Below are 57,671 nucleotides of genomic sequence, written 5' to 3' on the forward strand. Positions count from 1 at the left end.
TACCATGTGAATTACGGTATTTCAGCACGGAAAACAGCAGCGATTATGCAAGACATACATAATGTTTCCATTTCACATCAAACGATATTAAATTACGTGAACAGTGTCTCCATCTTGATGAAGCCCTTCGTTGATGGTTATCCTTATGAACTGTCCGATCAATTTTGTGGCGACGAAACGTATATTCGGGTTAATGGGAAATGGCATTACTTATTCTTTTTCTTTGATGCGGCGAAAAAAGTTATTCTCTCTTACCGTGTTTCGCCTAATCGCGATACATTGTCTGCCATTAAAGCAATCGATGATGTTTTACAAAAGTTCAAGGAGATTCCCGAAAACCTGAATTTAATCGTGGATGGCAACCCCATTTACTTATTAGCACAACACTTTTTCGCACAACATGACATTTGGTTTGATGTGACACAAGTGATAGGCTTAACGAACGAAGATCCAGTGTCAGCCGAATATCGTTGGTTGAAACAAATTATCGAACGTCTAAACCGGACATTTAAAGGGCATTACCGTGCGACAACAGGCTTTGGTTCCGAAGCTGGCTCGGTATCGTTTGTGACGATGTTTGTGGCCTATTTTAATTTCCTTCGACCGCATGCAAAGCTGGAAAAGCGTGTGCCGGTCATGATTCCAGAGTTGGACCAGATGCCACATATGCCAGCACGTTGGACAAAACTGATTGAACTGGCCCAATTGGAGTTAACGAAATAACCGCAGCCTACTTTTTTTAGCAGAGCCCTCAAATAACTACATACGAATGACAATCGGCGTAGCGAACTCTTGACAAACCGAATGGAGAAAAGGTTAAAATTGGTATTTGGCGAGGGTTATTTGGTGTGCCTACTTTTTCCCCTTCGCCCTCAAAAATATGGGCGCAACCTTTTCGGAATGTTTGTCAAGAGCGATTGTCCCCTCGTTCGGAGAGTACTTATCGCCCAATACCTTGTGTTTTTCAATTTTTCATAGAAGTTTTGACACTACCCATCTTTTATGATTTTTTCTCCAAAAAAATTCAGAAAGCGCAAATCCATCTCATTGGAAATGCGCCATAACCGTCTTATTGACCTGTATAACTAATTTTCCCTGTTTCCACTAGTTCCTTTAGCCCCAAGAACATGTAATACCAGCCTTGTTCTGTGCCACTACGCCAGTCATCATGGGCTTTTACGATATCAGCATCAGTCCAATTTTCTTCATGAATCACCGTAATTTCTTGTGTGAAGGTCATTTCACAGCCTTGTTCCTGTTCTTTTAGCTCCACTGTGATGGTATCGGCTAAATCGTTGCCGCTTAGTTCTGGCATTTTAAATGTGAATACGAGTTTTTTCGGAGGATCGATTTCTAAATACTCCCCGATTGCACGATAGTCTTTACCGCCACGATGGTCAACAATTTCCCACGTACCGCCTACTTCAGGGTTGTTTTTGCATACCTTATTTGTTCCTTCCAATGTGAAAAACCATTTTTTCATCATGTTTGGGTTAATCCATGCATCAAACACTTTTTCAGGTGCTACATTAAATTCTCTTACCATCGTTAATGTTGTCGTTGAGATGTTTTCCATACTGTACCCTCCGTCAATTATTCTTTAAAGGATAAACCCGCCTCTTCCAATGAAGTTCTCAAGATGGGCATGGTCGTTTTTCCAATACCGTGGAGATTTAAAATTTCTTTTTCCGTGTATTGGGATAGTTTTTCCAGTGTATTAATTCCTTCATTCGTTAAGGCTCGTCTGGCTGGTGCAGCTAATTTCGATAAGAAGCCACTTTCTGGTTTTTCCTCTTTATCACATGTAGGACAACTTCTGCAATCACTACTCTTGTAATACGTATGCCCTTTTTCACATACCCTTAAACTTTTTTCAGATTTCAAGATAACCCCTCCCCCAAAATTCTAATTTCAGTATAAACAAAAAAACAGGCAGTACCTATTAATAAATACTACCTGTCTTAATTATCTCAACTTCCACATTCGGTTTAATAGTTACGTTTTTAAAATCCTTATCCCAATTCAATTTCTCCCATGTTTCCGGATATGTAGTCGACACCCTCAAGCCAATTCCAAAAGGATCACAATTTGCTTCTTGCAAAATGTTCGTAATCTCTTTTGCTTGTTTTGTAAGTTCTCTAGAAATTTTTTGGCTCAACTCATTTTGATTAATATTCTTATTTAGATTATGAGGATAGCTATCGACTCCAATTTTTAGTTTCAAATTTATCGATGCCGTGACATTCCCGTTTTTTTCGTCCACTTCGATATCCAATTTTCTTTTCACTTGTTTTGTGGAAATTCTATTGGACTCATCCTTCGCTTCGTCCAACACGAGGTACATTTGGCTCGTTTTTTTTAATTCGTCCATCATTAAAAGCAATAAACTGCTTGCTTTGCTCAATTGTTAGTGTTTTTCCAGAAAACTTATCCCCATCCATCAATGCAACACCAGCTATCCGGATTTTTTCTGGTGTTACTTGCTCCATATATGGAAGCAGCAAATCTCTCCCTTGCGTCAAAAGTTTTGTCCATATGGAGGAAATCGATTCATCTGGCAAATAGGAGGCGTTTTCTCCCCCTTCAATTGCTTGCAAAATAAAGAAGGCAATTGGGCTTTTTTCAATTTCAGTAGATATCACGGATTCTGCAGTTCCTTTTGTAATCGCCACTTTTTTCGCAATATTAGCGTCTTTCCCTCGATAATAAAATTCCAGCAACTGATTGATTCCCGTTTTGGCCATCTCATCGCCAATCAGTATTATATGTGCCTGACTAAAATCCACTTCCCCAGCTACCATACTATCGATTTCGGTTCCTAATCCGATTTGCATTTCCTGCTCTGCAAAAAGAAGTATGTCCTCAACATCGAACTGGCCGCCACCTTTCCCCTTAATATTCACTGTTCTTACCGTCACTTTCACATTGCCTTCTTCCGTCAAATCATAACCAATCCCATTCACAAAAGTTTTATTGACAAGATGATGCTGATCCCAACAGCCTGCCAACATAAGAGACATCAGGATGTATAGTAGTAGGTGCCACTTTTTCATACGAAACCACCACTTCTGCGTTTTTTCACAAGGCGAGATAGAAGAAGCAACAAACAAGGTAAGAAAATTACAATGGTGTAGCTAAGAAACGAAACATATTGAGTCAGAGTATCTGTAATTTTATCTGTATTCGGGATAAAAGATAAGCAAAACAGGATAATGCCATTGATGATAACCGCATTTTTATAGGATTTTTTCTTACCAGCTAGACATTTGCTTGCAAGGAACAAATACATAATAATTGAGGTCGTCATTGGAATAATCCAGATAGAAAGAAAAATTAAATCTAGTCGGTCAACCATTCTGTACGTTAGCCCCCTAAAGAGAAAAAGTACAGGCTCCCTAATTTGGTGTAATTGCTCAGGACTAAATGTGACAAGACAAAGAAAGGTGATAAACGTGTAAAAGCTTGTAACAAATAAATTGGCGTAAGATACCGTTTTTAGCATGCCTTTCGTATTTCCAATAACAAACGGGAAGAGAAATAGCAGTGCTTCAAATCCAAGCATGGCAAGTAGCGCATTATTACTCCCAAGCAAAATATTCTTCCCTCCTGCACTCCCAACAGGAAGAATAAATTGAATTTCTTTTGGTAGCCAAATCGAAAGAACCGTGATACAAATTAATACTAAAATCCAGAAAGTTGCCAGGACAAAGAACCTCGCAATAACTCTTAAATTGCTAACGGTCAAATAGACGCAAGAAGCAATAATAAGAAATGAGACTACCCACCCTGGAGTTAAAGGTAATAATTGCTCATTAAGTATTTTTATCATTAATATCGTCAACGTACTTCCTGTAAAAATGAAGTAAAAGTAGATGGTAGTATTTACGATGGTTCCCAAATGCTTTCCAAGGAGTTTTTTCGTGATGTCTGTCAACATATCATTCGGAAATTTCTTTAAAAGTTTCAAGTAGATAATAAGCAAGAATTGAATAACCACCCCCGCAAAAAGTATCGAAATCCATCCATCCCCACGCGCGGATTCCTGAACCACATTCGGTAGTGATAACAGGCCAATTCCTATCTGAGTTTGAATCAAGACCATTAACAGCTGGAACTTGGTAATAGAGATTTGACTACCCATCATGATTTTTTCCACCCCCGCGTTCGCCACTGTTGCTTCTTATAGGCAGGTAGAGAATCAGATGGTCGAGTCACCATTTTCCATGCAGGCATTCGAATTAACGTATCTTTTAAGTCTTTTTCCTTTAATGGAGCTAATGGAGAAAAGTAAGGCATTCCGAATGTTTCAAGTTTGCATAAATGCATGACAATCACCATTAATACAATGGCAATTCCAAAAAAGCCTAATACGGCTGCAGCAACCATAACTGGAAAACCAAGTAGTCGAGCACTTGTCCCCATCTCATTCACTGGTGCAACAAAGGACGAAATAGCTGTCAGACCGATGATTACAACCATGGTATTGGAAACAAAGCTGGCTTCCACAACCGCCGTCCCAATCACCACCCCACCTACAATCCCGATTGTTTGTGCAATAGGTGTTGGTAAACGAATGGACGCTTCCTTCAGCAACTCCAGAACAATTTGCATTGTAAAGGCTTCGATAAAAGGATGGAATGGTACGTTCTCCAATGAGACTCGCACGGAATACAAAATGCCGATAGGAAGAACTTCAGAATGATAGGACACAATGGCAATATAAATAGCAGGTAAACAAATGGAAATGATATAACTTAAAAATCGAATACAACGGAAAAAAGTGCCGACCATCCATCTGCTGTTATAATCATCTGATGCTTGGTAAAAGGCAAAGAAGGTGATCGGCATAATCAAAACCCTTGGATCTCCATCCACCAATAGAAGAACTTTCCCTTCCGTCAAATAGGAAACGGCTCGGTCTGGCCTTTCCGTATGTAACATTTGTGGAAAAGGTGAATACGGATTATCCTCTATGAATTCCTCGATTTCCCCAGATGAAAGCAATTGATCCACATCTATCGAGCTCACTCTACGCTTTATTTCCTCTACCATTTCGCTATTGGCCAAGTTCGCTAAATATACGAGATTAACCTTCGTATTGGACTGTCTTCCTAGCGTATACGATTGAACTTTCAATTGAGGAGTCTTCACCCTTCTCCTTATCAAAAGTAAATTCGTACCGATACTCTCTACAAATCCATCATGGGCACTTTTTATGCTCCGCTCATTGGCTGGCGTCTCTATAGAACGGGATGTCGTTTCAGCAACGGATACTGTCCAGGCTACTTCTCTCCCTTCTATTAATATTACACAGCAGCCTTCCATCAGCTTGCTACCTATTTCAGAAATCGATGAAACGGCCTGAACTTCGGTTGCTTCTACAACTTTGTCAATCTCCCTTGTTTCGGCTTCGAGTATGGGGGCGATCACGAAGGTTTGAAGCTGTTCTTTATTCACCATCGAATCTAGGAATAAAATGGTACAGTTCTTATTGTCAAAAATCATTTCTTTTGTAGCTAAATCTTCAGTGTAACTAAAATATTTAAGGATTTTACGGAAATTGTTTTGTAGTTCCTGCGTCAGCTGCTCTTCCACGCTAGTCTCCACCTCCCATCAAAGCACATTTTTTCCTATTATTCTTTCCGTAACGTTTTTGCGTTATTCAATTGGGGATGGCTGTCGGCAAAAACGGGGGTATATTAGTTAAATTATTGGTATTAGCAAGGGATGGCGGATAACATTATATCCGAAATAATATCCAAATAAAAAAAGCTGCCAAATGACAGCTTTCTAGTCATAAGCAACCCCACAGGAGCAACGATTTTTCCCAAAGGAGTGATGATAGGATGGGGGAAATTCTTGGTTCACCCGTTGCACTTCTCGGGCAAATTCCTCACGATCTTCTGGGATACGTGAAAGTGCGTCCGCCTTTTCTTGAGTGTCAATCGTTGCACCAGGTGGTATGAATCGATTCGGCGCAATTCGCACGCCATTTGTCACGACCGCATTCGTTGAAATATAGGTGCCTTCCCCGACAATTGCATTAAACACAATGGCATGAAATCCAACAAAGACGTTGTTGCCAATGTAGCAAGGTCCATGAACTAGGGCACCATGGGCAATGGATACTTCATTTCCAATGTAAATCGAATATTTTTCTTTTCCTTTCCAAATACGTTTATCTAATAAACCATGCAGTACAACACCGTCTTGGAGATTCGTATTGGAACCGATATAAAATGGCGTGCCTTCATCCGCGCGAATACTCACATTCGGTGCGACATACACGTTATCTCGAATCGTTACATCTCCAATGACACTTGAAAACTGACTGATAAATGCGGTTTTATCAATTTTAGGGTATCGTGGAACAGGATTGAATGAAGTAATTGGGTTGGGACTGATGAACGGTTTAAAACAGTCTGACTCAGTGTTTTTTCTTTCCAACTAGTCACCTCCTCAAGTTTTAATAGCATAACTTTATAGTATGCAAAAAAAATGGATGAGGAAGAGACTAAAGCTTCTACCCTTCTATCGAAACATCGAGATTTTTCACAAAAATTGCAGTTCCTATTATTTCAACATCATAAGAGTCCGCATTTTTCGAAATATGTACCATTACCCTGCCATCTTTTCCAATTTCTTGTCCTTGCTCTACGATGAGATTCAGTTCATCTATCTGTCCATGTTTGATGTACCGCGCACAATATGCCCCCATTACACCTGAAGCCGTTCCTGTCACGGGATCTTCTAGTGTTCCTGAATAAGGAGCGGAAAAATGTCTTGCATGCATCTGTGCATTCACATCAAAGGTTTCTAAACAAAACGGATGTACCGATGCTGTAGGCATTTCTTTTAAGATTTCAGGAAATGTTTTATTATTTGGTGTCATTCGATTAAATGATTCTAGTTTCTGAATGGGCACGATTAATGTCCAAGCACCTGTACTTCCGTAAACAATTGGAAAGTCTTCATGTAGATCACTTTCTACTAAACCAAGAGAATGGGCTAAATCTTTTCGGGAACCTTTGAATTCAACAAATTGAGGAGAAGCCTGTCTCATGGTAATGAGAATTTCATTAGAAGCACCTGTCGCAATTTTGATTGGCAAAATACCAGCTTTCGTTTCAATGGTAAACTCTTTTTTGTCACCTAAAAAACCTTTTGTATATAACCCACATACAGTCGCCATTGTTGCATGCCCACATAAATTCGTCTCATGACCTGGTGTAAAATAACGAATTCGAACGTCTGCTACTTCGGAATTAAGAGCAAAGGCAGTTTCATTGAATCCTACTTTTAAGGCGATTTCTTGCATTTCTTCATCCGACAATGGATCTGCGTTAAAAACCACCCCTGCAGGATTTCCTTTATTCGGTTCCTTACTAAAAGCATCAAAATGATAAACGGATATTGATTTCATATAATCTTCCCCATTTCATTGATAATTCAACTTATTTTACCATTATGTTGTAAGGAAAATATAACTTTTTCGGAGCAAACTAATAGTTAAAAAGGTGACATGGTTATGAAAAAATATATTCTGATTCCAGTCATTACACTTTTGATTTTGACCGCAGCATTATTAACCTTTGCGGAAACTCCTTATTATCAGCCACCCAAAGAATCTGATGAAGAACTTGTCATGGACATGTTTTTTTCACTGTTATTACCAGAAATTCAACAGGCCGTTACCCATTACTATGCAGATTCTTACTATGAAAGCCCATTAGTATATCCGTATCAAATTAACATTTTGAAGATGGAAAGAACGAATGGTTATCGTGGATTTATGTTTTCCGTTGCCATCGAAGTAACGCCGGTCTTTGGTGCACACAATCCGGTCGGAAGAGATCAACTCACCTTTTCGATTACACCTTCTGAAGTTGAACTGAAAGAGTTTAAACATTTGGAGGATTTTGAGCTACCAGAGCATTTAAAGGATTTGAAGAGATGATTTCAAAGGAACCATATAATGTGGTTCCTTTGAATTATTATTTTTGTAGTAAGATCTAACTTATGAATGTAATACACGATTAATTAAATATTTTGCAATCTCTGCATCTTTTTTTCTTACCGAAACAACATATTGTCTTTCGTTTTTACTGTCCATCCCGAAACTCCCAAAATTTCCTCGCTTTGTTCCAGGTCCTACCCAACTTAATGAAGGGTCTATTACCTTATAGGTATACTTAATTCCCTCTCTTGCTAAAATATCTTGCACCTTCCATAATTCATCTATTGAAAATCCAGTATAAACTTCTACTTTATTAAAGAAAAACATATCCCTTCCCCTTTAAGTTGAAAAAATGATTTATTAAACTTCTTTATTTTTATACGGATATGATGATGGAAAGTTTTCAAAATTCATAGTTTGTATTGTGGTTTAGTAACTAACCCAGAACCAAGTCGAGGTACTAATATTGTGATGGATATGTTTTCATTAGAAATTCAACAAGCAGTTACCACTATCAATTTAATGCTTTGAAAATGAAAAGAACAAATAATTATCATGAATTTATATTTTCCGTTTTCATTTTTATGCATGATGAATACCAATAAAAAGGTTTAAATATGTTGACTTAAATTTTGACAAATTCCTTTCCTAAAACTTGATCCCCATTTATTTGCTCCCGACTCACTAAAAGAAACACAGCATCGCTTTGGCAATATTTTCAACAACTTACTCAACAGTTTAGTTGAACTAGAAACATATTTATTTTTCAGCCCTATGAATGAGGTGTAATATTTAAAAAATTGGTATTATTTTATTAACATAATTAGGTAAGGGGTATTCTTTATGATAAAAGGTTTATATGAAGCACATTTGCCAGTAAAAAATTTAGATACATCCATAGCGTTTTACGAAAAATTAGGCTTGAAAATGGCATGGCGAGATGAAGACACTGCTTTCTTTTGGTTAGAAGAAGGTAAAAGTTGGTTAGGTTTATGGGAAGGAAATGAGTATCAAACGCCTTACCATCCTTCTTTACGACACATTGCTTTTCGAGTTTCATATGAAGATTTAAAAGAGTCTCTAAAATGGTTAGATTCTATTGGTGTTGAGGGAGTGCCATTCGGTGGTAGAGAAACAATCGAGCCGTTTGTAAGACCACACCAAGGCAATGCGTCTGTTTATTTCAATGACCCAGATGGCAATAGTTTAGAATTTGATGTGTTATGTTGAAGTTCCAAATAATTTAAAACATATTAAAGAAAAGTTATCCTTTGAAGATTGGGAGAAATTAGTTGGAATCGAAGTTTAATAAAAAGCGTATCTAATATAACGGATTTATATTGCATACAAATAACATTCACAAGCAAAAGTTTGGACAAACATTGTTATAACAGCGTTTGTCTCTTTTTTTTGCTTAACTTTGTTTATACAATTAGTATAATCGTAAAATTTCTTTAGCTGCTGTTTTTTTAATTATTCCAACTTTTCATCACTTCTACATAAGATTCCGCACTTTTATACCCTACTCTAACAATCTATGTAAAGAAATATATAGAATTTTTTTCCTATATACCTATTCATAACTTGTTAAATTATCAGTTATAATAATACAATTAATACCATTTTTAGAAAGTTGGTGAGTTTGTGTCAAAAAGTCTTGAAACATTACAATCGGAAATTATTAAGGATGCCAAAAAAGGCTTTCCTATTTTACTAGCTGGTTCTATCGTGTTTTTCATTTTTACATTCTTACCTTTGCTGTTCCCAATGAAGGCCGTTTATTTAATTTGGATTTTTGGATTAGGTGCCATTTTTCCTTTAGGCATTTTATTAGGGAAGTTATTTGGGATTGATATTTTAAAAGCTGGCAACCCATTAGGCACATTAGGCGGCATTGTTGGAGGTACTCAAGCCTTCTTTATTCCGGTATTTGTTATCGTGTATATGCACATTCCAGCCTATTTACCATTTACGATTGGATTACTTGGCGGCGCACATTTCTTGCCGTATATGTGGATCTACAGAAGTAAAGCGTACTTATTTGTTACTCTTGGCGTTTGTTTATCTTCTTTAGTTTTTGGAGGTTTTTTTGTATCTCAAGCATTTACTTTGGTACCAATTGCGATTTGCCTTGTTTATACAATTGCAGTTCTATTGATTTTAAGAGAGCTTAAAAGTGATTTATAAAAATATGGTTGTTATATGTAGAATATCTGGATGAAAACACTCTTTATGTGGACGAAACTCAGCGCTTTCTGGACGAATCCTCTCTCTATGTGGACAAAAAGACGATGCTATCCGAACGAATTCACTCTATGTGGACGAAATGCCGAGCCATCCGGACGAATCCACTTTCTATGTGGACAAAAAGACGCGCTATCCGGACAAATTCACTCTATGTGGACGAAACTCAGCACCATCCGGACGAATCCACTCGCTATGTGGACGAAACTCAGCACCATCCGGACGAATCCACTCGCTATGTGGACGAAACTCAGCACCATCCGGACGAATCGACTTTCTATGTGGACAAAAAGACGCGCTATCCGAACGAATTCATTGTTATCTAAATTTCTATATTTAATTAATCCGATGCATAAATATAAGAAAAATTACCTAAATACCACTACCTTTGTACTAATAAAAAACCTTGATGAAAAGAATCATCAAGGTTAAATAATTATCGAATTGTTTTTAATGCCGTTGCCCAAGGAATGACTTGGTCTAACATATCGTTTACCGATTTTTCTTGGTGTTCGCTTGGTTTGAACACATTACCGTTTTCAAAATCTGTAAATAGGGATAATGCCGGATGTACACGAACGTCTGCTACTAATAATTCACCTAAAATGCCACGTAAATGTTCCGCAGCACGGGCTCCACCAACTGAACCGTACGATACAATACCCGCAGCTTTGTTATTCCACTCTTCACGAAGTAAATCCAATGCATTTTTTAACGCGCCCGTAATGGAATGGTTGTATTCTTGAACGATGAATACAAACCCGTCACAAGCATTTACTTTTTCTGACCAAGCCGATACGCCAGTATTGTCTGCCCCTGGTTCACCTAAAAAAGGAAGTTTGAAATCTGCAATATCAATGATTTCGTATTCTGCATCTCCACGTTTATCGGCAAGTTCCTTTACCCATTTTCCTACTTGTGGACTTACTCTTCCTTCACGTGTTGAACCCAAAATAATCCCAATTTTCATCATTATTTTTTCCTCCAAATTTTGTTTTTGCTTACCGCCGAATAGTTTATCCCAAAAGCCCATTATTCTGCCTCGCCAACAACCGTAAATCTTTGGTTTAGATGTCGAGGGTTCTCAATTTCATCAACGACTGCAAAGGCATAGTCAGCATAGCTGATATAACTGTCCCCTTTTGAATTGACGAGCAGTTGATCTTTTCCTAATTTATATGAACCCGTTCTTTTTCCTTCCGCATCAAACACAGCAGAGGGGCTAATAAATGTCCATTTCAGGTCTGTTGTTTGACGTAATTCTTCTAAGTTGCGTCCTTGCCCACTTGCGGTTGGTTTCACGAAATCTGGGAAATCTGGTGTATCAATTACCTTTATTGTTTTGTTTTCATCCACATACAGACTTCCTGCGCCACCGACAACAATCAGTCTTGTGTTTGTTCCTTTAAGCGCCTCGATTAATGTATGCCCTGCATCGACATGTGCTTGCTCTTCTCCAAGGGGCGCACCGAATGCATTGACCACCACATCAAATTGATTTAAATCTTCAGTTTTCAAATCAAACACGTTTTTTTCTATTACCGGAACATTTTTTTCCGCTAGTTTTGATGCATCTCTCACTATTGCTGTCACTTCATGTCCGCGGCTAACCGCTTCTCTTAAAATCAAACTTCCCGCTTTCCCACTTGCTCCTACAATACCAATTTTCATTTCAATTTCCTCCTAAAGTAATACTTTTTGAATTTGTGGCACTACTTTCGTTGCCAATAACTCAATATTTTTCGCTACCTTTTCAAAAGGTAAACCTCCAATATCAACTTGCGCTAAAAAACGTGTATGGCCAAATAATTCGTGCTGGTGTAACACTTTTTCAACTATTTGTTCTGGACTTCCTACGAATAATGCGGTTTCTGGACTAGCCATTTGTTCAAAATCTGCTTTTGACATTCTCGTAGCAAAGCCACGTTGACGATTGACATAGTGCCAATAATTCGAATAATACGGATAAAACTCATCTTTCGCTTGTTGCGTTGTCTCAGCAATATACGTATGACCTGTGACCCCCACTTTCAAGCTTTGTGGCGAATGCCCTGCTTCAATACCTGCTTGTCGGTACAAATCCACAAGGGGTTTGAAACGATTCGGGTCGCCACCTAATATTGCTAAAGCCATCCCGACTCCAAATTTCCCAGCACGTATTGCGCTCTCAGGAGTACCACCCACACCAATCCATAGTGGAAGTTGTTCCAATGGTCGTGGAGAAATTTCGGCATCCTTTAATGAAGAACGATACTTCCCTGACCACGTAACGGTATCCTGTTGATTAAGTTGTAAAAGTAACTCCATATGTTCAGTAAAGAGTTCATCATAATCGTTCGTGCTATACCCAAACAGAGGGAATGATTCGATAAAGGCACCACGACCCGCTAATATCTCAGCTCGACCGTTTGAAAGTAGATCCAATGTCGCAAAATCTTCAAATAGACGTACGGGATCCAGTGTACTTAACACACTCGTGGCACTCGTTAGCTTAATCTGGTTTGTCTCTCTCGCAATCGCTGCCAACACAACGGCTGGGGATGAAACAGCATAATCTAATCGATGATGCTCACCTACCCCAAAAACATCAAGACCGGCTTCATCTGCGAGTTTTGCAGCCTTTATGATGTCATCTAATCGTTGTTTGGCACTAACCCTATGACCTGTAAACGGATCTGGTCCTATGTCTGCCAAGGTGTAAATCCCTATTTCAAAGCCACTCATTGTGTCCTCCTAAACAGTTAGTACAATCACATTTCCTGAAGGGTCTTCCGTTGTTAGTTGATAATTATCTTCTGTAACTTGGAAGCCGAGTTTCTCTAAGTTTTCAATGACTTGTTGGCGTGCTTCCTCATCTGCGTACACCAGTGTGTAATAAACCAGACCGACACTATTTTTCGGAGGTCTTGGTGCACCAACCCCATTCCACACATTCACACCGATGTGGTGATGATATTTATTAGAAGAAAGGAAAAGCGCCTGCCCGCGGAAACGGTTCACCACATCAAATCCAAGCCCTTTCACATAAAATTCCTCTGTTTTTTCTAATTCCGCAACATGTAAATGAATATGCCCCATAACGGTGTTTTCCGGCATTCCTCTCCATTTACTTGGTGTAACATTCGTTAGTAAACGTTCAAAGTTTAACGGATCGATAGTCATCTCTACTTCTTCGCCTTCCCAAGTCCATTCGGAAGGATCACGGTCGATATAAATTTCGATTTCATTGCCATCTGGGTCGTGGAGATATAATGCTTCACTGACTAGGTGATCCGATGAACCGAAGCGAATGCCGTTTTCCACTAAGTGAACAACGATATTTGCTAAATCTGATTTTTCAGGTAAAAGAATCGCAAAATGATAAAGCCCAGTTGTTCTTCCTTGTTTCGTAATGACATTATCCGGTTGTTCTAGCGACAAAAAACTTGTTTTACCATCTGTTGTTAGCTCTACGGTTGTAGCAGTTTGTTCTAAAATTTTAAAACCTAGAATATCTCGATAAAATTTTATGGCCCGTTGTAAATCAGTCACTTTTACTTTCACGTGCCCGATAAATGTAGTTGGTTTTGTGTGGAATCCCATTTTGACCCTCCTAATTTTTCGTTAAAAGAAATTTTTGATTAAATTCGAAAATGAAATAAATCAGCATGGCAAGTAGTACAAGATCCAGTTTGTATCCTGTATTTGAAATGCCTCCTTGGATTCAAATTTCATTAAAAAAATGTAAGTCTCAAAACTACTCTTAAATAAGTTTCCCTATTTCGTTGCTGTTCATTTATTTTTCATCCTCAGTTATTACTTACTTTATGTAACCTAGTTTATTTATGTAACTTATTTTTGTCAAGTAACTAAATTCTATTTTGCAACTTATTTATTTTTCTATGGTATTATAGAAGTAAGTGAGGTGTAGGAAATCCTATGAAACAACCAACAATTTGCCCAAAATTTGAAAAAGCCATTGCAATATTAAGTCAAAGATGGAACGCATTAGTGATTTATCAATTATTACCAGGTCCACAACGATTCAGTGAGATTCAATCGGCAATTGGCATAAGCGGCAAAGTATTATCGGATCGTTTAAAAGAATTAGAGCATCAAGACTTGATTAAACGCGAGGTTATTCCTGAAACGCCCGTCGTTATTGAATACTCTTTAACAGAAAAAGGAAAGTCTTTGGAACCCGTTTTAAAAACTATCGAAACCTGGTCTCAAGAGTGGATGAAGCCTGACGATGAAAAAAGCCATTAACAAAGTGTAATGTTTACTTTGTAATGGCTTTTCATTCGAATTATCCATTTGTCACGTTTGTACATATAATGTGAGGACATTTAGTACATCTTGGAGGAATGGTATGACAAATTTTTATTCATTTCATGGAACTGTAACAGCGATTAATGATTTCTTTACAGGGCAAAATGGTGAAGGTTGCACGAAAATGTATACCTTGCAAAACGAAATGGGGGCAATTGTCAATTTCGTTGTGTCCCCTACAACCTATTTTGTGGACCACGAAATTGTTAGAGTTGGGGATCGGGTGACGGGATATTACAATGGCGATTTACCAGCGATTCTCATTTACCCTCCCCAATACCCAGCGATCGTTATGGTAAAAGAAAATCCCCAACAAAATGTAAAAGTAGACTATTTCAATAATCAATTGCTTAGCAGTGATGGAGATTTAAAATTAAATTTATCTCCAAATACGAGAATTCGATTAACGAATGGCCAGCCATTTTCGTTATACCCTGGCAATCGAGATCTGATTGTCCTATATACTATTACGACAAGAAGTATTCCCGCGCAAACAACACCACAACGCATAATAGTATTATGTTAACTTACTAAAAACTCGTTCTTTTTACGAGTTTTTTTATATTAAAAAACTACTCGGTTTAACCGAATAGTTTATACTAAACTCAATTCATATTGATAAAATTGCGTATCTCTTACATAGCCATTTCGTTCATATAATCTTTGGGCAGAATAGTTATCTGGCGCTGTACTTAAAGTAATACTTTTTGCACCGGTTTGAATACCGTATTCCTTTACTTTTTGTAAAAGCATTTCACCAATTCCTTGTTTTCGGGATTCCACATGTACATACAAATCGTTCAGGATCCAAGCTCTTTTCATCGAAATGGATGAGAATGTTGGGTACAGTTGCGTAAAAGCTACATATTGCTGATTGTTTTTTACAACGAAAATTACAGAATCCTTGTTTTCCAGACGTTCCATTATGTATGCTCTGGCACCCTCTATATCCGACTTTTGTTCGTAAAACACTCGGTATAAATTAAATAAATTTGCTACTCCTTCTAAATCTTCCAATGTTGCTTGATAGATTTGCATTTGAATTGCTCCTTTGTAGTTAGTTCTTATTGTTTGAATACGAGTTTTATTGAGTTTATAACATTTTTTCGTCTCATTAGTGCTATGAAGACCATTTTTACTGATTTCCGAGCGCATATTCGTCTTCATCCCATTAATGAATACCAGTTTTTATTGCAATTGCAACATTTTCTCGTCTTCATAAGAGCGATATCAGTTTCATCGTTCTTCTGCAAAATTACAATTCAGCCAAAATCCCCTTCAACTGTAGGAAATCATCCATCATAAAATCAGCTTTTGCAAGTTCCTCTTCTTTGGCAAAGTCAAAGTTACATCCGATTGCAACTAAGCCATTATCTTTTGCTGCCTGGAAATCCGAAAGTCGATCCCCCACAACTGCGCCATTCGTAATTCCGTATTTCTCCACAATTTTCCCAACTAAATCGGATTTATTCAACGAGTCAATTTGTTCAATACTAAAGGTTTCTGTTACCCATTGATCTAATTGATATGTACTCACGATCGCATTTAAGTAATCTACCAAGCCATTACTTGCTATATAAATAGAACAATTTTGTTCTTTTAAAAAACTAAATACTTCTGTCACATGGGGATATAAAGCCCCCTTTCTATTTTTAATATTGTCTATTAACCTTTCTAAGAAGTATGCATCCGCCAGTTCCCTAACTTCTTTTGACTGCTGGGGCAACAAAGTTTCCCACACTTTCGGTAATGGGACACCCATAATTTCACGATATTTCTCAATTGGTGTGCTACTATCCCAATGCTGGAGTGCCCGTAAATGATTAAACGTATCTTCTAGCGAACATTCTAAAATTTTATTTGTTTGAAATAACGTGCCATCCATATCGAAAATAATAGATTGAATCAAAAATTTCTCCTCCTATGTCACTCTATTAAGCTCTTTTTTCTTTTTAAACTTTCGCCAAAAATAAATGATGACAAGCATCGGTAAAAGCACCGGAGCAATTTCTGGTACTATTAATAAAAACGAAAAGTCCGAAATCATAATAATTTCTATTAAAACTAAAGAAAATAGCAATCCTAAATGTTGTAGTTTTATATAACATCGATTAAAAAATCCAAGCAATTTTGCCAAAATTCATTTCCCCTATTATGCTTTTTCTTTAATACGGAGAAGTGATAGAAAAAGTTTCCTTAATTTGCAAAAAAGCACAATCTCTTCATAGATTGCGCCTCAAAGTGTAGATTTTTTTCTCAATAATGTCTCAAACGGACCTCTAATCGATCTTTTATGCAGTATATTGGCAATGATAACTGAAACAACCCAAACGAATACCGAAACCACATCGCTTCCCAACTGGCTAATGTGTCCACCAAGACCGCCAGCATAAGGGGCTAAAATGAGAACAAATAAAAAAGATTGAAAGATATAAAAACTCAATGAGCGTTGTCCAAGTGCTACTATTGCCTTAGTAACGGTACCTCTTTTTTGTTCCAACTTAATGGCCATTAATCCTATCAACGCTGTCCAACCCACTCCTCCTGCAAAACCAGAGAAAGTATGAAGAGCTTTTGCTGATAATTCCCATATCTCACTGTAAGATGTCCAGAATAAAGAGGACATGAGTGCCATAGGAATCGCACCTGCTGTTGAGATGAACAATCCTAATAGTGCAGCGTTGATAAGGTATTTCCTATGTTTTTGTGGATAATCAATGAATTGAAAACGTGCAACTAACATGCCAATTAGGACCCCTGGAATTAGTTGAAAACTTAAGAATGGAGTATAAAACATCCACTCAAACATTCGACTTATGGCCGCATCAATCGGGTCCGCCATCTTTGTAGTCGACGTCATTTCCATATTTAATGTATCAAACCCTCTTGGCACCGCCGTCCCGAGAGCTCCAACAACGATAAGAAGTAATATCGCTATAACAATTATACTTTTATTAGATAATCGAACAAATAGACCGGCAAATAGTAGAGCGATTAATCCGTATGCCCCAATAATATCTGCCAAAAGTAAGGTTGCATGGAGAAAACCGATTAATAACATCCATGCTCCCCGACGTCTAAAAATTCGTTTCGTGTCTTTCCAAGGGATTCCCTTTCTTTCATGACTTTTAAATAATTGGTGGAGTCCATATCCAAAAAGAATCGCAAACAGGGGGAAAGCTCTTCCGTCAATAAACACTTGCCGCAGAAACACAGTTATTTAATCAGTTATTGTAATATCTCGATCAGTTGAAAAGAGAAATTGATTTCCATGGGCTAAAGCAATGAACAACAACATATACCCGCGAGCTAAGTCTGGTGTTAATTTTCTTTTATTGTCAATCGAGTTCATAATTCTCCTTTTTTAATATGATGTTATCTAATAAATACACATGGAACAAGGCTTTCCCTACCCGATAAAGCGACAGTACTAATACTGCATTCGATTTTCCTCCCATTACAGAACCTTTTTCCATTGGTTTATATCTTAATAAAAGAGATTTTATGAATGGTCATTGATAAAGATACTTTCGTTGTCTATCCTCTGATATTTAGGGAGCTTTCATCGTAATTCCAATATATCGTTTTCGTATTATCACCATAATCAATTTCCACTCGAATGGCAGCCCTCAACGTTATACCAACTTCATCGATAACTTCGGCTATTACCACAAATTTTTGATTTGGCGATAGATGTTCCGGTAAAATTTCACCTTTGGGCAATTCATCCAGCTCAACATTCAAAAAATCATAAATCTTGTTAGAACTTCCCCCGATAACTACCATAACAAACTAATCTCGATTACCTCGTGCGAACCCAGTAAGTACTAAAATATAAAAGGGATATACAATTACTCCTCCAAGCCCTAATAGACCTGTAACTGGATTAGGTGAATCCCCACCATCCGTAATTGGAAATAGTTTTGCGAAAAAATATATGAAAAGCACGAAATATGGGAACCAAAGAAGAGCGGTCCAATAATTCGTCTGCCATTTCTTCGTAAGGTAGTAAAGTAGTATTGAACCGCAAATTACATCAGCAATTATGATGATACCTGTCAAAACATTGACCGTACCAACTTCTAAATGCGTAATCCGCGCAATTCTATATACATTCAACATCAGTTCTAATGGGACAAAAATCATTATTGCGTACAAAGCGCTCAGCATGTTTAATTTCATGTCATAATCTCCAATTGTTTAGAAATATGACGGAAAATATTGGGAGAAGTTTCAGCCCCACCTCCCCAATCTAGAAAATACTCACACGCCTCATCCATAGTCCTAAACCCTTTCACCCGCTGCAATTGCTCCATCCAAAACCCAAATGCCTCTTCAAAATGTTGCGACTTATACTTGTGATAATTCAACCCATTCAACACAAGCATATCTAAAATGTACACTTCATTCATCAAGTTCTCCTCCTAAAACTCGATATTTCGAATGCGTTTATCCTTCGTTTCAGCAAAATGAATCAAATACGTATTTTTCATCATGCGTGACACTAATTTTCGGTCATACATTGCTTCAAGTTTTGTGCGATTTAAATTCGTTGTGATGATGGTGCTTTTATTTTGCCGCGCATTGATAATTCCTCTTAAAATCCGGCTTGTGTAATCAGATGCCCGTTTTTCCGTATCGATATCCCCTGTTTCAGCCCCTAAATCATCCAACACAAGGTAATCAACACTGGTAAGTAAATCCGTCACATATTTCTCGGTGAACTTGTTTTCTCGGTTTTGAAAGCTATCCCGAATGCGACGTAACATTTCATCCACATCAGCAAATAAACATGTCACGTGACGGTCAAATTCATTCAAACTTCTCAAAAGCGCCATAGCTAAATGGGACTTCCCCACACCTGTATTGCCAGTAAACCAAATGTTAAACACCTCCCCTTTTCGAAATTGTTTTAACGCATTGAGTGCACGTTCTTTATTGGCCGTCTCTTCACGGTCGGTCACGATATAATTTTTAAATCCCGCATCTAACAACGTTTTATCTTGCAAAATACTTTGTTTGTACAGCATGTTATATTTTGCAAGAGTTTGTCGTGCTATAAGTTCATTGGCCACTTCCCGTTCCAATTGTTGCGTTAGCTTTTCCGTTTCACAAACCGTACAAAGTTCTTTGTTGTTTATTAGCATGTACTGGCATTGATGCTGACCACAAAACTTAGAAGTGTATGCCATCTGTAAATTGTGCGGTAGTTTGATTTCCGCTATATTTCGCATGTTGTTCACCTACTTTTTCATTTAGGTACGATTCAAATTTTGTGCCGAACAGTGTTTCTGGACGGAGAAACTTGCTCATTTTCGGATCATCTTGCCAACTAACCACCTTTTTGATAATAACCGTTTGAAAATCGTCTTCCGTAAATCCTTCTTGGAAACGTGCTTTAATTAACTTTCGTGTGTTCTTTGAGTTATGGCGATAACTTGTCCCTGCTTTTTCGTTCAAGAAATTGATAATCTCTTTGTACGGAATGGAGAACTCGACAATATCTTTTTTATCAGTATTTTGTAATTCAGTATTTAGTTTAAAGTCAGTATTTAGTAACGCTGCGTTCCCTTGATCAATGGAAGTTGGATTGTGGTTACCTTCTTGGACCTTTTCTAAAAGTAGTTTTGGTGGTACTTCATAAACAATTGTCTCCCACTTGACAATTTTATGATCAACATAGACTGGAAACCTTTCCACATACCCATAATTTTTTAACTCATTAAGACCTGAGCGAAAAGATCTATCACCGTCTGTAGCATGTTTCATTAGTTCATCAATTCGAAAATACCAATCATCTGGCTTCGACAACATATGAGCAAGAATCCCTTTTGCTTTCCAACTTAATCTTCTGTCCTTTAAGAACCCTTGATCCAACACTGTATAATTTTCATTTTTTTCAGCTCGAATAATTTTACTCATAATATCCACCTCTCCGATTTTTGTTCCTATAGCTGATTTTGCTTCATGTCTTGAAAGAAGACTTGTCTGGTATCCTTTATTTCGAAAACTTGCTAATGCTCCCACTCCCCTCTTTTGTATGGTATATATCGTTTAATAAGGAAAATAGAGACATGGAAAGTTAAAAAATTGTCAGGGGAATTTGAGGATTTTATCAGGAGAGTTTTGAAAGTATTTTTGGATAATATAGTGAAAATGTGTTGATACTATTATAAAATTTGCTCCATCATGCAAATCGTAGAACTCTAGCAATTCATTGGCAAATATGGTAGCATGATATTCTATACAAATGAAGGACGTGAATGTAGTTGATTAAAATTGAAATGCCAAAACCAGATGTGGTTATTTATCAAAGACAACAAGAACTAAAAGAAGGCGAGGTTCCGATTAAACCTTACTTTGGATTTATTGATTTCCATAAGATCACTCGTGAAAAAGGCGGGATTTTCTTATTTTACAATAAAGCCAACGAAGTGTTATTTGTCGGAAAAGCCCGTAAAATCCGCCAACGTATTAAAAAACATTTTGAAGATAACGTGTCTCCAATGAAAAATCACCGCGATGAAATTTACAAAATCGAAGTGTACGAAATAGAAGACCCAATGGAACGCGAAATTTACGAAACATACGCAATTAACCGTTTTAAAGCGAAGTATAACGTGGAAAAAGTGTTTTATTAATATAATTTCAATGCTCTCTTACTGAAGAGGGCATTTTTTCTTCACAAAAAAAGTACGAGGATTTCTCCCCGTACTAAAACCCAATCAATTCCCCAATTTGCTTAATATCCGATAAAATAAAGTCCTTATTTCTCATCACATCATCAAACCAAGGATCTACTGGTTTCTTAAATTGTTCTTCGATTTCTTTCTTTTCATGCAACATGCCTACTAAATAGTCAATCATTTTTGTACGTTGCTCGTAGAATTGCACTCTTCGATGGAAATCTGTATTTACTTCTACCTTGAAAATTTCACCTAAACGAATAATGCCGGCATTTACCTTTTGTTCCGCATAAAGAGAAGATCCTACTATTGCTAATTTATAAGTAAAGGAAACGGCCATTGGTTTAAAATAACTTTGCATTAATTGTTCCACTTGTTCCGTTACTACTTGAAGCTGGACTTTTTGCGTTTCCGTTAATGAATGTGTTTGTTCAAATACCGGGATCACTTTGTACGTTTCATCTAATAGATTATGTATTGTAGCCAAACGCTCTTGGTCAAAGTGTTCCCCAACTCGTTGATAGATTGTTTCTGCTACAAATAAACGTTGTAAATACCCTGTTAATAATACGATTCCGTTATATTGCTTTGTTGCGTTTTTTGTCATTTTGAAATGACCCCCCTATTCCATTTTTGGTCATTTCTAACTAGAAAATCCCCAATTTCACTACCTCTATTATAATGAAAATTAGAAAAATTAACTAGCCCTTCTTTGTGTGGCTAAACTTACTACTACAAACACTACAAATGATACTAGTATAGGGAGTGTAACAGTATGCATGCCAAAAATATGTGGTGACAGGCGATCAATTAAAATATAGAGGGTTAATCCTGTAATCATAGATGCCACGGACCCGTATTTGTTCGCTTTTTTCCAATACAAACCTAAAACTACTGACCATAAAAAGGCCGACTCCAAACCACCAAATGCAAACAAATTCAACCAAATTAAAAATTCAGGTGGTTTTAATGCGAAAAAGACAACAGCTAGTCCAATAATTGTCGTCACCCAAAAGCTTCGCGATTTGATTTGTTTTTCTGAAGCATTCGGATTGATAAAATGTAAATAAATATCTTTTACAAATGTTGAACTTACAAGAATGAGCAATGCATTTACTGTAGACATAATCGCCGCCATTGGAGCTGCTAACACAATACCCGCTAAAATTGGCGGTAATACTTCCAATGTTAATAACGGCATCACTTTATCCCCTACTTCAATGCCTGGCAAAACGGGTCTTGCCAACACACCAATTAAGTGCATACCAAACATGATTGTCCCTATACCAATAGTGCCAATCAAAATCGCACGGTGTAAGCTTTGAGAATTTTTATAACTCATTGCACGTACTGCGATTTGAGGTAACCCAACAACTCCTAAACCAATTAGGATCCAGAAAGTAGATACATATAGCGGTGTTAATGAACCGTCTGAACCGAATGGTGTTAACATTTGCGGATTTTCTTCAGCTAATGAGGTCATGATGTTTTCAATTCCCCCACCAGCAATGATAGTACCGATTAGCAGGATAACTGTACCGATAATCATGACAGTTCCTTGCATTGCATCGGTTAACGCTACAGCCCGGAATCCACCAATTGTTACGTAAACCAATACTGTAACAGCAAAAATAAGCAATGCCACTGGGTAACGAAGTCCTGTTAATGATTCAATTAACCGAGCGCCCCCAACCCATTGTGCTGTCATGCTGGCAAATAAAAATACAATAATACTAATGGCTGATAGGATGATAACCACATTACTGTCATACCGTTTTTTCAGATAATCTATTAATGTAATGGCTTCATATCGACGGGAGATAATGGCGAATTTTTTCCCCAATATCATTAAGACAAAATACCCCGCCGGAAGTTGTGCCATCGCCAGTAATACCCAGCCTAACCCCATGTTATAGGCAACACCGGGTCCACCGATAAAACTAGACGCACTTCCATAGGTCGCCATCATGGTCATGGCAAGTAAAAAGCCCCCCATTTCGCGCCCACCAAGAAAATATTCTTGTAAAAATGAATCGGCTTGTCTCACCTGTTTATTTGCCCAAAATCCAATGGCAAAAATAATGATTAGAAAAATAAATAATGGAATAATAACGGACCAATGAATCATTGTTCTTCTCTCCCATCATCAAAGGGAATATTTTTGAAAAATAATTTGATTGTTATCCAAATAAGAACAATCATGAATATTGTTCCAGCTATACAGCTGTAGAAGAACCATGCAGGAAATGAAGCAATATACGTATATTCAGAAGGGTCTTTTGAGCCTAATCCATAAGCAAACCCGTACCAAATCGCAAAATTCACTACCACGAGCACGATTCCAATGATCGCTTCCCTATTCGCGACCTTAAACCGAGGATCTTGCAACTTTCTCATCCTTTCATCTAACTAGAAATGGAATATTTATCACTGTATTAATGCTATGTAAATATTCATACTAATGTTAGAGTATTTATTTTTTAAAAACAACATATTTTGTTATAATTATAGACGTGTTACAACTAGGATGGAGGAGTTATATTAATGAAGTTAAAAACACTCTCTGCAATTTTGTTAGCGTTTACTTTAGCATTCACAAGTGTTGGTACGGTTATTCTTCAAGATGACGTGCAAACAGTAGAAGCTAAAAAGTACAAGTCTGGTAAGAAAAGCTACAATCAAAATCCAGGCTCAACAAACAACAATAATATTAACAAAAATGATGCAGACACAAACGTAAACAAAGCAACAACGACAAATAAAAATACAACTGGCATGACGACTACTGCGAAAAAAGGTGGATTCTTCTCAGGCGGGTTAATGAGAGGTTTATTCATCGGGGGTCTTGCTGGATTATTATTTGGAAGTCTATTCTCTGACATGGGGCTAATCGGGAACATTTTAGGTTTTGCGATTAACGCCGCAGCGATTGTTTTCATTGTGTTCATTTGTATGAAAATTTACCAAATGATGAAACGCAAAAAAGATAAAGAGGTAACGGATAATTGGAGAAATTAATTTTATCAGAACAAGAAATCGTAAATGCACTTTGCTTATTCCATGCAAAGTTTAAAAATGTACAACCCCAGGACGTTGAAGTCGAGTTAATGTATGATGACGATGCAGGTTTTACAGCCGAGGCTTATGTTAACGGGCAAATGGATCTGTACAACACGGTGAATTTTATAACCGCAATTCGTTTATACATTGACGAACAACTAAAACGCGACTCCATGTCCGCACGAATTGTGTTAGACCTTCACGATGAAGAAGGCATAATTGCAAATGTTGAATTTTAATAATTGATGGATGAATGGCGACTCAGTGGTTGGGTCGTCGTTTTTTGTGTTGCCCTCTTTGGTATGGGGGAAGCTGCAAACATTGGATTAATGTATTTTTTGGGATTTTTATTATGGTGACCTTCATTAACTTTATGAATCCTTGTTTTATTGTATTTGCAACAAATTTTCGGATTCATTCTTGTTATTAATACCGTTTTTGTTGTACTTGCAACAAATTTCTGTCTTCATATGCTTGATGAACACCATTTTTGTTGTACTTGCAATAAATTTTCGTCTTCATATGCATGATGAACACCATTTTTGTTGTATTTGCAATAAATTTCTGTCTTCATATGCTTGATGAACACCATTTTTGTTGTACTTACAACAAATTTTCGGATTCATTTGATTGATGAATACCGTTTTTGTTGTATTTGCAATAAATTTCTGTCTTTAAAAGTTTGATGAATACCATTTTTGTTGCATTTACAATATTTTTTCGTATTCATATGCTTGATGAATACCGTTTTTGTTGTATTTACAATAAATTTCTGTCTTCATATGCTTGATGAACACCTTTTTTGTTGTATTTACAATAAATTTTCGGATTCATTTGATTAATGAATACCCTTTTAGTTGCATTTACAACATTTTTTCGTATTCATTTGCTTGATGAATACCGTTTTGTTGTATTTGCAATAAATTTCTGTCTTCATTTGATTGATGGATACCATTTTTGTTGTATACACAACAAATTTTCTTCTCATTCGTTCGTTGAATTCTCACCTACCAACTATCCCCACCGCCATCTACTCAAAACAAAAACCAAAAGCCCTTTAAGACTTTTGGTTGGTTAGTAATCTAATTCCGTTGTGTCGAAGTAGACGGTTTCGCGGATGTCGGTGCTTCGATCTTTTAGATGATAATAGCTAATGTTGCCATTGATTAATTCTACGAAAAACTCAATTTCAGCATGTGTATATACTGGCCATTGTGCGATGGCTAAGAGACCTTGTGGAGGAGGAACTTCTTTTAAACATTCAAGTATTTGTGGATCATTAAAATTCAAGTAAAAATATCGTCCGTCTCGAATCTTTGCTAAAATACTATATCTTTTTTTCATGAATCCTCCTATAATTTTCCAATAATATTAATGACTACTATTAAATATATATGTCTACTATTTTATTAACAGTATGTATTAATTTCAACAAAATTTTGAAGAATTTACAAAATAAGTTGAATTCTTTATGACAATTGAAAAAAGTATACATAAAAACGGACTTACGTTAATACGTAAATCCGTCTTTTTATTTACTTCTGAGCAGCCACGTCAACAATGCGACCTTCTGTTGATGCGTTTACTTCTTTTAATGATTGTAAATGCTCTCTTAAGTTCTCCCAATCTGAAAGACCAAGATCTGTTACTTTCCCATTTGCATATGCAGTTGCAAACATATCAAACCCGTCTCCACCTTTTGCAGTGAAGGCATTTGTTGCGACTGTGTATGTTTTATCATCTTCAATAGCTACATCATTAACCATAATGCTAACAATACGGCTTCCAGCTGGTTTTGAAGAATCAAATTCCACTTTTGTTCCTTTTGAAACGTGTAAGAATCCACCGTTTTCTTCAGGGTATTTGCCAACTGACAATTCAAATGCTGCTTTTAACTCCGCACCCGTTACATCCATCAATGCTAATGTATTACCAAATGGTAGAACAGAAATGACTTCACCAACCGTAATTGGTCCCTCTCCAATGCTATTACGTATTCCCCCACCGTTTTGGAACGCCATAATGACTTCATTTTTCGTATAGTTTTTCGCTTTTGCTAACATGCCATCTGTAATGTAGTTTCCTAGTGCCGTTTCATTTTTACGAACACTTAGTCCCTCTTCGTTGCCTTCATCCGTTACGCGTGGATTTGGTAATGCTTCTGTAGCAGTTACACCAATTTCATCGTTTTGAACGGCATCCACTTTTTCTTTATATGGTTTTAAAATTTCTAACGCACCTGGATCATCTGCGTATTTCGCTAATTCGATTAACTGACCACCATATTCCACTACAACGCCATTTTCGTCAAAGGCAACATCTAGTGTTCCTAAGAAATCGCTATATTGATATGCTTGTACAATAACCGTTGCGTCTTTATTTTCCCCTTTTGCGTTTTTATCAACGACAACAGGCTCGTCCAATTTCGTATGGCTGTGTCCACCAACGATTACGTCAATACCTTCTACAGCTTTTGCTAATTCAAGGTCGTTGTCAATTGCAGCAGTATCATCATATCCGATATGTGTTAATGCAATAACTTTATTCACACCTAAATCTTCAAAGGCTTTTACTGCTTTTTGCGCTTCTTCGATATAGTTTTCAAATTTCACTTTTCCTGGTGAAGAGATGTCAGCTGTTTCTGCCGTAGTTAAACCAAAGATACCGACTTTTTCTCCATTGATTTCTTTTACAATACCAGAATAAATTTTTCCTTTTTCCGGCTCACTTGAAATTAAATCATTGAATAAACCAGTAAATGTATCATCTGCTGAGAAGTCCACATTTGATGATACGAAGGAGAATTCTGCTGCTTTAATGAAATCGGCTAATGCTTTGTGTCCTTCTGGGGTAGAGCCTAAATCAAATTCATGGTTACCAAAAGTCATAAAGTCGTAACCCATATAATTCATGAATTTCAAATCTGCTTGACCTTGGAATTCATTGAAATACAGCGTACCACTGAATACGTCCCCTGCATCAAGTAATAACGTGTTTTCCTTTTCTTCACGCAATTCTTTCACAGCTGCTGCACGTTTTGGCGCATTTTCTGCACGTGCATGTGTATCGTTACTGTGTAAAATTGTTAATTCAAAATCTTTTTCAACTGGTTCTGGTTGTGGTTCTGGCGTCGGATTTGTAACTAGATTTAATGCACGCACAATAAATGCTGCCGCTTGACCACGCGTAATTGGATCATTTGTTCCGAATGTAGTGCCAGATACATTAGTAATACCATTGTCTAATAACGCTTTTACATAAGGTGCGTCACTCTCAGAAACATCTGTAAATGGAAGGGCATCATTATTTTTTGGTTCTAGCTTCAGAGATACTGCAATGATTTTTGCAACTTGACCACGAGTAATCGTTTCATTTACTTTAAACGTTTGATCGTCATAGCCATCAATAATGTTTACTTGTGCTAATGCGGCAATTGGACCGTAATATTGATGAGAAGTAGGTACATCTGTAAAGTTTGGATTTTTCACATTATTTACATCTAATTTTAATACATTTGCAATAATTTTTGCCGCTTGCCCACGAGTAAGTGGTGCTCCTGGTTTGAACGTTCCATCTGGGTAACCAGTGATAACACCTTGTGATGCAAGTAAAGAGATTTCTTCAAATTGTGTATGTGTGGATGGTACATCTTTGAACGTAGATGCTCCAAATGCTGGTGTCACTAGTAGTGCTGAAGCAACTAAAGTTGTTGCAGTCGTTGCTGTGAAGATCTTTTTACGTTTTAAAGTCATGTAGTATTACCCTCCATTTTTTGAATATTATGAGAGATTCATAATCTATTATCTATTCTACAAGAAAGATATGTAAAAGACTAATATTTTGCTGTAAATATAATGTAATTTATGTAAAGGTATACTATTTAGTATGTGCAAAAATACGAAAAAAAAAGCAAGTTGAACGAGTCAACTTGCTTTTAATCGTATCTATTAAGCCTCTTGAGCTTTGTTACGAAGTACCATTTGTAGGATACCACCGTGACGGTAGTAGTCTACTTCTACTTCTGAGTCGAAACGAGCTAGAGCTTGGAATTCTTTCACTGTACCGTCTTCAGATTTAGCAGTTACAGTTAAGATATCACGTGGTTTTACATCGTCAGTTAAGTTAACTGAGATTTCTTCTTTACCAGTTAAGCCTAGAGTATCTGCGTTTTCACCTGGTAAGAATTGAAGTGGTAATACACCCATCATTACAAGGTTAGAACGGTGGATACGCTCATAGCTTTGTGCGATAACTGTTTTAATACCTAGTAAGAATGTACCTTTTGCAGCCCAGTCACGAGAAGATCCCATACCGTAGTCGTTACCAGCTAATACTACTAAACCAGTACCGTTTTCTTGGTATTTCATACATGCATCGTAAATGTATTCAACTTCACCAGTTGGCCAGTAAGTAGTGAATCCACCTTCTGTACCTGGAGCAACTTGGTTACGGATACGGATGTTTGCGAATGTACCGCGCATCATAACTTCGTGGTTACCACGACGAGAACCGTAAGAGTTGAAGTCACGGATAGCAACACCGTTTTCTTGTAAATATTTACCTGCTGGAGTATCTTTACCGATTGCACCAGCTGGAGAAATGTGGTCAGTTGTAATTGAGTCACCAAACTTAGCAATTACACGTAAGCCATCAAGACCTTTGATTGCTTCTGGCTCTTTAGAAAGACCAGTGAAGAATGGTGGGTTTTGAATGTAAGTTGATTTTTCATCAAATGTGTATAAAGAATCAGTTGATGTTTCAATTGCATTCCATTTTTCGTTAGCAGTAAATACTGTTTCGTATTCTTTTTGGAATAGTTCACGAGTAACTACTTTGTTTAATACTGCGTTAACTTCTTCAGTTGAAGGCCAGATGTCAGCGAAGAATACATCGTTACCATCTTTGTCTTTACCTAAAGAATCTTTTTGTAGGTCGATGTCTACAGTACCAGCTAATGCATAAGCAACTACTAATGGTGGTGAAGCTAAGTAGTTAGCTTTTACAAGTGGGTGTACACGACCTTCGAAGTTACGGTTACCAGAAAGAACTGAAGTTACGAATAAGTCTTTTTCTTTAATTGCTTCTTCGATTTCAGGTAATAATGGACCTGAGTTACCGATACATGTTGTACAACCGTAACCTACAGTGTTGAAACCGATTTGGTCAAGGTAAGATTGTAAACCTGAATCTTCTAAGTAACCAGTTACAACTTTAGAACCTGGTGCTAAAGAAGTTTTAACCCATTTTGGTGGTTTAATACCTTTTTCAACTGCTTTTTTCGCAACTAAACCAGCAGCTAAAAGTACGTATGGGTTAGATGTATTTGTACAAGAAGTGATCGCAGCGATTGCTACAGCACCTGTAGGCATTTCTACATCGCCTTCAGCAAATTTAATTGTTGAAGTTTTAGCGAATTCATCTTCAGTTAAACCGAAACCTTGTACGCCCATTGGAGCAGTAACTGCTTCATGGTAACGAGCTTTCATTTCTGAAAGTGGAATTAAGTCTTGTGGACGTTTTGGACCAGAAAGGTTTGGTTGAATGTCTTCTAATTTAATTTCTAAAACGTCAGTGTAAACAGGCTCTAATTCTGGATCGAAGAATAAGCTGTTTTCTTTTAAGTATTTTTCAACTACTGCGATGTGCTCTTCGTCACGACCAGTTAAACGCATGTAGTTTAATGATTCTTCGTCAATTGCGAAGAAACCACAAGTAGCACCATATTCAGGAGCCATGTTAGAGATTGTAGCACGGTCAGCTAATGGTAATTTAGATACACCAGGACCGAAGAACTCAACGAATTTACCTACTACACCGCGTTGACGTAATACTTGAGTTACTTTTAATGCTAAGTCAGTAGCAGTAGCACCATTTGGAAGTTCACCAGTTAATTTAACACCGATAACTTCTGGAATTGGGAAGTATGAAGGTTGACCTAACATACCTGCTTCTGCTTCGATACCACCAACACCCCAACCAAGAACACCGATACCGTTGATCATAGTTGTATGTGAGTCAGTACCTACTACTGAGTCTGGGAATGTTTCGAATGTGCCGTCAGCGTTCTCTTTAACGTGAACAACTGGAGCTAAATATTCTAAGTTAACTTGGTGTACGATACCAGTTGCTGGTGGTACAGCACGGAAGTTATCGTATGCAGTTTGAGCCCATTTTAAGAAGTTGTAACGTTCTGCGTTACGTTCGAACTCAAGGTCCATGTTAGCTTGTAATGCAGATGCATTACCGTATTTGTCAACTTGTACTGAGTGGTCAATTACAAGGTCAACTGGAATAGCTGGGTTGATTTTATTTGGATCTCCACCTAATTCTTTCATAGCTGAACGTAAAGATGCTAAGTCAACTACTACTGGAACCCCAGTGAAGTCTTGTAATACTACGCGAGATGGTTTGAATGGTACTTCACCTTCTGGATCTGCACCAGCACCAAATTTAGCTAAGTTGTTTACGTGTTCTTCTTTAATTACATAGTTATCGAATTGACGTAATACTGATTCTAATAATACTTTAATTGAGTATGGTAGGCGTGAAACGTTCGCTACGCCTGCTTCTTCGATTGCAGCTAAACGGTAGTAGTTATACTTTTTACCATTTACTTCGAATGAAGAACGGCTGTTGTGTAAATTGCTTGCCATTGTTGTACTCCCCCTAATTATAATTCGAAAAGGCTAAAATCAAAGCTTCTTTCCTCCAAAGAGAATCATAACGCAAAATTATACATAAGTAAATTACATTAATTTTATCTTTTGTGATAAGTTAAATTTATGACCTGTGTTGGAAATGCTTTGCAGATGGATTATACATGAGTGGTGCACAAAATAAAAGCACCCTTGTTAAGGATGCACATTATTGAGCATAATAAACAAATCATCGTCATTTTTCTAGATTTTTCATTAACTTTACTTGGCGTTTCATTCGCTCATCCGCTTTTTTATCTTTCACCACTAAGATCGCATGAATAACTGCAGGAATCCAAAAGAAAAAACATAATCCAAAATTAATGAGCGCTTGAATTGGCTTTCCACAAAACAAAACAGCTAATGGCGGTAGGAAAATGGCTATTAAGTACATCACGATGATTTTACACCCTTTCTACTTAAATAGAAGGATGTCTATTTTTTGATGATTTTAATCATGTTTTTCGTGGGTTGGTGTGGTTGCGTTGTATGGGTCTGGGGCGAAATTTGATTTTTGGTTAATTTTTTGTGAGTCTTGGGTTTCGTGGGTGGTATGAAGACGTTTTTCGCTTTAATTTTAGTTCATTTTGGTGTTCATCGGGGGAATGAAGACGTTTTTTGCTCAATTTTCGGCTCGATTTGGTGTTCATTTAGGTTATGAAGACCATTTCTGACTATTTTTTCGCTCGATTTGTCCTTCATCAGGCTTATGAAGACCATTTCTGCTTAATTTTTCGCTCGATTTGTCCTTCATCGGGCTTATGAAGACCATTTCTGCCTAATTTTTCACTCAGTTTGTCCTTCATCAGGCTTATGAAGACCATTTCTGACTATTTTTTCGCTCGGTTTGTCCTTCATCAGGCTTATGAAGACCATTTCTGACTATTTTTTCGCTCGATTTGTCCTTCATCGGGCTTATGAAGACCATTTCTGCCTAATTTTTCACTCAGTTTGTCCTTCATCAGGCTTATGAAGACCATTTCTGCCTAATTTTTCGCTCGGTTTGTCCTTCATCAGGCTTATGAAGACCATTTCTGCCTATTTTTTCGCTCGATTTGTCCTTCATCGAGCTTATGAAGACCATTTCTGACTATTTTTTCGCTCGATTTGTCCTTCATCGGGCTTATGAAGACCATTTCTACTTAATATTTCGCTCGATTTGTCCTTCATCACGCTTATGAAGACCATTTCTGACTATTTTTTCGCTCGATTTGTCCTTCATCACGCTTATGAAGACCATTTCTACTTAATATTTCGCTCGATTTGTCCTTCATCACGCTTATGAAGACCATTTCTGCCTAATTTTTCGCTCGGTTTGTCCTTCATTGGATTTTGAAGACCACTTCTCCCTAATTCCATTGTCAAAACGCGACTCCCCATCAAACAAAAAAGCAGCCACTCAAAAAGTGACCGCTAAACTGATAACTCACTTAGAACATTATTTTTTTCATCTAGTACCTGGATATTATATTTTTCTTGATCCTCAAGTTTCGATAAATCAATGTACCAAATAGAATACCCTTGTACATTATATAATTGAAGAACTTCTTCATCTAATGAAGTGAAATCAACTAAATCTGCTTTTTCACCATTCACTTTAACAGTAATTTCGCCATTCGGTTTAATTAATCCATACAAAATTTTGCTATCGGAATGCGCACTTTTGATAGCATTTTCCTCAAGTGGATTTGGTAATTGAGCATAAGTACCCTTTCCGGTACTCCATCCTCTTAAGTTTTTCGTTACAACCCCTGTGCCAAAATATTGACTATTCGATAAGAAGAAATATCGATGCTCTTTTTCGGTCTTTGGTCCTTCAATCCATTCATAATCAGCATCTTTTGGCAAGGCTTCTTCAGGTGTGTCTTTCCCATCTCCAGAAAACTGAACAAACAATATATTGAACATGTACCCTAGTAATAGAACAAATGCCGCAAATAAAAGAATTCTTGTAAATCGGTTTCGCATATACCCACCTCTTTTCTATTAAAGAGTTTCGTAATTAAAATATTCGGTGCAAAGAACGAACGCGCTCCGTTTTTCTTGTTGTCCAGCTACGAACGCTAGCTCTTTCGGTCACTTCAACTTCCTCCTACGCGTGTAAACACGCTTGTCGGAAGTCTCCGCAGTACATGGATGTACAAGTGCCGACAATGCCACGTGATGTGGCGTTTTTGTCGGCCAGTGCCGTCAAGAGCTGGACGAGCGTTCTCCGCTTTTCTTTATTGTCCAGCTCCGCGCGTTAGCTCCTCGGCAACTTCACAATCGTCTGCAAGGGCAAAAAGCGCCCTTTTGCCAATTCTTCCAGTTGCTGTCGGAGCTGAACGAACGCGCTCCGCTTTTCTTATTGTTTCATCCATTTCCCTAACATTAACGAAACAATCCCCATCACTTCCGGCGCTTTTTTTGAGAATTTCAACGTGAAGTAGAGGGTTTTCATGAAGTTTAGGGTGTTAGTGCGGGCGGCGAAGTATTGTGGTGTATAGCCGACTTGCATTACGTAAAATTGTAATTTGTCAAATACTTGTTCAATCCATTCAATTAACACTTCTTCTGGGAAGTCATGATTAATCAATTGCTCTACAATGGCCACAAAGCGTTCATCTTCATCGTTTATGAAGACTGAACCTTTCCAAAAGCTATCTTTGATTCCTTGTAGAAGAATTGGCGATAAACGGATTTCAAATGCAGGGTGTGACACGATGGCCGTTGCTAAATCTGCACCGTGGGCAATAGCAAGGGCCCAGCCTTTTTCCCCTACAAACCCGCGCACATCCTTCTCTTTGCTTAAATAAGACGCACTCGCATTTAAAATTGCAGAGGCATCTTTCTCATTTAAAAAATGCAGTTGTCGGTCTGCATGAAGTAACCCCGTTAACCATAACGCTGAAAAGGATCTTGTAAACACATGATCAGACTCTTTTTCATGAATAGAAGAATACAAATAATCATTTTCTACTAATGTTTTCGCAGTGTTGTTCATTTGTTCTACAGTCAATTGATTTTGAGAAAGTAGCTCGATGAATAAACGGTAATTCAGTTGATCCCGCAATTCGTTCTCGGGAATACCAATATGTAACAGCATATTATGCAATAGCTCATCCCCGTGCTCCGCTACATATTGTTGTCTACCTTCTAAATTCATATTTAATAGGTTTATTAAAGTTGTTTTCAAAATTTGTATCCTCCTAACCAAAACTCTATACAATTGTAAACTCGAAGTAGAGTTTTGGCTACAAAAAGGAATTTCCAATAGAAAAGGCTTCTGTTGCTTCAAAAAGGTCGTTTACTTCAATTACTTTATCCGAAAAAAGTTCTACCAGCGTTAAATCTACGGCATTAAAATAATTCGTTAAAATGATGCTGACACATTCACAGGACTTTTGCTTTTTCGCTTGATTAAACCTTTCAATAAAACTCGTTGCTAAAAAGCTCGAACCATCAGTCAAAAATAAAATATCCGCCTTCTTAAACGGACTGTCATTGATAATTTCTAGTGATTTCAAAAGTGGCAACTCAAAATTCGTTCCCCCACTTAAAAAACTATTACAAAAATCCATTAACTGCTCAATGGAGGAATGTCCCTTATAAAAATATTGCACCTCTCCTAAACTATCCGAAAACGGTATGATGACCATGTCTCTTTTTTGTTTTTTGGCTATCATTAACAATGCCAAACTAAACGCTTTGCACTCGTTTTTAATCGAATACATCGAACTACTTTCATCGATACAAAACACAATTGGCCCTATACCCTTTGGAGGTGGAGTGGCATCATATTGAAACGTTTCATATTCAGAAAATCGCCTTAGAAAATCGAGCCTTGTTAAAGGATATTTAAATTTAGCAAGTTCCATCGGGATTAATTTCGAAATTTCTTGCCCGATATGGATATTATGAATGGTGAAATCCTTCTCTTCTCTTTGTTGTTTTTTCGTCACGAAGGGTTTTAATTTCCCCGTCAAATCCGCAATTTGTTTTAACGATGGATTACTCTGCAATTCTTTGGCTAATTGAAGCTGCTCTTTAATCGAAAGCTGGTGGAACTGTTTGCCATACATTGCCGACACTTCATAAAGGTCCTTTTTAAGCGATAATACTTCCCCTTTACTTACATTTAATAAAATTGTGATATCCCGTGCGAGCAACTGATTGGCTTTCTCATTTTTCATTTTTGGATTCAACTGGTTGTGGGATGGTAGGACACTATGAAAATAAGTGAGGATGCGCTGGACTAAAAACTCGGTCGTAATGATTGACAACAGTTCATCTAGCTGGGTTAGATTTTTCCAATTGTTATATTCTTGATTGGTGATTAGTTTTTCAATGATTTTTACATGTAGATTGCATTCTTTTTGTTTCGGTAATTGAATATTCGCCGTGTAAAAAGCGGCCCAAATATCCCCTACTAAATTCGTAAAGCCAGAGAATATTTCCTCGCCCTCTTCACAAAGCTTCTGGAGTGTTTTGGCATAAGTGAGCAATTCGTTAAAGCGCGTCATTCTTTCTTGTGACACATTCAAGATTGAAATCGAATATTGCCCACTGATATATTCATTTTGTTTATAGATGCGAACCACCCCTCTGACGATATCATTACAAAAATATTTTAAAAGCCGATTACTTGAGAAGTCATGTCGAGCAAACGCTTATGCATATCGTTTTTTAGATCAATTAATTCTTTTCGATTAGGCATTTTCGATGTGAATTCTTGTACCTCTAAATATAAAGATTTTCCTTGTAATAATAATTCGCCAACCATATCCTTCGCATGCTTAGAATTTTCCGTCATGGAATGTTCAATTATCTGTATTAATGTATCAAATTCAGGGACGATTCTTTCAATGAATGTATCTACTGAATCATCGATGATTTCATATATAATTTTTGAAGCTGTTTCTCTTTCTTCTGGTCGATTCCATAAGACATTAGTCAGAATCCCTAAATCCTTTCGTTCCACTTCCATTCGGCCTGCTAAATAAGCATTTGCCCGTAATAATGAAAGGGATTGTTTAAATCTACGGTCGGATGGTTGAATCCCCTCATCTTGTAAACGGATTCTAACTTTTGCGATTGTATGATAAATGGCATCTGGGATATCTACTAATTCTACTTGCTTTTGGTGGTACTGTAATTCATTGAAGGATAAGGATGGAATGTTTGATACTTCATTATTTTTTAACATGGAAATAAACATTTCGTTCTCCCGGATATACTTTACTTCCAAACGAAGCAAAAAGCGGTCAAATAATGCTTCTAATCCGTCACCTTCTTCAATATATTCGTTAGACGAACCAATTAATGTCAATAACGGACAATTAATTGGCTTGCCATTATCATAAAAAATTCGCTCATTAATTAGCGACAATAGCGAGTTTAATACACTAGAGTTTGCTTTAAAAATTTCATCGATAAATGCAAAATGAGCCTCAGGTAGCATACCCGAAGTGTTTCGTTTGAAATTACCTTGCTCTAACTCCTTTAATGACAATGGGCCAAAAAGCTCATCTGGTGTACTAAAACGGGTTAATAAATGTTGAAAATAACGCGAATTTTCAACAAGCTTACTAAGCATACTTGCTAAAGCACTCTTCCCTGTACCTGCTGGGCCAATCAATAACACATGCTGACGAGAAAGTAACGCAACCATTAAAGCCTCAATTTCTCTTTGACGATCGTAAAACATTGAATTGAAGGACTGGATGATTTGCCTAAGCTTGTTGGTTTCCATCTTGTTTTCTCCTTTTATATGAAAAAAGTAATTTAGTTTACATATCAATTATGTGCAAAAAATTCCATTTTTATACTAATAACTTCATAGAAAAATGATATTTATTCCTCAAAAAAGAATAGGAGTAAATCCCCTTCCACTTCATGCACTGCTCTTTTCTAAAAAAATGATTAAGATTTGGTTTTTTTAGTGAAAATAGGAGTATGAATTGGCTGTAAGAAGGAGGACGTTGAATGCTGAAATTGATTTCAAAATTACTGATCAATACGAAATCGATACAAAGAATGATCAAGTATTCAAAAAGCGGTAGTTTTATACAATTAAAACCGAAATTATATAAACAATCTGTTCATTTCGAAAAAAACACTGTACTGTCTGGGGATAAACTTATACCAACGATAGTGGAAGGTTCATTTATTATTCCAAAAAACGTAACTGTAACTTTTCAAAACATCACTTTTTCCCCTACTGCTCGCATGTATATTGAAGGAGATGCGGTATTAACGAATTGTAGGGTAATTGGTGGAAAGACAGATGTGCTTATCATTGTCGATGGTGGAAAAATTAAAGCAACACATTGTGAATTTAAAAAAGCTCGGGATATCGGGATTTCTCTCATTAATAACAGTAAAGCCATCATTGAAAATTGTACGTTTGAAGAAAACGGCAAAACTCATATTTTAGCGGAAAGTTCACAAATTTGTATGGAAAATAGTGAACTATCAAAAGCCAAACACGCACTATTAATTAAAAACCAATCCTTGTTACAAACCAAAAATGTTCATATTCACCACCATACAGATACACAGGTTGTTATTGAAGATGCCAAATACTTTGACCACGAAAGTACCATTGAACGTGGAGAAGGAATGGGGTTGCAGGTTTTACAAAAAGGGCACGTTTCCCTTCAAGCAACAAATTTTAAATATAATGCTTCCGCCCAAATTGCTGGGCAAAATAGTTTTTTAATAATCCGAAATAGTACCATTCAACACGGAAAAGATGCCGGTATTTCACTTTTAGGTCATTGTGAAGCACAATTATCCTATTGTGAAATTTCACAACATAAAAATGCGAGTATTGAAGTATTTAAACAATCCAATTTGAACATTGAATATAGTTTAATTGACGGAAGTGATAAACAAGGATTAAATATCCGACAAAAATCCATCGTCAATTTATACGATGTGATTGTGAAAGGACACCGAGGTTCTCAAATTTTCGTTATTGATAAGTCTATTTGTTCCATGAAGAAATGCATTATTAAAGAAGGCTATCATGTTGGCATTTGTATTGAAGACGAAAGCAGTTGCGCGGTTGTGGAAAGTGAGATATGCAACAATGCCAATTCGGCTGTGACGGTGTTTAAAAGCGAATTTTCCATTTTTAAATCAATTTTAAATGCGAATGCGGGCAATGGCATTTTAGCGATGACAGACTCAAGCATTGAAGTAGATCAATGTAAATTCTTTGAAAATGAAATGCCCCATATTGCTTGCAAATCCAACGTGAAAATTCATCTGGAAGAAAGCGAATTATTTAAAGGGAAAAGTTTGTTTATTGTGAATGAATGCGAACTTACGGCGGTCAATAGCCAATTTTATGATAGTCATAATGTCCAAGTGGAAATTTGTGATTTATCTACGGCCCGTTTTGAAAACTGCCAAATCTATAATGGTGGCTCTTACGGAATGAAGGTATTGCAAAATTCCAACTGTTATTTGTTAAATAGTTCGATTTTCCGCCACGAGCTCTCGCAAGTAGTGGTGAATGATAGTTCGGTCATTTTGAAAGATAGCGAAGTGTTTGCGGGTAGCCGACATGCCTTTTACATTCAAAATCATAGTGAAGTGTTAATCCAGGATACGTTTATCTCAAAACACGCCCAACATCAAATTTGGATTGATTTTGAATCAACGGTAGATTTGAAAGGCGTTCAATTAACGGACGGTAGCCTTTCAGATATTTACGCTCAAAACCAATCATCGGTATATGTGGCCGACAGCATGATTCGCAACAACAATGCTCGTTACAACGTGCAAGCCGTGAACTTCTCCAAAATCGAAATCGGCAATAGCGTGGTCGAAAATAAATACGGCGATGTCTACTATAGCGAAAATCATAGTTTAATTAAGCAGTTAGATTATTAGTGTTAGCTCTATCTCCCCCTGTCCCGATTTTTGGGTGGGGGTTTTTTTTGAGGGTGTTGGGATTGGGAGGATATTTGGGTTTGAAGACCATTTCAAGCTAATTTTATTCGTGATTTGTCCTTCATCGGGCTTATGAAGACCATTTCTTACCCATTTCAGCCGTGTTTTGTCCTTCATCAAGCTTATGAAGACCTTTTCTTACCAATCTCAGCCACGTTTTGTCCTTCATCGGGCTTATGAAGACCATTTCGATCCAATTTCAGCCGCGTTTTGTCCTTCATTGGGCTTATGAAGACCATTTCGCGCCATTTTCAGCCGTGTTTTGTCCTTCATCAAGCTTATGAATACCATTTCCACTCATATTTCACATGATTTTTGCATTCATCGAGGTTATGATTACCATTTTCACTCGTTTTCTACTGAATTTTTGCATTCATCGAGGCTATGAATACCATTTCCACTCGTTTTCTACTGAATTTTTGTATTCATCGAGGCTATGAATACCATTTCCAATCATTTTTCACCAGATTTTCGCATTCATCAAAGCTATGAATACCATTCCCACTCATTTTTCACCAGATTTTTGCATTCATCAAAAATCGCCACCCCCATTCCATCACCATCAAGCACATCAAATACATCCCCCTCCATCTTTTTCCCACTTTCCCCTGCAAAACGCTTCTATTTTTCCCCGATATCAAATAAATGTTCTAAAAGAAGAAATTTTAGTTTTCCAAACAGTGTTTCTATGAGAGAATTACAAGTTGGAAAGGAAGTTATGAAAACTATGACGACTTTAACGAAAATTACTCCGAAGTACGATCCTTGGGAGGCTTATTTAGACGTAGAACAACACGGGAAATTAACCCTGTCCAATATTGAGTTTACAACAACGAATTTATGTAACATGCGTTGTGCTCACTGTGCAGTTGGTTACACCCTTCAAACAAAGGATCCAGATGCTCTACCACTGGACATTATTTTAAGAAGATTAGATGAAATCCCACATCTGAAAACACTTAGTATCACTGGCGGGGAGCCGATGTTAAGTAAAAAGTCGGTGGCGAATTATGTGAAGCCGATTTTACAATATGCCCATGAACGCGGCGTTCGCACACAAATGAATTCCAATTTAACCATCGATGGGGAACGTTATTTAGAAATTGCGCCATATTTAGACGTTTTACATATTTCACACAACTGGGGTACGATTGAGGAATTTGTTGAAACTGGTTTTGCGATGATGGAACGAAAACCGACATTTGACCAACGTGCTGCCCTTTTCCAGCGAATGATTGAAAATTCAAGAATGCTATCAGAAAACGGTGTAATGGTGTCAGCTGAAACAATGTTAAATAAAAAGACAGTTCCTTATATTGAACACATTCACCACCAAATTGTCCATGAGATGAAATGTGCCCGTCACGAAGTTCATCCTATGTACCCATCTGACTTTGCATCAAGTCTTACTTCCCTTTCGTTAGAAGAAACACGGGATGCAATTAATCATTTGCTCGATATTCGCGATGAAGACACTTGGATGCTATTTGGAACACTGCCATTCTATCCGTGCAGCCCAAAGGAAGAAGACGTGGCATTAATTAACCGTTTACGCAATGCTAAAAATGTAACATTACGTAACGATCCAGACGGGCGTTCTCGTCTTAACGTAAATATCTTTACAGGAGATGTCATTGTTACGGACTTTGGTGATACTCCACCACTTGGCAATATTCAAACTGATTCTTTACCAGACGTGTTTGAAAAATGGTTAAATACCGATTTAGCCCGCAGTTTAAACTGTCATTGTCCAGCAGTGAAATGTCTAGGTCCAAATGTATTAGTGAAAAATATGTATTACAAAGATGCTGAGTTTGTTAGTGGTTCTGTGAAATAGATGAAAGGGTGATTAGTAGTCGACCTCTAATCACCCTTTTTTCCCATATTGAATTTTTTCATAAGCTTGTTGAATAAACGTTTTATAGATGGTGTTTGGTAAGTCTTGTACCCCTTGAACAGCTAGGGAAACTTCTTTTTTCGCTTGTTTTTTATTGCCTAATTCAAGAAAACATAACGCTCGAACAGCAAAACATTGATACATAATCGATAAATCAATCGGATGATGGGTGTTCGTTGGAATTTCAAAGTTCTCGCTACATTCTATGGCCTGTTTAAACAAGCCGCGCGCCCAATATGCATATGTGGCTTCCATTTGATAATAAGTTACGATGTCACTTTTTGCCTCTTTATCTAAATAAGAAGCATATTTTTCAACGGCTTCATAATCATGTTCAATGTAGTTGGCATAATGGGATTTACAAAAAGCAAGCATATTTTTCGCTACTGGATCTTCCGTAAAATCTGCATGTTGTGTGAGTTTCATTAAATAATACTTACTTTTTTCCAAATCACCTTTACGAATGGCTTGAGATAAAGTAAATCGATAAAAATCATCCAAACGGTAGTAAATTTTGTTTTCCTGGGCGATTTGTAGGGCGAAATGTAAATGTTTCTCGGTATTTTCCACATCATCTATCGCTGAATATAAAACGGTTAACGCATAATGCATATCCAATTGTGTTAATAAATCAATGCTATGAAGATATGGCTTAACTCGCTCTTCTGCCTCTTTCATAAATTGAAGGGCAATCCGATAATCGTTTCGTTGGAATGCGGTACTTGATAAGAAGGAAAAACAATCAAATACCCGATTATAAGCGTGAATATTTTCGTAATCAGAAATCACGTCATACATAGACCAATCCACTTCAATATTCAAATAAGTGGCAAGCCTTATATAAAAATCAAGCAGCCTAATTTCTTCAAAATGATTGCCTTGCAGTTTATCTTTTACAGCATCAATTTGTTTAAACATAGGCAAAATCAACTTTTCATCAACTGGTATTTGGATGGTTTTCATTTGTTTTTCTATTTCAAATAAAAGCTCGCGAAGTAGTTCGACCTGTTGATCATCTAATAACGTTGTGACTTCAACGCCTAAACGTTCGGCTATGTAATGCAAACTTTCCATAGAGGGTTGTGCTTTGCCATTTTCAATTAAACTAAGCATTCCTTTTGTTAAACGTTCCCCTGCTAACTGGGCAAGAGTTAACTTTTTTTCTTTTCGAAGTTTTTTAATGCGCTCCCCTAATGCTTCCATGCCATCTCCTCCTTTTTTTCATTATATCAGAAATTTAATTTAATTAAACTTCTACACCAACGAAAATCACAACAACTAAAATAAAAAGTTTAACAAAATTAAACTTTTGTATTGAATCCAATCAGAATCTCGCATATTATTAGTTTAATTAAATTAAACTTTTAAACAAGGAGTGATGGCAATGCAACGAAGAGCAACGTTTCATTTATATACCTTTTTAGTAAGTAAGACGTGTTCGACTTTAGGTTCCAATGTGTATACCTTTGGGATGAGTATGTTCATTTTAGCGATGACGGGTTCAGCCTTTAGTTTTGCAGCAAATTTAATTTTTTCCATTATCCCAAGAACACTACTTTCTCCAGTAGCCGGCATCCTAGTCGATCGAGTTTCGAAAAAATTCATTGTGCTTACTGGCCAATTCGGCACGATTCTTTCAATTTCAGCATTACTCATTTACATGATGTTTTTCGACATCTCGCTACTCGCTATTTATTTGACAACATTTTTCTACACGATTAGTAGTACATTTACAACAATCGCCTTTTCGGCATCAATCGGGAATTTAGTCGATTCAGAGCGAATTCAAAAAGCGATGTCATTCAACCAACTCTCCTTATCTATCGCTGGCATTTTAGGCCCGATGATTGGTGGAATGCTTTTTGGATTTGTCAGCATCCAGACGTTTCTTGTCATTAATATTGTTGCTTACTCCATTGCATTTGTTTTGGAATCAACAATGAATTTCAAACTGTTTTCAAATCAGGAGTCAACACCAAAAGAATCCATGATCCAAAGTTTAAAAAGTGGCATTCACTATATCAAAGAAATGCCCGTCCTAAAAAATTTATTGTTTCTGATGTTATGGTTAAATCTGTTCTTTTCATCAATCACTGTTGGGGCAAATTTTATTTTTGTTCAAATCATCGAGATGGATTATAAATTAATCGGCATTGTAGAAGCAGCAAGTGCCATTGGAATGCTGGTCATCTCCCTATATTTTGCCGTGCGTTCTAACATACAGTATCCCCTACTCTTTTCAAAGCGAGCGATACTTACCCTTTCAACGATTGTCGGTACGTTTGCTTTTCCATTATTTGTTCCGATGACGAGTACAATCGTTTTCATTTATTATTTAATGGTGATGTTTTGTTTTGGAGGGACCCTTGTTGCAACGAATACACCAATCGGGATTTTAATTCAAAAAGATGTGGATGAAAATTATCGAGGAAGAATTTACGGGATTATCGAAATGTGTGCGATGGGGCTTACACCAATAGGCACTCTGCTTTTCGGATTACTGTATGACGTCATCCCAGCTCAATTGATTTTACTAACTTGTAGCATCCTGCTAATTCTTACTACCCTCTTCTTAATGCCTAGAAGAATAATAGAATCCGCATATCCTGACTTAAAGAGTCCCGAACGGAAAGAAATAAATCCTACTTCTCCCCCTTTCAGTTCATGAACGCATACGTTATAATAAGAAGCCCAGTAAAATTCACTGGGCTTTCATGTTTTCGTATTCTTTTTTATAGTATAATATAAAAGTTATAATGCTTTTTTTGAGAGTGATTAAAAAATCTAGTTAGATTTTTATATATAAGGAGAGTCTATAATATATGTGTGGATTTACAGGATTTATTGGCGAAGTAGCAAATGCTAGTGCCGTACTAGAAAATATGATGAATCAAATTATTCATAGAGGACCCGATAGTGGTGGTCAATTTGTAGAAAATCAAGCGGCTCTTGGTTTCCGTCGTTTAAGTATCATCGACTTAGAAAAAGGGTCACAACCTTTATACAATGAAGACAATTCATTAGTGTTAGTATTCAATGGTGAAATTTACAACTTCCAAATTATTCGCCAAGACTTAATTGATAAAGGTCATATTTTTAAAACAGATACTGACAGTGAAGTACTTCTTCATGGATATGAAGAGTATGGTACAGATTTAGTGAAAAAACTTCGTGGTATGTTTGCCTTTGTTATTTGGGATCGCAACAAACAAACATTATTTGCTGCTCGTGACCATTTCGGTATCAAACCTTTCTATTATGGTCAAATGAACGGAACTCTATTTTTCGGTTCAGAGATTAAAAGTTTCCTTCCTCACCCACATTTTGTGAAGGAATTAAATAAACAAGCATTAAAACCATATTTAACATTCCAATATCCTGTATTAAAAGAAACATTCTTTAAAGGGATTTTTAAATTACCAGCTGCCCACTACATGAAATATGAAAACGGCAAGTTGACAGTAGAACGTTATTGGGAACCTGCATTCACTCCTGAAGAACGTCCATTAGATGCAATTATCGAAGAAATTGATGACGTAGTTCGTGAATCCGTACAAGCTCACACAATTGCTGATGTAAAAGTTGGTTCATTTTTATCAAGTGGTGTTGATTCAAGTTATGTTGCTTCTGTTTTACGTCCAGATAAAACGTTTACTGTTGGTTTCAGCGCAGAAAACTTCTCTGAAATTGACAATGCCTATGAATTATCAAAAGAACTTGGTATTGAAAACGTAAACCAAATCTTAGATCCAAATGAATGTTTTAACGACTTAGGTACTATTCAATATATGATGGACGAACCACATTCTAACCCATCGATCGTACCACTTTATTATTTAGCACGATTAGCAAGACAACATGTAACAGTTGTACTTTCAGGTGAAGGTGCCGATGAATTGTTTGGTGGTTATGATTTATATTCTGATACACCAAATCAAAAGAAATTCAAAAGCTTACCTGGTCCAGTGAAAGCATTAGCTTCTTTAGGTGCAACGATTATGCCAAATAGTAAAATTGGTCAATTCGTAAAACGTATTAATGCGCCTGTGGAAGAAACATTTATTGGGCAAGCTCGTATTTTTGAAGAAGATGAAGCAGCAACAATTTTAAATAATGATTATGTAAATGCTCCATCTGTAAAAGAAATCGTCTCCCCTCTTTACAATAAATTTAAAGGACATGACGATGTAACGAAAAAACAATTACTCGATTTAAATTTATGGTTAGTGGATGATATTTTATTAAAAGCGGATAAAATGTCGATGGCACACAGTATCGAGCTTCGCGTTCCCCTACTCGACCGTGAAGTAATGGATGTAGCGGCAACAATTCCAACTCGATTCCGTGTAAATGAACAAAATTCAAAATACGCGTTCCGTAAAGCTGCCAACAATGCATTACCAGAAGCATGGGCAAATCGTAAAAAAATCGGTTTCCCTGTACCAATTCGTCACTGGTTACGCGATGAAAATTATGTATCACGTGTACGTAATGCGTTTATGAGCGATGTGGCAGCGGAATTCTTCGATCAACCAAAAATTATAAAATTATTAGAAGAACATGTATCAGGCGCACATAATAACCAACGTAAAATTTGGTCAATTTACATGTTCCTACTTTGGTACAATGAGTACTTTGTGAAAACAGATGAAGAACGCAATGCAGCAGCAAAAGAACTTGTAACGGTATAAGATAACATGAAACAGGTACAAAATTCCAAAAAAATTTTGGTCCTAACTGCTAGCTTACTTTTAATCGGTTGTAGTCCAAACGATTCATCCCATAACGGTGTACTACAATCGATTTCGAGTTCTAAGCATGAATTAACAATACAAACCGTTGAATTTTCCAGCGCGGATGTTGTAACAAATGTCGGTGTAACTATCTTTGATTACTTTACGGGTGAAGAAATCGCAAGTGTTGTGGTCGATGCAGAAGGAAAGGCAGTCTTTCCTGGCGTAAAACAAGATACACCGTATAAAATTGCCGTTTACCGGGTTCTTTCTTCTGGCGAATGGCTAGAACAAACCAAACAAGACATCGTATTTGATAAAAATAAGCCACTGATTTCAATTGAAACCTTTAATACGAATCATCAATCGCCATTGGATGTGCCAATTGTTATTCAAAATCCGGAACTTCCCAATGGTTGTGAAGTGACTGCATTAGCTGCCATCCTAAATTACTATGGTATGAAAGTAGATAAAATGGACTTGGCGAACAATTATTTGCCGAAACAACCCGTTACCAAAAAAGGTGACACAATGTATGGACCAGATCCGAACGTTGCATACGCAGGGGACCCTTCAAAAAAATCTGGTGGCTATTATGTCTATGCCTCCCCTATTGTGGAAGTGGCGAACGAAGTATTGTTTGAACAAAATAGTGAATTTCGAGCAATGAATTTATCGGATGCGAGCAAAAAAGAAATTCTCAACTATGTCCAATCAGGGGTACCGGTTTTAGCATGGGTAACCATTGATTTAAAGAAACCTCGAACAAAAGGACATTGGATTATTAAAGAAACAAATGAAAAGCACCCGATTTTTATGAATTTACATGCCGTGGTTGTGACGGGATATCATAACGGAAAAGTAACGGTGATGAATCCCCTCTCCGGCCAAGAAACAATTGATGAAAAAGTATTTTTCGAGAGTTTTAAATCGTTGGGGTCACATGCGATTGTGATTTTGTAATGCGATAACTTAACTAAAAACGAAGGAGGTGTCCAAAAAGTAATAATTTTTTGGACACCTCTTTTCTTTCTTGATAAATATCTCTTATGAATTATTGTTCCTGCGGTGGTTGTCACCATCCTCGTCGCAATTTATCTGTGACGAAAGCGGTAGCGTCAGTTACAAAGGAGCTGTCTCAAAATGACTTTTCAGACAACTCCTTTTCTATTGCAAATAACTTCAGCTTCACCCTCCACTACCACTATAATCAACAATTTTCTATTATGTAAAATTACCTCTTCCAAATCGCAAGTCGAAATTTTTTTCAATCGTTGACAAAAAGAAAAAGCCATCTAATTTTTTGAAATTAGATGACTTTAATATGTAATGCTTTAGCAATTCTCCGCTTACGCTTTTCGAATTATCTAGCTCCGCGCGTTAGCCGTTTGGAAACTTCGACTTCTTTCTGCGTGTGCGATTTATCTGCATCGAAAGCGTAGCGACAGATGCAAGCACACTTGTCAGAAGTCTCCAGTTTCTGTCACGGCTGAACGAACGCGCTCCGCTTTTCTAATTAGAACGCGATTCTTTTTGCTTCGTATGCTGCGATGTGGTCTTCGTATTTAAACGTTAACGCAATTTCATCCCAGCCGTTTAGTAGCATTTCTTTGTAATATGGGTCGATGTTGAAGTTGTATACTTTTCCGTCTTCCCCTGTTACTGTTTGTGCTTCTAAGTTTACTTCTACGTTATAAGGCTTTTCTAAACCTTTTGCTAAAATTTCATCGCACTCTTCTTCTGTTAAACGGATTGGTAAAATTCCGTTTTTGAAACAGTTGTTGTGGAAAATATCAGCAAAGCTTGGTGCGATTACTACGCGGAAACCGTAGTCTAAGATTGCCCATGGTGCGTGCTCACGAGAAGAACCACAACCGAAGTTATCTTGTGCTACTAAAATTTCAGAACCTTTATATTCTGGTTTGTTTAATACAAAATCTGGATTCTCGTTTCCTTGTTCGTCAAAACGCCAGTGGTAGAATAAAAATTCACCAAAACCTGTACGTTCGATACGTTTTAAAAATTCTTTAGAAATAATTTGGTCCGTATCAACATTTTTACGATCTAATGGTGCAATGACACTATTTACTATATTAATTGGTTGCATGTTTATGTCCTCCTTGCTAGACTTACGCTTCTTGTTTTACATATTTACGAACGTCTACGAAACGACCTTCAATTGCAGCAGCTGCCGCCATTGCTGGACTTACTAAGTGCGTGCGAGCTCCTGCACCTTGACGTCCTTCAAAGTTACGGTTTGATGTAGAAGCACAACGTTCACCAGATGGAATGATGTCTTCATTCATACCTAAGCAAGCAGAACATCCTGATTCACGCCATTCGAATCCTGCATCTTTAAAGATTTTATCTAACCCTTCTGCTTCTGCAGCTGCTTTAGTAGAATATGAACCTGGAACGACAATACCACGAACACCTGGATGTAATTTTTTACCTTCTACAATGCTTGCTGCTGTACGTAAATCGGATAGACGTGAATTTGTACAAGAACCGATAAATACGTGTTGGATTTCAATCGAAGTAATTGGTTGACCTTCTTCTAAATCCATATAAGCAAGAGCTTTTTTCAATGCTTGTTTATCAGATTCATTTTCATAATCTGCTGCAGTTGGAACTGTTTTAGATACACCTGTACCCATTGATGGGTTTGTTCCCCATGTTACGATTGGTTCAATTTCTTCTGCATCGATTTCTAATACTACATCATAAGAGCAGCCTTCATCAGATGCTAAGCTTAACCAGTAAGCTGCAGCTTCTTCAAATTTATCTTCTTTTGGTGCAAAACGACGACCACGAATAAATTCAACTGTTGTTTCGTCTGGAGAAATAAGACCAGCTTTTGCTCCTGCTTCGATTGACATGTTACAAATTGTCATACGCTCTTCCATTGAAAGATTGCGGATTGCTTCACCTGTAAATTCAATGATATGACCAGTACCTACACCGATACCCCATTTAGCAATGATTGCTAAAATGATATCTTTTGCTGCAACACCAACACCAAGTTTACCGTTTACACGAATTTCCATTGTTTTTGGTTTGTTTTGCCATAATGTTTGTGTAGAAAGTACGTGTTCAACCTCAGAAGTACCAATACCAAATGCTAATGCACCAAAGGCACCGTGAGTTGATGTATGTGAGTCACCACAAACGATTGTTTTCCCTGGTTGTGTTAAACCAAGTTCTGGACCGATTACGTGAACAATCCCTTGATCTGGATGACCGATATCTGCAAGTTGGATACCAAATTCTTTTGCATTATCAGCTAATGTATTAATTTGCTTTTTCGCAATTGGGTCATTAATTGTTGGTAAATTTTTTGTTGGTACGTTATGATCCATTGTTGCAAAACATAGATCAGGGCGACGAACTTTACGACCTGCTAAACGTAATCCCTCAAACGCTTGAGGAGATGTTACTTCATGAATTAAATGAAGATCGATATATAGTAGATCAGGTTTCCCCTCTTCTTGGTAAACAACATGTGAATCCCAAACCTTTTCAATAATATTCTTTGCCATAATCTTCACCAATCCTTAAATATATGATTCCATAATACTGTCTGCTACAAAACTTGTATCGATTTCTGCAATTACTTTATCTGTAAATTCATCAGTTGTTAGAGCACGGCCGCCATCTTTCACTAAGTCAGCAGTGAAGTAACCATCTTCAAATACTGTATTTACTGCACGTTCGATTTCTGCCGCTTCTTCTTTCATTCCGAATGAATATTGAAGCATCATTGCTACAGATAAAATTGTTGCAGCTGGGTTTGCAATTCCTTGTCCTGCAATTTCTGGTGCTGAACCATGGACTGGCTCGTATAAACCGAAACTATCGCTACGGATTGATGCTGAAGGAAGTACACCTAAAGAACCTGTAATAACCGAAGCTTCATCACTTAAAATATCCCCGAACATATTGTCTGTTACGACTACATCATAGTGACCTGGGTTAGTGATTAATTTCATTGCAACAGAGTCTACTAGATTGTGTTCTACCACAACATCTGGATATAGTTCTTTCTTTTCTTCTACGATTTGACGCCATAATCTTGAAGTTTCTAAAACATTTGCTTTATCAACAGAACATAATTTTCCGCGACGTAAGCGAGCAAGTTCGAAAGCATTTTCTACAATACGTTCGATTTCACGACGAGTGTAAATGTTTAAATCACTTGCTTCTTCATTATCACGTTTTTTCTCTCCAAAGTAAATTCCACCTGTTAATTCACGAACGATCATTAAATCAACATTTTCAGCGACTTCACGTTTTAAAGGTGAAGAATCTAAAAGGGATGGGAATGCTTTTACTGGACGTAGGTTTGCGAATAAATCAAATGTTTTACGAATTTTTAATAAGCCAAGTTCAGGGCGTAATTCTGCAGGGTTGTTATCCCATTTCGGACCGCCAACCGCTCCTAAAAGAACTGCATCACTTTGTTCACACATTGCAATTGTTTCATCTGGAAGTGGATTGTTGAATTGATCGATTGCCGCCCCACCAATAGCAGCATATCCTAATTGGAAATCGTGATTATATCTTTTGCCGATTACTTTTAACACACGTACTGCAGCCGCTACAACTTCAGGGCCAATGCCGTCACCAGGAAGTACTGTAATTTTCTTTTCCACCTGCAAAAACACCTTTCTCTATTGAATAAACTTGATTTCGAGATTTATGGTTATCTTTTAAAGAAATGCCATCAAACGTCTAAACATTTGATGGCGCTTCGTTTATCAATTTACAATTGACAATTAAACTTCTGTTGGTTGTTTTGCACGGATGCTTTCTTGAATTAAATGACGGTTAATTGCATTTAAGTATGCTTTTGCTGTCGCTTCAAGAACGTCTTGTGCTGCATCACGACCAGTAGATGTAAAGCCGTTATAACGTAAGTTGATTACCGCTTCACCTAATGCATCGCGACCTTTACCAACTGATTTCACTCGGAAATCTAAAATATTTACTTTCGCATTTACTAATTGTTCTAATGTATTGAAGATTGCTTCTACTGAACCTGAACCAGTTGCCGCTAATGTTTTCACTGCGCCTTCTGGAGTAATTACAGATGCAGTAGCTGTTGGAATGTTTTCTGTACCGTAAGAAACTTGAACAGATTTCAATTCATATAATGGCACATCTTCAATTGAAACTTGTTGCTCAGTAAGAAGTGTCATTAAATCTTCTTCTGTAATTTCTTTTTTACGGTCAGCTAACTTTTTGAACTCTTGGAATGCTTTGTTTAGCTTATCATCCGATAAATCGAAGCCCATTGTGATAGCACGATCACGGAATGCTGCACGACCAGAGTGTTTTCCTAATACTAAAGGAACTTCTTCTTCACCGATTAATTCTGGTGAAATAATTTCGTACGTTTCTTTATGTTTTAACACGCCATCTTGGTGGATACCAGATTCGTGAGCAAATGCATTTTTCCCTACAACCGCTTTGTTTGGTTGGATTACTACACCTGTTAAACGGCTTACTAGTTGAGAAGTACGTTTAATTTCTTTTAAATTTAAACCTGTTTCTACTTGGTAAATGTCTTTGCGAATGTGCATTGCAACACCGATTTCTTCTAATGAAGCGTTACCAGCACGTTCACCAATTCCGTTAATTGTACATTCAACTTGATCTGCACCATGTTGGATTGCTGCAATTGAGTTCGCAACAGCCATACCTAAGTCATCATGACAGTGAGCAGAGAATTTCACTTTATCTGCACCACGTACGTTTTCACGTAAGAATGTGAATAGTTCACCATATTCTTGAGGTGAAGCATATCCAACTGTATCTGGAACGTTAATTGTTGTTGCTCCAGCAGCGATTACTTCACTAATGATACGTACTAAGAAGTCACGATCAGAACGGAATCCATCTTCAGCAGACCATTGTACAAGTGGGAAGAATTTTTTCGCGTATTTTACCGCTTCAACCGCTTGCTCTACTACTTCATCCGGCGATTTTTTTAATTTGTATTCCATGTGAATTGGACTAGTCGCTAGGAATACGTGAATATGAGGTTGTTCAGCAACTTTAAGTGCTTCCCAAGTTGAATCGATATCTTTTTGGACACAGCGAGCAAGACCTGTAACGATTGAATTTTTCACTGTTCCAGCGATACGATTTACTGCTTCGAAATCACCAGGGCTTGAAGCAGGGAATCCTGCTTCAATAATTGTTACGCCAAGGCGTTCTAGTTGCTTTGCAATCTCGATTTTCTCGGCAGTATTTAAGTTAATACCAGCAGATTGTTCTCCATCACGAAGCGTCGTATCAAAAATATCAATTTTTCTCACTATTTAATCACCACTTTTTTCTTGCCTTCTTGAATGAATGGCATCATTGCGCGAAGTTTGCGACCCACTTCCTCGATTTGGTGGTTAGCGCCTTCTTCTTTATATTGTGTATAACGTGGACGGCCAGTTTCGTTTTCTTTGATCCAGTCTTTTGCGAATGTACCGTCTTGGATGTCTTTTAATACAGCTTTCATGTTTTCTTTAACTTCTGGAGTTACGATACGTGGACCAGTTACATAGTCTCCCCACTCAGCAGTATCTGATACTGAGTAACGCATTGTTTCCATACCGCCTTCGAACATTAAGTCAACGATTAATTTTAATTCGTGTAATGTTTCGAAGTATGCTAATTCTGGTTGGTAACCAGCTTCTACTAAAGTTTCGAAACCAGCTTTTACTAATGCAGTTGCACCACCGCAAAGTACTGCTTGCTCACCGAATAAGTCAGTTACAGTTTCTTCAGCGAATGTAGTTTCAAGTAAACCACCACGAGCTGAACCAATACCTTTACCGTAAGCTAAAGCTAAATCACGAGCCTGACCAGTAGCATCTTGGTGAATTGCGAATAATCCTGGTACGCCTGCACCTTCTTGGAATTGACGACGAACTAAGTGTCCTGGGCCTTTTGGTGCCACTAAGAATACGTCAACATCAGCTGGTGGTACGATTTGACCGAAGTGAATGTTGAAACCGTGAGCGAACATTAACGCTTTACCAGTTGTTAAATGTGGAGCGATTTCTGCTTCGTAAACTGCTTTTTGTCTTTCGTCTGGAAGTAAGATTTGGATTACATCTGCTTCAGCAGCTGCTTCAGCAACAGTTTTTACATCTACACCATCTTCTTTAGCTTGGTCGAAAGATTTACCAGGACGTACACCTACTACTACGTCAAAACCAGATTCTTTTAAGTTTAGAGCGTGTGCGTGACCTTGAGATCCGTAACCGATGATTGCGATTTTTTTACCTTTTAATGCTGCCTCGTTAATTTCGTTTTCATAGTACATTTTTGCCATTGTAATTTCCTCCTAAGAATGTGTTCAAATTATTTTGGAGCTTAGCACGCATGTAATTTTACGTGCTAGCTAATATATACTAACTACCTGTAAGTAAAGCTTACTTAAGAATAGAAAGTTGCGGTGTGTCTAAAGGTTGTGTTTCACGAACTGTTGCAGTTACACCTGTACGAGTTAATTCTTTAATTCCGTATGGTTTAATGAGTTCAATGAAAGCATCAATTTTGTCTGGGTGACCAACAACCTGATACGTTACTACATTTTTAGATGTATCAACAATTTGTGGTCTAAATGGTTCAACAATTGCATTCATTTCAAGTCGTAAGTTTGCTGGTGATACAACTTTTACAAGTGCGAGTTCACGCAACACAATCGACTTTTCAGTAATATCAGTAACTTTTAGTACGTCAATTTGCTTCGATAATTGTTTTACTAGTTGTTCTAGTTTCACTTCATCTGCTACATTCACGACAAAAGTCATTTTTGAAATATTTGCTTGTTCTGTATGACCAACAGTAATTGATTCAATATTGAATTGGCGTTTCATAAGTAAACCAGTTACTCGGTTTAAAACACCACTTTGGTTAATTACAGTTACTGTAATGACACGTTTCAAGGTTTCTTCACCCCTACCATTTCATCTAATGCTTTACCAGCTGCTACCATCGGATAAACATTTTCTAATTGTTTAACTCGACAATCAATTACTACTGGCTCATCTGAATTTAATGCTTCTTCAAAAATTGCTCTTGCTTCATCTATCGTGTTAATGCGGTAGCCTTTAATACCGTATGCTTCAGCAAGTTTTACAAAGTCAGGTTGTACTGGCATTAAACTTTGTGAATAACGTCCTTCATAGAACAGTTCTTGCCATTGACGAACCATACCTAACGCTTGGTTGTTTAAGATGACAACTTTTACTGGTAGGTTGAATTCTTTTAATAATGCAAGTTCCTGATTCGTCATTTGGAAACCAGCATCTCCACAAATTGAGATAACTTTTTTATCAGGTTTTGCAAATTGTGCACCAATTGCTGCAGGGAAACCGAAGCCCATTGTACCAAGTCCACCTGAAGTTACCCATTGATGACTAAAGTTTTGACGGTAATATTGCGCCGCCCACATTTGGTGTTGACCTACGTCTGTTGTCACAACTGCATCACCATTTGTAATTGTATGAATCATTTCAAGTGCTTGTTGCGGTAAAATTTCATTTTCGTCTTCCTGAATCCAGAATGGGAAGTCGACTTTCTTTTGGTTTAAGTAATCAATCCAAGCTGTTGTGTCCGGTGCTTGGAACTCTTTTTTAAGAAGAGATTTTAATGCTTCTTTCGCATCCGCTACGATTGGGATATCAGTTGGAATGTTTTTACCAATCTCAGCTGGATCGATATCGATATGAATTACGCTCGCGTTCGGCGCAAATCTTGAAGTATCCCCTGTTAAACGATCATCAAAACGTGCTCCGATATTAATTAGAAGATCACATTTTTGAATTGCATCGTTTGCAACTACGGCACCGTGCATACCAGCCATACCGTAATTTAGTTCATGCTCTCCATGGATACTTCCAAGACCTAATAGCGTGTTAACCACTGGGATTTTGTATTTTTCTACAAATTCAGATAATTCGTCGCATGCTTCTGCAAATAATACACCAGCACCAGCTAAGATTAATGGTTTTTCTGCATTTGAAATTGCAGTAATGGCTTTTTGAATTTGTAAGTAATTTGGTTTTGTATTTGGTTGATATCCTGGTAAGTAGATTTCTTTCTCTCTACTTTGCTGTGCTAGCTCCTCATCGAATATAGAAGCTGAAACATTTTTCGGGAAGTCAATTAATACTGGACCTTTACGACCTGTATTTGCAATATGGAACGCTTCTTTTACGATACGAGGAATATCGTTTACATCTTGCACTTGATAGTTATGTTTTGTAATAGGTGTAGTAATCCCCATAATGTCTGCTTCTTGGAATGCGTCTGTTCCTATTAAGTTAGAAGCAACTTGACCAGTAAAGATTACTAATGGGATTGAGTCAATCATTGCATCTGTAATACCTGTTACTAAGTTTGTAGCTCCAGGACCACTTGTTGCGATTACTACGCCTGGTTTATTTAATACACGTGCATACCCTTCTGCAGCGTGTATTGCACCTTGTTCATGTCTAGTTAAAATATGTCGGATTGGGTTTCTGTACATCGCATCATAGACGTTCAGTACTGCACCACCTGGATAACCGAATACGATATCTACACCTTGATCATGAAGTGCTTGAACTAATATATCTGAACCATTTCTCGGTTTCATTTTTTCTTCTGGCTGCACATTTTCAGTTGCATCTACTTTTACACTTGTCGGTACATTCGCAGACATTTTATTACTCCTCCCTAATTTTCCTTTAGGTGATGTTCAAATTATATAAAATAAAAAAGCCTTTTTATCCAACGCAAAAGAAGACCTTTCGCGTAGGGATGAAAAGACTTTCATGGTACCACCCTTGTTCGTAGCAAAATAAGCTACCTCGCGAATAGTGGGAATTATCTATTTTACATTAAACATTTCAAATAGTACGAATATTTAATGTGCAACTAAAATAGATACACTATTCATTAGTAACGAGCACCGAATAATGCCCGGAGCTATCTAATTGCAAATACGCGTTTAATAGCTCACTCCGAGGGGATGTCGGATATAGTTGTATCATCGGCTTCCAGCAACACCGACTCTCTGGTAGATACAAGGCTCTATAACCTTTAACCTCATCATCGATTTATATTTTCAAACTTTTAATATTTATATGACAATTATAACACTTTTATATCATTTTGTGAATAGTAATTATATTTTCATAATTCCGCCTTTAGAAGCGTTAGTTACCAATTTAGAATATCTTGCTAACCATCCTGTTTTAATTTTTGGTTCGAATGGTTTTAAGTTTTTTCGACGTTCGTTAAGAACTTCATCAGAAACTTCAAGATTAATTGTTCTATTTGGTAAGTCGATTACAATTGTATCGCCATTTTCGACTAAAGCAATTGGACCACCTTCAGCAGCTTCTGGTGAAATATGACCGATAGAAATACCACGAGATGCACCACTAAAACGACCGTCTGTGATTAAAGCAACTTTTGTTCCTAAACCACGACCCATAATTGCAGAAGTTGGTGCAAGCATTTCTGGCATACCAGGACCACCTTTTGGACCTTCGTAGCGAATAACAACTACGTGACCTTCTCTAACAGTACCGTTATCGATCGCAGCTTGTGCTTCGTCTTGTGAATCAAAGACAATTGCTTCACCGATAAATGTTTTGATAGAAGGATCAACAGCACCTACTTTGATAACTGAGCCTTCAGGTGCGATATTTCCGAATAATACGGATAAACCACCAACTGGGCTATATGGGTTATCTTTTGTGCGAATTACTTTGTCATTTGTAATTTCATATTCTTTAACAAGTTCGCCCATTGTTACGCCTGCAACTGTGATACGGTCTGGATGAATTGCTCCAGGGATTTTTGTAAGTTCGTTGATAATAGAACTTACTCCCCCAGCTCGGTTAATATCATCCATTGAGATATCTGATGCTGGCATAATTTTTGCTAAATATGGAACTCTAGCAGCAACCTTGTTTATATCTTCTAAGTTATACTCGATACCTGCTTCATTAGCAATGGCTAGAGTATGTAAAACTGTATTTGTTGAACCACCCATTGCCATATCAAGTGCAAAAGCATCGTCAATTGTTTCTTTTGTAATGATATCGCGTGGTTTAATATCTTCTTTAATCATGCGTACTAATTGTCTTGCAGCTTCACGAATTAGTTCGTGACGTTGTTCACTTGTTGCAACGATTGTTCCGTTACCTGGTAAAGCTACACCAAGCATTTCCATTAAACAGTTCATTGAGTTTGCTGTGAACATACCTGAACAAGAACCACATGTTGGGCATGCATTATTTTCAATATCTAATAGCTCTTCAGCAGACATTTGACCTGATTTGTGAGCTCCTACACCTTCAAATACAGATGTTAACGAAAGTTGTTTACCTGTAGAAGATGTCCCTGCTTCCATTGGTCCACCTGATACGAAGATAGATGGTACGTTTGTACGTACAGCAGCCATTAACATACCTGGTGTAATTTTATCGCAGTTTGGAATGTAAAATACTCCGTCAAACCAGTGTGCATTAATAACTGTTTCAGCTGAGTCTGCAATTAACTCACGGCTTGGTAATGAATAACGCATACCAATGTGACCCATTGCAATCCCATCGTCAACACCAATTGTATTGAATTCGAATGGAATCCCACCTGCTTCGATAATTGCTTCTTTAACTACATCTGCAAATTCTCTTAAATGCACGTGTCCAGGAATGATATCAATGTATGAGTTACATACTCCGATAAATGGTTTTCCTAAATCTTTCGCTTTTACTTTTCCCGTAGCGTATAGAAGACTACGGTGAGGAGCACGATCAACTCCTACTTTAATCATATCACTTCTCATAATTGAAACGCCCCTCAGTTCTACTATGTTGATACTATGTTAGTAGATAATAAAACAATTTTTATAATCACTGTACTTCAGTAAGAGGTAACGTGATTGTGTTCGCTGTATTCAGCAAACGTTGTATTAAATTGTTGTCATCATAGTACAAAATCGGTACACTCGTCAACAGTATTTTTTGAATTATTTAAACAATTTAAAAAATTCATCATCATTGAAATCGTTTTCTTTCTCTAAATTGCGCGAAATATTCTGTTTCAATTGATTTTTTTGAAAATTTTTCGAATTTTAAATTTATCGAT

General features: G+C 37.2%; 60 protein-coding genes and 1 pseudogene (1 of these 61 running past the window's edge). 15 read left to right on the forward strand and 46 right to left on the reverse strand.

What is annotated here, in order from left to right; translation table 11 throughout:
- A protein-coding gene (locus tag NKR20_RS09100) for a DDE-type integrase/transposase/recombinase (RefSeq protein ID WP_253428046.1) crosses the window boundary here: on the forward strand, window positions 1–723 show its 3' portion. It extends 705 nt beyond the left edge of the window; 723 of the gene's 1,428 nt are visible here — the last part of the coding sequence; its start codon lies off the left edge, out of view; it ends in the stop codon at window positions 721–723.
- Between the two features lie 346 nt (window positions 724–1,069).
- Here NKR20_RS09100 and NKR20_RS09105 read toward each other — a convergent pair whose 3' ends face one another.
- The 8 genes from NKR20_RS09105 to NKR20_RS09140 form a co-directional block, all read right to left on the reverse strand.
- On the reverse strand, window positions 1,070–1,576 hold the full coding sequence (locus tag NKR20_RS09105) for an SRPBCC family protein (protein WP_121214363.1): 507 nt from the start codon (window positions 1,574–1,576) through the stop codon (window positions 1,070–1,072).
- A gap of 17 nt (window positions 1,577–1,593) precedes the next feature.
- Window positions 1,594–1,884 (reverse strand): RNA polymerase alpha subunit C-terminal domain-containing protein, encoded by a 291-nt coding sequence (locus NKR20_RS09110; RefSeq protein ID WP_253425733.1) that lies wholly within the window; start codon window positions 1,882–1,884, stop codon window positions 1,594–1,596.
- A gap of 58 nt (window positions 1,885–1,942) precedes the next feature.
- On the reverse strand, window positions 1,943–2,374 hold the full coding sequence (locus NKR20_RS09115) for a Ger(x)C family spore germination C-terminal domain-containing protein (RefSeq protein WP_366519710.1): 432 nt from the start codon (window positions 2,372–2,374) through the stop codon (window positions 1,943–1,945).
- Window positions 2,313–3,053 carry a Ger(x)C family spore germination protein gene (locus tag NKR20_RS09120; RefSeq protein WP_253425735.1) on the reverse strand — a complete coding sequence of 247 codons (741 nt, stop codon included), beginning with the start codon at window positions 3,051–3,053 and terminating at the stop codon, window positions 2,313–2,315. The genes NKR20_RS09115 and NKR20_RS09120 overlap by 62 nt, the downstream gene beginning before the upstream one ends.
- Window positions 3,050–4,144 (reverse strand): GerAB/ArcD/ProY family transporter, encoded by a 1,095-nt coding sequence (locus NKR20_RS09125; protein WP_121214366.1) that lies wholly within the window; start codon window positions 4,142–4,144, stop codon window positions 3,050–3,052. Before NKR20_RS09125 ends, NKR20_RS09120 begins: the two co-directional genes overlap by 4 nt.
- Window positions 4,141–5,595 carry a spore germination protein gene (locus NKR20_RS09130; protein ID WP_253425738.1) on the reverse strand — a complete coding sequence of 485 codons (1,455 nt, stop codon included), beginning with the start codon at window positions 5,593–5,595 and terminating at the stop codon, window positions 4,141–4,143. Before NKR20_RS09130 ends, NKR20_RS09125 begins: the two co-directional genes overlap by 4 nt.
- Window positions 5,596–5,790: 195 nt before the next feature.
- Complete coding sequence (locus NKR20_RS09135) at window positions 5,791–6,447, reverse strand: LbetaH domain-containing protein (RefSeq protein ID WP_121214367.1); 657 nt, start codon at window positions 6,445–6,447, stop codon at window positions 5,791–5,793.
- Window positions 6,448–6,523: 76 nt separating this feature from the next.
- Window positions 6,524–7,423 (reverse strand): PhzF family phenazine biosynthesis isomerase, encoded by a 900-nt coding sequence (locus NKR20_RS09140; RefSeq protein ID WP_253425751.1) that lies wholly within the window; start codon window positions 7,421–7,423, stop codon window positions 6,524–6,526.
- A 105-nt stretch (window positions 7,424–7,528) separates the two neighbouring features.
- Between NKR20_RS09140 and NKR20_RS09145 the strand changes: the two genes are divergently transcribed.
- A complete protein-coding gene (locus NKR20_RS09145; RefSeq protein ID WP_253425752.1) occupies window positions 7,529–7,957 on the forward strand; it encodes a DUF3888 domain-containing protein in 429 nt (142 codons plus the stop codon).
- Between the two features lie 60 nt (window positions 7,958–8,017).
- On the opposite strand, the gene NKR20_RS09150 is transcribed toward NKR20_RS09145, so the two are convergent.
- Window positions 8,018–8,284 carry a hypothetical protein gene (locus NKR20_RS09150; protein ID WP_253425753.1) on the reverse strand — a complete coding sequence of 89 codons (267 nt, stop codon included), beginning with the start codon at window positions 8,282–8,284 and terminating at the stop codon, window positions 8,018–8,020.
- A gap of 516 nt (window positions 8,285–8,800) precedes the next feature.
- Between NKR20_RS09150 and NKR20_RS09155 the strand changes: the two are divergent.
- The 3 genes and pseudogenes from NKR20_RS09155 (at window position 8,801) to NKR20_RS09165 (ending at window position 10,527) form a co-directional block, all read left to right on the forward strand.
- Window positions 8,801–9,266, forward strand: a pseudogene (locus NKR20_RS09155) (VOC family protein).
- Window positions 9,267–9,601: 335 nt separating this feature from the next.
- Entirely contained in the window at window positions 9,602–10,144 is a 543-nt protein-coding gene (locus tag NKR20_RS09160) for a DUF7010 family protein (protein ID WP_253425762.1), read from the forward strand.
- An 8-nt stretch (window positions 10,145–10,152) separates the two neighbouring features.
- Window positions 10,153–10,527, forward strand: coding sequence for a hypothetical protein (locus NKR20_RS09165; protein WP_253425764.1), 375 nt, complete (start codon window positions 10,153–10,155; stop codon window positions 10,525–10,527).
- 110 nt (window positions 10,528–10,637) lie between these two features.
- Here the strand turns inward: NKR20_RS09165 and NKR20_RS09170 are convergent, their stop codons facing one another.
- From NKR20_RS09170 to NKR20_RS09185, 4 genes are read right to left on the reverse strand one after another with little or no spacing between them, the layout of a single operon-like run.
- The gene (locus NKR20_RS09170) at window positions 10,638–11,234 is read right to left on the reverse strand and encodes an NADPH-dependent FMN reductase (RefSeq protein ID WP_253425766.1); all 597 of its coding nucleotides are present in this window, start codon (window positions 11,232–11,234) and stop codon (window positions 10,638–10,640) included.
- On the reverse strand, window positions 11,234–11,872 hold the full coding sequence (locus NKR20_RS09175; RefSeq protein WP_253425769.1) for an NAD(P)-dependent oxidoreductase: 639 nt from the start codon (window positions 11,870–11,872) through the stop codon (window positions 11,234–11,236). Before NKR20_RS09175 ends, NKR20_RS09170 begins: the two co-directional genes overlap by 1 nt.
- Before the next feature lie 12 nt (window positions 11,873–11,884).
- Entirely contained in the window at window positions 11,885–12,925 is a 1,041-nt protein-coding gene (locus NKR20_RS09180) for an LLM class flavin-dependent oxidoreductase (protein WP_253425772.1), read from the reverse strand.
- Between the two features lie 9 nt (window positions 12,926–12,934).
- Window positions 12,935–13,783: a VOC family protein gene (locus tag NKR20_RS09185; RefSeq protein WP_253425775.1), complete on the reverse strand. Its 849-nt coding sequence runs from the start codon at window positions 13,781–13,783 to the stop codon at window positions 12,935–12,937.
- 336 nt (window positions 13,784–14,119) lie between these two features.
- Here NKR20_RS09185 and NKR20_RS09190 point away from each other — a divergent pair, with 336 nt between their 5' ends.
- Both NKR20_RS09190 and NKR20_RS09195 read left to right on the forward strand, forming a co-directional pair.
- Window positions 14,120–14,449, forward strand: coding sequence for a winged helix-turn-helix transcriptional regulator (locus NKR20_RS09190; RefSeq protein ID WP_253425778.1), 330 nt, complete (start codon window positions 14,120–14,122; stop codon window positions 14,447–14,449).
- Window positions 14,450–14,552: 103 nt separating this feature from the next.
- Window positions 14,553–15,038, forward strand: coding sequence for a hypothetical protein (locus NKR20_RS09195; RefSeq protein ID WP_253425781.1), 486 nt, complete (start codon window positions 14,553–14,555; stop codon window positions 15,036–15,038).
- A gap of 68 nt (window positions 15,039–15,106) precedes the next feature.
- Here NKR20_RS09195 and NKR20_RS09200 read toward each other — a convergent pair whose 3' ends face one another.
- From NKR20_RS09200 to NKR20_RS09240, 10 genes are all read right to left on the reverse strand, one after another.
- Window positions 15,107–15,550, reverse strand: coding sequence for a GNAT family N-acetyltransferase (locus NKR20_RS09200; RefSeq protein ID WP_253425784.1), 444 nt, complete (start codon window positions 15,548–15,550; stop codon window positions 15,107–15,109).
- A 217-nt stretch (window positions 15,551–15,767) separates the two neighbouring features.
- A complete protein-coding gene (locus NKR20_RS09205) occupies window positions 15,768–16,421 on the reverse strand; it encodes an HAD hydrolase-like protein (protein WP_253425787.1) in 654 nt (217 codons plus the stop codon).
- 12 nt (window positions 16,422–16,433) lie between these two features.
- Window positions 16,434–16,649 (reverse strand): hypothetical protein, encoded by a 216-nt coding sequence (locus NKR20_RS09210; RefSeq protein ID WP_253425790.1) that lies wholly within the window; start codon window positions 16,647–16,649, stop codon window positions 16,434–16,436.
- Between the two features lie 99 nt (window positions 16,650–16,748).
- Entirely contained in the window at window positions 16,749–17,537 is a 789-nt protein-coding gene (locus NKR20_RS09215) for a DUF418 domain-containing protein (protein ID WP_253425793.1), read from the reverse strand.
- A 195-nt stretch (window positions 17,538–17,732) separates the two neighbouring features.
- A complete protein-coding gene (locus tag NKR20_RS19445; protein WP_301285910.1) occupies window positions 17,733–17,864 on the reverse strand; it encodes a hypothetical protein in 132 nt (43 codons plus the stop codon).
- A 185-nt stretch (window positions 17,865–18,049) separates the two neighbouring features.
- Window positions 18,050–18,298, reverse strand: coding sequence for a DUF5412 family protein (locus tag NKR20_RS09220; RefSeq protein ID WP_121214388.1), 249 nt, complete (start codon window positions 18,296–18,298; stop codon window positions 18,050–18,052).
- A gap of 6 nt (window positions 18,299–18,304) precedes the next feature.
- Entirely contained in the window at window positions 18,305–18,694 is a 390-nt protein-coding gene (locus NKR20_RS09225; protein WP_253425796.1) for a hypothetical protein, read from the reverse strand.
- Complete coding sequence (locus tag NKR20_RS09230; protein ID WP_253425800.1) at window positions 18,691–18,924, reverse strand: hypothetical protein; 234 nt, start codon at window positions 18,922–18,924, stop codon at window positions 18,691–18,693. Before NKR20_RS09230 ends, NKR20_RS09225 begins: the two co-directional genes overlap by 4 nt.
- Before the next feature lie 12 nt (window positions 18,925–18,936).
- Window positions 18,937–19,704, reverse strand: coding sequence for an ATP-binding protein (locus NKR20_RS09235; protein WP_253425816.1), 768 nt, complete (start codon window positions 19,702–19,704; stop codon window positions 18,937–18,939).
- Window positions 19,688–20,434 (reverse strand): conserved phage C-terminal domain-containing protein, encoded by a 747-nt coding sequence (locus tag NKR20_RS09240; protein ID WP_253425819.1) that lies wholly within the window; start codon window positions 20,432–20,434, stop codon window positions 19,688–19,690. Before NKR20_RS09240 ends, NKR20_RS09235 begins: the two co-directional genes overlap by 17 nt.
- A gap of 347 nt (window positions 20,435–20,781) precedes the next feature.
- Between NKR20_RS09240 and NKR20_RS09245 the strand changes: the two genes are divergently transcribed.
- A complete protein-coding gene (locus tag NKR20_RS09245; RefSeq protein WP_121214393.1) occupies window positions 20,782–21,153 on the forward strand; it encodes a nucleotide excision repair endonuclease in 372 nt (123 codons plus the stop codon).
- Window positions 21,154–21,226: 73 nt separating this feature from the next.
- Here the strand turns inward: NKR20_RS09245 and NKR20_RS09250 are convergent, their stop codons facing one another.
- The 3 genes from NKR20_RS09250 to NKR20_RS09260 form a co-directional block, all read right to left on the reverse strand.
- Window positions 21,227–21,805, reverse strand: coding sequence for a transcriptional regulator (locus NKR20_RS09250; RefSeq protein WP_253425822.1), 579 nt, complete (start codon window positions 21,803–21,805; stop codon window positions 21,227–21,229).
- A gap of 90 nt (window positions 21,806–21,895) precedes the next feature.
- Window positions 21,896–23,323 carry a sodium/pantothenate symporter gene (gene panF, locus NKR20_RS09255; RefSeq protein WP_211330881.1) on the reverse strand — a complete coding sequence of 476 codons (1,428 nt, stop codon included), beginning with the start codon at window positions 23,321–23,323 and terminating at the stop codon, window positions 21,896–21,898.
- Window positions 23,323–23,595, reverse strand: coding sequence for a YhdT family protein (locus NKR20_RS09260; protein WP_170148414.1), 273 nt, complete (start codon window positions 23,593–23,595; stop codon window positions 23,323–23,325). The genes panF and NKR20_RS09260 overlap by 1 nt, the downstream gene beginning before the upstream one ends.
- A 147-nt stretch (window positions 23,596–23,742) precedes the next feature.
- Between NKR20_RS09260 and NKR20_RS09265 the strand changes: the two genes are divergently transcribed.
- Both NKR20_RS09265 and NKR20_RS09270 read left to right on the forward strand, forming a co-directional pair.
- Window positions 23,743–24,216 carry a hypothetical protein gene (locus NKR20_RS09265; RefSeq protein ID WP_253425825.1) on the forward strand — a complete coding sequence of 158 codons (474 nt, stop codon included), beginning with the start codon at window positions 23,743–23,745 and terminating at the stop codon, window positions 24,214–24,216.
- Complete coding sequence (locus tag NKR20_RS09270; protein ID WP_253425828.1) at window positions 24,204–24,497, forward strand: YxcD family protein; 294 nt, start codon at window positions 24,204–24,206, stop codon at window positions 24,495–24,497. The genes NKR20_RS09265 and NKR20_RS09270 overlap by 13 nt, the downstream gene beginning before the upstream one ends.
- A gap of 624 nt (window positions 24,498–25,121) precedes the next feature.
- Here the strand turns inward: NKR20_RS09270 and NKR20_RS09275 are convergent.
- The 11 genes from NKR20_RS09275 to NKR20_RS09320 form a co-directional block, all read right to left on the reverse strand.
- A complete protein-coding gene (locus tag NKR20_RS09275; protein WP_253425831.1) occupies window positions 25,122–25,265 on the reverse strand; it encodes a hypothetical protein in 144 nt (47 codons plus the stop codon).
- 67 nt (window positions 25,266–25,332) lie between these two features.
- The gene (locus NKR20_RS09280; protein ID WP_121214399.1) at window positions 25,333–25,602 is read right to left on the reverse strand and encodes a hypothetical protein; all 270 of its coding nucleotides are present in this window, start codon (window positions 25,600–25,602) and stop codon (window positions 25,333–25,335) included.
- Between the two features lie 191 nt (window positions 25,603–25,793).
- Window positions 25,794–28,010, reverse strand: a complete 2,217-nt coding sequence (locus NKR20_RS09285) for a 5'-nucleotidase C-terminal domain-containing protein (protein ID WP_253425848.1) — start codon at window positions 28,008–28,010, stop codon at window positions 25,794–25,796.
- A 195-nt stretch (window positions 28,011–28,205) separates the two neighbouring features.
- The gene (acnA, locus tag NKR20_RS09290; protein WP_121214401.1) at window positions 28,206–30,911 is read right to left on the reverse strand and encodes an aconitate hydratase AcnA; all 2,706 of its coding nucleotides are present in this window, start codon (window positions 30,909–30,911) and stop codon (window positions 28,206–28,208) included.
- A 238-nt stretch (window positions 30,912–31,149) separates the two neighbouring features.
- Entirely contained in the window at window positions 31,150–31,350 is a 201-nt protein-coding gene (locus tag NKR20_RS09295; protein WP_253425850.1) for a YqaE/Pmp3 family membrane protein, read from the reverse strand.
- An 845-nt stretch (window positions 31,351–32,195) separates the two neighbouring features.
- Window positions 32,196–32,318, reverse strand: a complete 123-nt coding sequence (locus NKR20_RS19450) for a hypothetical protein (protein WP_281272153.1) — start codon at window positions 32,316–32,318, stop codon at window positions 32,196–32,198.
- Between the two features lie 48 nt (window positions 32,319–32,366).
- Entirely contained in the window at window positions 32,367–32,921 is a 555-nt protein-coding gene (locus NKR20_RS09300; RefSeq protein ID WP_121214403.1) for a hypothetical protein, read from the reverse strand.
- Window positions 32,922–33,175: 254 nt separating this feature from the next.
- Window positions 33,176–33,313, reverse strand: a complete 138-nt coding sequence (locus NKR20_RS09305; RefSeq protein WP_170148416.1) for a hypothetical protein — start codon at window positions 33,311–33,313, stop codon at window positions 33,176–33,178.
- Window positions 33,298–34,128 (reverse strand): DUF2785 domain-containing protein, encoded by an 831-nt coding sequence (locus NKR20_RS09310; RefSeq protein WP_121214404.1) that lies wholly within the window; start codon window positions 34,126–34,128, stop codon window positions 33,298–33,300. The genes NKR20_RS09305 and NKR20_RS09310 overlap by 16 nt, the downstream gene beginning before the upstream one ends.
- A 58-nt stretch (window positions 34,129–34,186) precedes the next feature.
- The gene (locus NKR20_RS19550) at window positions 34,187–35,470 is read right to left on the reverse strand and encodes a vWA domain-containing protein (RefSeq protein ID WP_253425853.1); all 1,284 of its coding nucleotides are present in this window, start codon (window positions 35,468–35,470) and stop codon (window positions 34,187–34,189) included.
- A 92-nt stretch (window positions 35,471–35,562) separates the two neighbouring features.
- The gene (locus NKR20_RS09320) at window positions 35,563–36,684 is read right to left on the reverse strand and encodes an AAA family ATPase (RefSeq protein WP_121214406.1); all 1,122 of its coding nucleotides are present in this window, start codon (window positions 36,682–36,684) and stop codon (window positions 35,563–35,565) included.
- A gap of 233 nt (window positions 36,685–36,917) precedes the next feature.
- Between NKR20_RS09320 and NKR20_RS09325 the strand changes: the two genes are divergently transcribed.
- Together NKR20_RS09325 and yfkAB are read left to right on the forward strand one after the other, a co-directional pair.
- Window positions 36,918–38,834 carry a right-handed parallel beta-helix repeat-containing protein gene (locus NKR20_RS09325; protein ID WP_253425855.1) on the forward strand — a complete coding sequence of 639 codons (1,917 nt, stop codon included), beginning with the start codon at window positions 36,918–36,920 and terminating at the stop codon, window positions 38,832–38,834.
- A 787-nt stretch (window positions 38,835–39,621) separates the two neighbouring features.
- Window positions 39,622–40,731, forward strand: a complete 1,110-nt coding sequence (gene yfkAB / locus NKR20_RS09330) for a radical SAM/CxCxxxxC motif protein YfkAB (RefSeq protein ID WP_253428098.1) — start codon at window positions 39,622–39,624, stop codon at window positions 40,729–40,731.
- A 30-nt stretch (window positions 40,732–40,761) separates the two neighbouring features.
- Here yfkAB and NKR20_RS09335 read toward each other — a convergent pair whose 3' ends face one another.
- The gene (locus tag NKR20_RS09335; protein ID WP_253425858.1) at window positions 40,762–41,994 is read right to left on the reverse strand and encodes a helix-turn-helix domain-containing protein; all 1,233 of its coding nucleotides are present in this window, start codon (window positions 41,992–41,994) and stop codon (window positions 40,762–40,764) included.
- 181 nt (window positions 41,995–42,175) lie between these two features.
- On the opposite strand from NKR20_RS09335, the gene NKR20_RS09340 reads away from it, so the two are divergent.
- The 3 genes from NKR20_RS09340 (at window position 42,176) to NKR20_RS09350 (ending at window position 46,487) form a co-directional block, all read left to right on the forward strand.
- Window positions 42,176–43,459 carry an MFS transporter gene (locus NKR20_RS09340; RefSeq protein WP_253425860.1) on the forward strand — a complete coding sequence of 428 codons (1,284 nt, stop codon included), beginning with the start codon at window positions 42,176–42,178 and terminating at the stop codon, window positions 43,457–43,459.
- 154 nt (window positions 43,460–43,613) lie between these two features.
- Window positions 43,614–45,482, forward strand: a complete 1,869-nt coding sequence (asnB, locus tag NKR20_RS09345; RefSeq protein ID WP_121214410.1) for an asparagine synthase (glutamine-hydrolyzing) — start codon at window positions 43,614–43,616, stop codon at window positions 45,480–45,482.
- A 6-nt stretch (window positions 45,483–45,488) separates the two neighbouring features.
- The gene (locus NKR20_RS09350) at window positions 45,489–46,487 is read left to right on the forward strand and encodes a C39 family peptidase (protein ID WP_121214411.1); all 999 of its coding nucleotides are present in this window, start codon (window positions 45,489–45,491) and stop codon (window positions 46,485–46,487) included.
- Between the two features lie 553 nt (window positions 46,488–47,040).
- Here NKR20_RS09350 and leuD read toward each other — a convergent pair.
- From leuD to ilvD, 8 genes are all read right to left on the reverse strand, one after another.
- A complete protein-coding gene (gene leuD, locus NKR20_RS09355) occupies window positions 47,041–47,631 on the reverse strand; it encodes a 3-isopropylmalate dehydratase small subunit (protein WP_121215448.1) in 591 nt (196 codons plus the stop codon).
- A 22-nt stretch (window positions 47,632–47,653) separates the two neighbouring features.
- Window positions 47,654–49,063 (reverse strand): 3-isopropylmalate dehydratase large subunit, encoded by a 1,410-nt coding sequence (leuC, locus tag NKR20_RS09360; protein ID WP_121215447.1) that lies wholly within the window; start codon window positions 49,061–49,063, stop codon window positions 47,654–47,656.
- A gap of 15 nt (window positions 49,064–49,078) precedes the next feature.
- Window positions 49,079–50,176, reverse strand: coding sequence for a 3-isopropylmalate dehydrogenase (gene leuB, locus NKR20_RS09365; protein WP_121215446.1), 1,098 nt, complete (start codon window positions 50,174–50,176; stop codon window positions 49,079–49,081).
- 123 nt (window positions 50,177–50,299) lie between these two features.
- Window positions 50,300–51,844: a 2-isopropylmalate synthase gene (locus NKR20_RS09370; RefSeq protein ID WP_253425863.1), complete on the reverse strand. Its 1,545-nt coding sequence runs from the start codon at window positions 51,842–51,844 to the stop codon at window positions 50,300–50,302.
- Window positions 51,844–52,857, reverse strand: a complete 1,014-nt coding sequence (ilvC, locus tag NKR20_RS09375) for a ketol-acid reductoisomerase (protein ID WP_121215444.1) — start codon at window positions 52,855–52,857, stop codon at window positions 51,844–51,846. The genes NKR20_RS09370 and ilvC overlap by 1 nt, the downstream gene beginning before the upstream one ends.
- 100 nt (window positions 52,858–52,957) lie before the next feature.
- Window positions 52,958–53,473, reverse strand: a complete 516-nt coding sequence (gene ilvN / locus NKR20_RS09380; RefSeq protein WP_121215443.1) for an acetolactate synthase small subunit — start codon at window positions 53,471–53,473, stop codon at window positions 52,958–52,960.
- Window positions 53,470–55,233: a biosynthetic-type acetolactate synthase large subunit gene (ilvB, locus tag NKR20_RS09385; protein WP_253425881.1), complete on the reverse strand. Its 1,764-nt coding sequence runs from the start codon at window positions 55,231–55,233 to the stop codon at window positions 53,470–53,472. The genes ilvN and ilvB overlap by 4 nt, the downstream gene beginning before the upstream one ends.
- A 465-nt stretch (window positions 55,234–55,698) precedes the next feature.
- A complete protein-coding gene (gene ilvD, locus NKR20_RS09390) occupies window positions 55,699–57,369 on the reverse strand; it encodes a dihydroxy-acid dehydratase (protein ID WP_253425884.1) in 1,671 nt (556 codons plus the stop codon).
- Window positions 57,370–57,671: the final 302 nt, after the last annotated feature.

The sequence above is a fragment of the Ureibacillus endophyticus genome (assembly GCF_024159215.1).
Classification (GTDB): Bacteria; Bacillota; Bacilli; order Bacillales_A; family Planococcaceae; genus Ureibacillus; species Ureibacillus endophyticus.

Coding starts and splice junctions, on each gene's coding strand:
- leuC (WP_121215447.1), bottom strand. CDS start 49,063: ATGGCAAAGAATATTATTGAAAAGGTTTGGGATTCACATGTTGTTTAC.
- NKR20_RS09260 (WP_170148414.1), bottom strand. CDS start 23,595: ATGAGAAAGTTGCAAGATCCTCGGTTTAAGGTCGCGAATAGGGAAGCG.
- ilvB (WP_253425881.1), bottom strand. CDS start 55,233: ATGTCTGCGAATGTACCGACAAGTGTAAAAGTAGATGCAACTGAAAAT.
- NKR20_RS09285 (WP_253425848.1), bottom strand. CDS start 28,010: ATGACTTTAAAACGTAAAAAGATCTTCACAGCAACGACTGCAACAACT.
- NKR20_RS09225 (WP_253425796.1), bottom strand. CDS start 18,694: ATGAAATTAAACATGCTGAGCGCTTTGTACGCAATAATGATTTTTGTC.
- NKR20_RS09170 (WP_253425766.1), bottom strand. CDS start 11,234: ATGGGCTTTTGGGATAAACTATTCGGCGGTAAGCAAAAACAAAATTTG.
- NKR20_RS19445 (WP_301285910.1), bottom strand. CDS start 17,864: ATGAACTCGATTGACAATAAAAGAAAATTAACACCAGACTTAGCTCGC.
- NKR20_RS09125 (WP_121214366.1), bottom strand. CDS start 4,144: ATGATGGGTAGTCAAATCTCTATTACCAAGTTCCAGCTGTTAATGGTC.
- NKR20_RS09195 (WP_253425781.1), top strand. CDS start 14,553: ATGACAAATTTTTATTCATTTCATGGAACTGTAACAGCGATTAATGAT.
- NKR20_RS09280 (WP_121214399.1), bottom strand. CDS start 25,602: ATGAAAAAAAGATATAGTATTTTAGCAAAGATTCGAGACGGACGATAT.
- NKR20_RS09120 (WP_253425735.1), bottom strand. CDS start 3,053: ATGAAAAAGTGGCACCTACTACTATACATCCTGATGTCTCTTATGTTG.
- NKR20_RS09140 (WP_253425751.1), bottom strand. CDS start 7,423: ATGAAATCAATATCCGTTTATCATTTTGATGCTTTTAGTAAGGAACCG.
- NKR20_RS09320 (WP_121214406.1), bottom strand. CDS start 36,684: ATGGAAACCAACAAGCTTAGGCAAATCATCCAGTCCTTCAATTCAATG.
- NKR20_RS09350 (WP_121214411.1), top strand. CDS start 45,489: ATGAAACAGGTACAAAATTCCAAAAAAATTTTGGTCCTAACTGCTAGC.
- NKR20_RS09340 (WP_253425860.1), top strand. CDS start 42,176: ATGCAACGAAGAGCAACGTTTCATTTATATACCTTTTTAGTAAGTAAG.
- NKR20_RS09200 (WP_253425784.1), bottom strand. CDS start 15,550: ATGCAAATCTATCAAGCAACATTGGAAGATTTAGAAGGAGTAGCAAAT.
- ilvD (WP_253425884.1), bottom strand. CDS start 57,369: ATGAGAAGTGATATGATTAAAGTAGGAGTTGATCGTGCTCCTCACCGT.
- NKR20_RS09300 (WP_121214403.1), bottom strand. CDS start 32,921: ATGCGAAACCGATTTACAAGAATTCTTTTATTTGCGGCATTTGTTCTA.
- NKR20_RS09230 (WP_253425800.1), bottom strand. CDS start 18,924: ATGAATGAAGTGTACATTTTAGATATGCTTGTGTTGAATGGGTTGAAT.
- NKR20_RS09175 (WP_253425769.1), bottom strand. CDS start 11,872: ATGAAAATTGGTATTGTAGGAGCAAGTGGGAAAGCGGGAAGTTTGATT.
- NKR20_RS09145 (WP_253425752.1), top strand. CDS start 7,529: ATGAAAAAATATATTCTGATTCCAGTCATTACACTTTTGATTTTGACC.
- NKR20_RS09250 (WP_253425822.1), bottom strand. CDS start 21,805: ATGACAAAAAACGCAACAAAGCAATATAACGGAATCGTATTATTAACA.
- NKR20_RS09265 (WP_253425825.1), top strand. CDS start 23,743: ATGAAGTTAAAAACACTCTCTGCAATTTTGTTAGCGTTTACTTTAGCA.
- NKR20_RS09115 (WP_366519710.1), bottom strand. CDS start 2,374: ATGATGGACGAATTAAAAAAAACGAGCCAAATGTACCTCGTGTTGGAC.
- NKR20_RS09305 (WP_170148416.1), bottom strand. CDS start 33,313: ATGGATGAAACAATAAGAAAAGCGGAGCGCGTTCGTTCAGCTCCGACA.
- leuD (WP_121215448.1), bottom strand. CDS start 47,631: ATGCAACCAATTAATATAGTAAATAGTGTCATTGCACCATTAGATCGT.
- NKR20_RS09180 (WP_253425772.1), bottom strand. CDS start 12,925: ATGAGTGGCTTTGAAATAGGGATTTACACCTTGGCAGACATAGGACCA.
- acnA (WP_121214401.1), bottom strand. CDS start 30,911: ATGGCAAGCAATTTACACAACAGCCGTTCTTCATTCGAAGTAAATGGT.
- NKR20_RS09235 (WP_253425816.1), bottom strand. CDS start 19,704: ATGGCATACACTTCTAAGTTTTGTGGTCAGCATCAATGCCAGTACATG.
- NKR20_RS09335 (WP_253425858.1), bottom strand. CDS start 41,994: ATGGAAGCATTAGGGGAGCGCATTAAAAAACTTCGAAAAGAAAAAAAG.
- NKR20_RS09325 (WP_253425855.1), top strand. CDS start 36,918: ATGCTGAAATTGATTTCAAAATTACTGATCAATACGAAATCGATACAA.
- asnB (WP_121214410.1), top strand. CDS start 43,614: ATGTGTGGATTTACAGGATTTATTGGCGAAGTAGCAAATGCTAGTGCC.
- ilvC (WP_121215444.1), bottom strand. CDS start 52,857: ATGGCAAAAATGTACTATGAAAACGAAATTAACGAGGCAGCATTAAAA.
- yfkAB (WP_253428098.1), top strand. CDS start 39,622: ATGACGACTTTAACGAAAATTACTCCGAAGTACGATCCTTGGGAGGCT.
- NKR20_RS09240 (WP_253425819.1), bottom strand. CDS start 20,434: ATGAGTAAAATTATTCGAGCTGAAAAAAATGAAAATTATACAGTGTTG.
- NKR20_RS09185 (WP_253425775.1), bottom strand. CDS start 13,783: ATGGGATTCCACACAAAACCAACTACATTTATCGGGCACGTGAAAGTA.
- NKR20_RS09105 (WP_121214363.1), bottom strand. CDS start 1,576: ATGGAAAACATCTCAACGACAACATTAACGATGGTAAGAGAATTTAAT.
- NKR20_RS09220 (WP_121214388.1), bottom strand. CDS start 18,298: ATGGTAGTTATCGGGGGAAGTTCTAACAAGATTTATGATTTTTTGAAT.
- NKR20_RS09150 (WP_253425753.1), bottom strand. CDS start 8,284: ATGTTTTTCTTTAATAAAGTAGAAGTTTATACTGGATTTTCAATAGAT.
- NKR20_RS09190 (WP_253425778.1), top strand. CDS start 14,120: ATGAAACAACCAACAATTTGCCCAAAATTTGAAAAAGCCATTGCAATA.